47 protein-coding genes and 1 pseudogene (1 of these 48 cut by a window edge) are annotated in these 57,671 nt (G+C 60.1%); 28 read left to right on the forward strand and 20 right to left on the reverse strand.

Going from position 1 to position 57,671, the window contains the following annotated elements; genetic code table 11:
- The first annotated feature begins 138 nt into the window (after positions 1 to 138).
- Both KZH41_RS09160 and KZH41_RS09165 read left to right on the forward strand, forming a co-directional pair.
- The gene (locus KZH41_RS09160; RefSeq protein WP_094949885.1) at positions 139 to 588 is read left to right on the forward strand and encodes a YcgN family cysteine cluster protein; all 450 of its coding nucleotides are present in this window, start codon (positions 139 to 141) and stop codon (positions 586 to 588) included.
- Positions 589 to 603: 15 nt separating this feature from the next.
- Entirely contained in the window at positions 604 to 1,824 is a 1,221-nt protein-coding gene (locus tag KZH41_RS09165) for a hypothetical protein (RefSeq protein WP_242154958.1), read from the forward strand.
- Positions 1,825 to 3,116: 1,292 nt separating this feature from the next.
- Here the strand turns inward: KZH41_RS09165 and KZH41_RS09170 are convergent.
- The 3 genes from KZH41_RS09170 to KZH41_RS09180 form a co-directional block, all read right to left on the reverse strand.
- Entirely contained in the window at positions 3,117 to 3,458 is a 342-nt protein-coding gene (locus KZH41_RS09170) for a DUF2892 domain-containing protein (protein ID WP_094953866.1), read from the reverse strand.
- Between the two features lie 68 nt (positions 3,459 to 3,526).
- Positions 3,527 to 3,994, reverse strand: coding sequence for an RNA methyltransferase (locus KZH41_RS09175; protein ID WP_003189607.1), 468 nt, complete (start codon positions 3,992 to 3,994; stop codon positions 3,527 to 3,529).
- A gap of 169 nt (positions 3,995 to 4,163) precedes the next feature.
- Entirely contained in the window at positions 4,164 to 4,538 is a 375-nt protein-coding gene (locus KZH41_RS09180; RefSeq protein ID WP_003210675.1) for a YajD family HNH nuclease, read from the reverse strand.
- A gap of 151 nt (positions 4,539 to 4,689) precedes the next feature.
- On the opposite strand from KZH41_RS09180, the gene KZH41_RS09185 reads away from it, so the two are divergent.
- Together KZH41_RS09185 and rarD are read left to right on the forward strand one after the other, a co-directional pair.
- Complete coding sequence (locus KZH41_RS09185) at positions 4,690 to 5,604, forward strand: ParB/Srx family N-terminal domain-containing protein (RefSeq protein ID WP_263274716.1); 915 nt, start codon at positions 4,690 to 4,692, stop codon at positions 5,602 to 5,604.
- 553 nt (positions 5,605 to 6,157) lie between these two features.
- Positions 6,158 to 7,042, forward strand: a complete 885-nt coding sequence (rarD, locus tag KZH41_RS09190; RefSeq protein WP_094953864.1) for an EamA family transporter RarD — start codon at positions 6,158 to 6,160, stop codon at positions 7,040 to 7,042.
- Between the two features lie 1,165 nt (positions 7,043 to 8,207).
- On the opposite strand, the gene KZH41_RS09195 is transcribed toward rarD, so the two are convergent.
- Positions 8,208 to 8,894, reverse strand: a complete 687-nt coding sequence (locus KZH41_RS09195) for a spermidine synthase (RefSeq protein ID WP_058411058.1) — start codon at positions 8,892 to 8,894, stop codon at positions 8,208 to 8,210.
- Positions 8,895 to 8,972: 78 nt separating this feature from the next.
- Between KZH41_RS09195 and KZH41_RS09200 the strand changes: the two genes are divergently transcribed.
- On the forward strand, positions 8,973 to 9,257 hold the full coding sequence (locus KZH41_RS09200; RefSeq protein WP_083359588.1) for a hypothetical protein: 285 nt from the start codon (positions 8,973 to 8,975) through the stop codon (positions 9,255 to 9,257).
- On the opposite strand, the gene KZH41_RS09205 is transcribed toward KZH41_RS09200, so the two are convergent.
- Both KZH41_RS09205 and KZH41_RS09210 read right to left on the reverse strand, forming a co-directional pair.
- Positions 9,254 to 9,727: a cyclic nucleotide-binding domain-containing protein gene (locus KZH41_RS09205; RefSeq protein ID WP_094951186.1), complete on the reverse strand. Its 474-nt coding sequence runs from the start codon at positions 9,725 to 9,727 to the stop codon at positions 9,254 to 9,256. The genes KZH41_RS09200 and KZH41_RS09205 overlap by 4 nt on opposite strands.
- A gap of 70 nt (positions 9,728 to 9,797) precedes the next feature.
- On the reverse strand, positions 9,798 to 11,852 hold the full coding sequence (locus tag KZH41_RS09210; protein ID WP_242154964.1) for a S9 family peptidase: 2,055 nt from the start codon (positions 11,850 to 11,852) through the stop codon (positions 9,798 to 9,800).
- A gap of 21 nt (positions 11,853 to 11,873) precedes the next feature.
- Here KZH41_RS09210 and KZH41_RS09215 point away from each other — a divergent pair, with 21 nt between their 5' ends.
- From KZH41_RS09215 to KZH41_RS09225, 3 genes are read left to right on the forward strand one after another with little or no spacing between them, the layout of a single operon-like run.
- A complete protein-coding gene (locus KZH41_RS09215) occupies positions 11,874 to 12,410 on the forward strand; it encodes an MFS transporter (RefSeq protein ID WP_094951184.1) in 537 nt (178 codons plus the stop codon).
- A 30-nt stretch (positions 12,411 to 12,440) separates the two neighbouring features.
- Entirely contained in the window at positions 12,441 to 13,217 is a 777-nt protein-coding gene (locus KZH41_RS09220) for a class II glutamine amidotransferase (protein WP_094951183.1), read from the forward strand.
- An 11-nt stretch (positions 13,218 to 13,228) separates the two neighbouring features.
- Positions 13,229 to 13,771: a DUF2937 family protein gene (locus KZH41_RS09225; RefSeq protein WP_094951182.1), complete on the forward strand. Its 543-nt coding sequence runs from the start codon at positions 13,229 to 13,231 to the stop codon at positions 13,769 to 13,771.
- A gap of 47 nt (positions 13,772 to 13,818) precedes the next feature.
- Here KZH41_RS09225 and KZH41_RS09230 read toward each other — a convergent pair whose 3' ends face one another.
- On the reverse strand, positions 13,819 to 14,739 hold the full coding sequence (locus KZH41_RS09230) for a LysR family transcriptional regulator (protein WP_242154966.1): 921 nt from the start codon (positions 14,737 to 14,739) through the stop codon (positions 13,819 to 13,821).
- Positions 14,740 to 14,913: 174 nt separating this feature from the next.
- Between KZH41_RS09230 and KZH41_RS09235 the strand changes: the two genes are divergently transcribed.
- The 3 genes from KZH41_RS09235 to KZH41_RS09245 are packed head-to-tail and all read left to right on the forward strand — an operon-like array spanning position 14,914 to position 17,266.
- Positions 14,914 to 15,654, forward strand: a complete 741-nt coding sequence (locus KZH41_RS09235) for a 5-oxoprolinase subunit PxpA (RefSeq protein WP_094951180.1) — start codon at positions 14,914 to 14,916, stop codon at positions 15,652 to 15,654.
- Positions 15,651 to 16,355 (forward strand): 5-oxoprolinase subunit PxpB, encoded by a 705-nt coding sequence (gene pxpB, locus KZH41_RS09240; protein WP_094951179.1) that lies wholly within the window; start codon positions 15,651 to 15,653, stop codon positions 16,353 to 16,355. Before KZH41_RS09235 ends, pxpB begins: the two co-directional genes overlap by 4 nt.
- Positions 16,352 to 17,266 carry a biotin-dependent carboxyltransferase family protein gene (locus KZH41_RS09245; protein WP_094951178.1) on the forward strand — a complete coding sequence of 305 codons (915 nt, stop codon included), beginning with the start codon at positions 16,352 to 16,354 and terminating at the stop codon, positions 17,264 to 17,266. The genes pxpB and KZH41_RS09245 overlap by 4 nt, the downstream gene beginning before the upstream one ends.
- Positions 17,267 to 17,386: 120 nt before the next feature.
- Here KZH41_RS09245 and KZH41_RS09250 read toward each other — a convergent pair whose 3' ends face one another.
- From KZH41_RS09250 to KZH41_RS09260, 3 genes are all read right to left on the reverse strand, one after another.
- A complete protein-coding gene (locus KZH41_RS09250; RefSeq protein WP_094951177.1) occupies positions 17,387 to 18,565 on the reverse strand; it encodes a vWA domain-containing protein in 1,179 nt (392 codons plus the stop codon).
- Positions 18,565 to 19,410: an AAA family ATPase gene (locus KZH41_RS09255; protein ID WP_003189627.1), complete on the reverse strand. Its 846-nt coding sequence runs from the start codon at positions 19,408 to 19,410 to the stop codon at positions 18,565 to 18,567. Before KZH41_RS09255 ends, KZH41_RS09250 begins: the two co-directional genes overlap by 1 nt.
- A 230-nt stretch (positions 19,411 to 19,640) precedes the next feature.
- Positions 19,641 to 20,714: a DUF748 domain-containing protein gene (locus tag KZH41_RS09260; RefSeq protein WP_263274717.1), complete on the reverse strand. Its 1,074-nt coding sequence runs from the start codon at positions 20,712 to 20,714 to the stop codon at positions 19,641 to 19,643.
- A 122-nt stretch (positions 20,715 to 20,836) separates the two neighbouring features.
- Here KZH41_RS09260 and cysK point away from each other — a divergent pair.
- Both cysK and KZH41_RS09270 read left to right on the forward strand, forming a co-directional pair.
- Positions 20,837 to 21,813: pseudogene (cysK, locus tag KZH41_RS09265) on the forward strand (cysteine synthase A).
- A gap of 230 nt (positions 21,814 to 22,043) precedes the next feature.
- Positions 22,044 to 22,982 (forward strand): aspartyl/asparaginyl beta-hydroxylase domain-containing protein, encoded by a 939-nt coding sequence (locus tag KZH41_RS09270; protein WP_094951174.1) that lies wholly within the window; start codon positions 22,044 to 22,046, stop codon positions 22,980 to 22,982.
- A gap of 189 nt (positions 22,983 to 23,171) precedes the next feature.
- On the opposite strand, the gene acnA is transcribed toward KZH41_RS09270, so the two are convergent.
- Positions 23,172 to 25,913, reverse strand: coding sequence for an aconitate hydratase AcnA (gene acnA / locus KZH41_RS09275; protein WP_263274718.1), 2,742 nt, complete (start codon positions 25,911 to 25,913; stop codon positions 23,172 to 23,174).
- Between the two features lie 196 nt (positions 25,914 to 26,109).
- On the opposite strand from acnA, the gene rlmM reads away from it, so the two are divergent.
- Entirely contained in the window at positions 26,110 to 27,186 is a 1,077-nt protein-coding gene (gene rlmM, locus KZH41_RS09280; protein ID WP_094951172.1) for a 23S rRNA (cytidine(2498)-2'-O)-methyltransferase RlmM, read from the forward strand.
- A 125-nt stretch (positions 27,187 to 27,311) separates the two neighbouring features.
- Entirely contained in the window at positions 27,312 to 27,557 is a 246-nt protein-coding gene (gene tusA / locus KZH41_RS09285) for a sulfurtransferase TusA (protein ID WP_094951171.1), read from the forward strand.
- On the opposite strand, the gene KZH41_RS09290 is transcribed toward tusA, so the two are convergent.
- Positions 27,554 to 28,948: an MATE family efflux transporter gene (locus tag KZH41_RS09290; RefSeq protein ID WP_263274719.1), complete on the reverse strand. Its 1,395-nt coding sequence runs from the start codon at positions 28,946 to 28,948 to the stop codon at positions 27,554 to 27,556. The two genes, tusA and KZH41_RS09290, sit on opposite strands and share 4 nt — an antisense overlap.
- A gap of 302 nt (positions 28,949 to 29,250) precedes the next feature.
- On the opposite strand from KZH41_RS09290, the gene pdxB reads away from it, so the two are divergent.
- Entirely contained in the window at positions 29,251 to 30,393 is a 1,143-nt protein-coding gene (pdxB, locus tag KZH41_RS09295) for a 4-phosphoerythronate dehydrogenase PdxB (protein WP_242154975.1), read from the forward strand.
- 54 nt (positions 30,394 to 30,447) lie between these two features.
- Here the strand turns inward: pdxB and KZH41_RS09300 are convergent, their stop codons facing one another.
- Positions 30,448 to 30,621, reverse strand: coding sequence for a PA1571 family protein (locus KZH41_RS09300; RefSeq protein WP_176462939.1), 174 nt, complete (start codon positions 30,619 to 30,621; stop codon positions 30,448 to 30,450).
- Between the two features lie 242 nt (positions 30,622 to 30,863).
- On the opposite strand from KZH41_RS09300, the gene KZH41_RS09305 reads away from it, so the two are divergent.
- Positions 30,864 to 32,651, forward strand: coding sequence for an ABC transporter transmembrane domain-containing protein (locus tag KZH41_RS09305; protein ID WP_242156023.1), 1,788 nt, complete (start codon positions 30,864 to 30,866; stop codon positions 32,649 to 32,651).
- 98 nt (positions 32,652 to 32,749) lie between these two features.
- On the opposite strand, the gene KZH41_RS09310 is transcribed toward KZH41_RS09305, so the two are convergent.
- On the reverse strand, positions 32,750 to 34,678 hold the full coding sequence (locus tag KZH41_RS09310; RefSeq protein ID WP_094951167.1) for a transglycosylase SLT domain-containing protein: 1,929 nt from the start codon (positions 34,676 to 34,678) through the stop codon (positions 32,750 to 32,752).
- Between the two features lie 213 nt (positions 34,679 to 34,891).
- Here KZH41_RS09310 and KZH41_RS09315 point away from each other — a divergent pair, with 213 nt between their 5' ends.
- Positions 34,892 to 36,808, forward strand: a complete 1,917-nt coding sequence (locus tag KZH41_RS09315; RefSeq protein WP_094951166.1) for an ATP-binding cassette domain-containing protein — start codon at positions 34,892 to 34,894, stop codon at positions 36,806 to 36,808.
- A gap of 94 nt (positions 36,809 to 36,902) precedes the next feature.
- On the opposite strand, the gene KZH41_RS09320 is transcribed toward KZH41_RS09315, so the two are convergent.
- The gene (locus KZH41_RS09320; protein WP_094951165.1) at positions 36,903 to 37,343 is read right to left on the reverse strand and encodes a universal stress protein; all 441 of its coding nucleotides are present in this window, start codon (positions 37,341 to 37,343) and stop codon (positions 36,903 to 36,905) included.
- 105 nt (positions 37,344 to 37,448) lie between these two features.
- Here KZH41_RS09320 and KZH41_RS09325 point away from each other — a divergent pair, with 105 nt between their 5' ends.
- The 7 genes from KZH41_RS09325 to KZH41_RS09355 all read left to right on the forward strand — a co-directional run bounded on the left by KZH41_RS09325 (position 37,449) and on the right by KZH41_RS09355 (position 45,912).
- Positions 37,449 to 37,886 carry a hypothetical protein gene (locus KZH41_RS09325; protein WP_242154977.1) on the forward strand — a complete coding sequence of 146 codons (438 nt, stop codon included), beginning with the start codon at positions 37,449 to 37,451 and terminating at the stop codon, positions 37,884 to 37,886.
- A gap of 494 nt (positions 37,887 to 38,380) precedes the next feature.
- Entirely contained in the window at positions 38,381 to 40,528 is a 2,148-nt protein-coding gene (fadB, locus tag KZH41_RS09330; RefSeq protein WP_263274720.1) for a fatty acid oxidation complex subunit alpha FadB, read from the forward strand.
- A gap of 29 nt (positions 40,529 to 40,557) precedes the next feature.
- On the forward strand, positions 40,558 to 41,733 hold the full coding sequence (fadA, locus tag KZH41_RS09335; protein WP_026136849.1) for an acetyl-CoA C-acyltransferase FadA: 1,176 nt from the start codon (positions 40,558 to 40,560) through the stop codon (positions 41,731 to 41,733).
- Between the two features lie 96 nt (positions 41,734 to 41,829).
- Positions 41,830 to 42,066: a DUF1653 domain-containing protein gene (locus KZH41_RS09340; protein ID WP_021490990.1), complete on the forward strand. Its 237-nt coding sequence runs from the start codon at positions 41,830 to 41,832 to the stop codon at positions 42,064 to 42,066.
- A gap of 114 nt (positions 42,067 to 42,180) precedes the next feature.
- Entirely contained in the window at positions 42,181 to 44,802 is a 2,622-nt protein-coding gene (gene topA / locus KZH41_RS09345; protein ID WP_094951163.1) for a type I DNA topoisomerase, read from the forward strand.
- A 127-nt stretch (positions 44,803 to 44,929) separates the two neighbouring features.
- Positions 44,930 to 45,451 (forward strand): DUF6586 family protein, encoded by a 522-nt coding sequence (locus KZH41_RS09350; RefSeq protein WP_094951187.1) that lies wholly within the window; start codon positions 44,930 to 44,932, stop codon positions 45,449 to 45,451.
- A gap of 227 nt (positions 45,452 to 45,678) precedes the next feature.
- Positions 45,679 to 45,912: a hypothetical protein gene (locus KZH41_RS09355; RefSeq protein ID WP_053255041.1), complete on the forward strand. Its 234-nt coding sequence runs from the start codon at positions 45,679 to 45,681 to the stop codon at positions 45,910 to 45,912.
- A gap of 248 nt (positions 45,913 to 46,160) precedes the next feature.
- On the opposite strand, the gene sulA is transcribed toward KZH41_RS09355, so the two are convergent.
- Together sulA and lexA are read right to left on the reverse strand one after the other, a co-directional pair.
- Complete coding sequence (gene sulA, locus KZH41_RS09360; RefSeq protein WP_048725723.1) at positions 46,161 to 46,634, reverse strand: SOS-induced cell division inhibitor SulA; 474 nt, start codon at positions 46,632 to 46,634, stop codon at positions 46,161 to 46,163.
- 10 nt (positions 46,635 to 46,644) lie between these two features.
- A complete protein-coding gene (gene lexA / locus KZH41_RS09365) occupies positions 46,645 to 47,253 on the reverse strand; it encodes a transcriptional repressor LexA (protein WP_003172575.1) in 609 nt (202 codons plus the stop codon).
- 263 nt (positions 47,254 to 47,516) lie between these two features.
- Between lexA and KZH41_RS09370 the strand changes: the two genes are divergently transcribed.
- The 3 genes from KZH41_RS09370 to KZH41_RS09380 all read left to right on the forward strand — a co-directional run bounded on the left by KZH41_RS09370 (position 47,517) and on the right by KZH41_RS09380 (position 52,808).
- Positions 47,517 to 48,224, forward strand: coding sequence for a TetR/AcrR family transcriptional regulator (locus KZH41_RS09370; RefSeq protein WP_094951161.1), 708 nt, complete (start codon positions 47,517 to 47,519; stop codon positions 48,222 to 48,224).
- Between the two features lie 143 nt (positions 48,225 to 48,367).
- Positions 48,368 to 49,378 carry a beta-N-acetylhexosaminidase gene (nagZ, locus tag KZH41_RS09375; protein ID WP_094951160.1) on the forward strand — a complete coding sequence of 337 codons (1,011 nt, stop codon included), beginning with the start codon at positions 48,368 to 48,370 and terminating at the stop codon, positions 49,376 to 49,378.
- A 124-nt stretch (positions 49,379 to 49,502) separates the two neighbouring features.
- Positions 49,503 to 52,808, forward strand: coding sequence for a DEAD/DEAH box helicase (locus KZH41_RS09380; RefSeq protein WP_263274721.1), 3,306 nt, complete (start codon positions 49,503 to 49,505; stop codon positions 52,806 to 52,808).
- 111 nt (positions 52,809 to 52,919) lie between these two features.
- Here KZH41_RS09380 and KZH41_RS09385 read toward each other — a convergent pair whose 3' ends face one another.
- The 3 genes in view from KZH41_RS09385 to mfd are tightly spaced (at most 11 nt apart) and all read right to left on the reverse strand, a layout consistent with a single transcriptional unit that may run on beyond the window.
- Entirely contained in the window at positions 52,920 to 55,610 is a 2,691-nt protein-coding gene (locus KZH41_RS09385) for a DEAD/DEAH box helicase (protein WP_242154981.1), read from the reverse strand.
- Between the two features lie 9 nt (positions 55,611 to 55,619).
- Complete coding sequence (locus tag KZH41_RS09390) at positions 55,620 to 56,189, reverse strand: CsiV family protein (RefSeq protein WP_242154982.1); 570 nt, start codon at positions 56,187 to 56,189, stop codon at positions 55,620 to 55,622.
- 11 nt (positions 56,190 to 56,200) lie between these two features.
- A protein-coding gene (gene mfd / locus KZH41_RS09395; RefSeq protein ID WP_094951156.1) for a transcription-repair coupling factor crosses the window boundary here: on the reverse strand, positions 56,201 to 57,671 show its 3' portion. 1,979 nt of this gene lie beyond the right edge of the window; 1,471 of the gene's 3,450 nt are visible here — the last part of the coding sequence; its start codon lies beyond the right edge, outside the window; it ends in the stop codon at positions 56,201 to 56,203.

Here is a 57,671-nt window from a genome sequence, read left to right on the forward strand (position 1 = left end):
GTCAATTCGGCGCTCAAAGCTACTGCGCGGCCACTAGACTGACAAGTGTTGTTACACCGCCAGTCGTAAGCGCTTGGCCCCAGAGGCCGTGGGCACTAGACTGGCGGCCTTTTCACCTACCGATACTGATGTAGAGCCATGGCCGCCAAAGTCGAACCTTTCTGGATACGCAAAACCCTTGATCAGCTCGACCAGGAGGAATGGGAGTCGTTGTGCGACGGCTGTGGCCTGTGCTGCCTGCAAAAGCTTGAGGATGAAGACGACAACAGCGTCTATTACACGCGCATCGCCTGCAAACTGCTGGACCTGAAAACCTGCCAGTGCACCGACTACCCCAACCGCCGCGCCTCGGTGCCCGACTGTATTCAGCTCACCCCGGGCCAGGCCGACCAGTTCAAGTGGCTGCCGCCAACCTGCGGCTACCGCCTGGTCAGCGAGCGCAAGGACCTGCCACTGTGGCACCACTTGGTCTGTGGCGACCGCGATGCCGTGCACCACGAACGCATTTCCCAGTCCGGCCGTATGCTCGCCGAAGGCAGCGTGCCTGAAGATGACTGGGAGGATTACCTGATCTTTCGCGCGGGCTGAAAAAAAGGAGTGTGTATGACGGTGGTAACCAAGCTGGCGGCCTCTTTCGTGTTGCTGGCGCTGAGCCTGCCTGCGTGGTGCGCGAAGAAAGTCGACCTGGACTACCACGTCAAACTGCTGCCCCAGAGTGATCAGGCCGAGGTGCGTGTGAGCCTGTCCCAAGGCTCGGCGGTGCGCAGCCTGGACTTCGACCTGGGCCGCGATGGCGACTACAGCGACTTCAAGGCCGATGGCCAATGGAAAGTCACCGGTCACCGTGGGCTGTGGCAGCCCAGCGCCGACAAGGCCAGCCTGACCTACCGAGTGCGCCTCACCCACGCGCGCAAGCCAGGCCTGTATGAAGCGCGGATGACGCCGAGCTGGGCGCTGTTTCGGGGGGAAGACCTGGTGCCGGCTGCACGGCTCGACCAGCAGGACGGCATTGAGCTGGTGTCGCGCCTGATGTTCGAGCTGCCGTCAGGCTGGAAAAGCGTCGAAACCGCCTGGCCGCGTATCGGCAAGAACAAATTCCGTATCGACAATGTTTCCCGCTTGCTCGACCGGCCCACCGGCTGGATGCTCGCCGGCACCCTCGGCAGCCGCCGCGTGCGCCTGGGCGAAACCGAAGTCACCGTGGCTTCGCCCAAGGGCCAGGCCATGCGTCGCATGGATGTGCTGACATTGCTGACGTTCGTTTGGCCGCAGGTTGAGGCGGCGTTCCCGCGTCACCCGGCCAAGCTGCTGGTGGTGGGCGCCAGCGACCCAATGCGCCGTGGCGTGTTCTCGGCGCGCGACTCGATCTACCTCAACAGCCGCACGCCGTTGGTCAGCGAAAATGGCAGCAGTGCATTGATCCGTGAGGTGGTGCAAGCCATCGGCCGTTTCAACGACCACGACACCAGTGATTGGATCAGCGAAGGGCTTGGCGAGTACTACGCCATTGAACTGCTACGCCGCGCGGGCGGGATCACCGATGAGCGCTACGCGGCGATCCAGGCGCGGTTGGCCAAGGAAGGCGCGCAGGTTAGCACTCTGCGTGGCGAACACATCAGTGGTGCGACGGTGGCGCGGGCGGTTGTGGTGTTGCAGGAGCTGGACCGCGAGATCCGTGTGAAGACCCACAACAAGCGCTCGCTGGATGACCTCGCGCAGGCGGTGATGCGGGCGAACAGCATCACCACGGCGGAGTTTGTGCAATTGGCCGAAAGCGTGATCGGCGAGTCGTCGGTGGTGTTGGATACCAAGCTGCTGCGCTGATTTCCATCCATGCGCAAATTAAAAATGGGGGAGGGCTTGTGTGGGAGCTGGCTTGCCTGCGATAGCCATGGGTATCTATGCAACTTTTTGTGTAGCTTTTAGCCTGTGATGGTTTAGGTAGATTGAGTACATATCCGTTGCTGCGGTAACGGCTGCTTAGGGTTCCGCCCTTACGGCGGGTCACTTTGAAAAAGAGCCCCAAAAGTAACCAAAGGGCTCTTGCCCCACCACTCGGTGCCTCGCCTAGGCTCGGCATGCCCTCACTCCGGCTTGAATCCGTGGGCCGCCGCGATGGGCCATCCTTGGCCCAGCGCGGCTAACCCGGCGTCCTGCCGGGTTACCCACGGATTCAAGCCTGCGTTCGGCCATCGTGGTTAACGGGGCGCCTCAGATCAAGATCAAGATCAAAAGTAAGAGCACGGCGGCCTGGTAGCCGACCTGAGTGGTTGAAGCAAAAGCAGGGCAAAGGCACAGCAGCACACTCTCCGTCTGATGTACCGAGATCCCAATGTGGGGGCGGGCTTGCTCGCGAAGGCGGTGGGTCAGTCAGCTCATATATAACTGACCCACCGCCTTCGCGAGCAAGCCCGCTCCCACAGTTTTGACCGAGTTCGGCAGCCAGCACCGCAGTGCTCTGCTTTTCTGTGGGAGCTGGCTTGCCTGCGATGCAAGCACCTCGGTGTGTCAGGCATAACCAGCCGATGCCATCGCAGGCAAGCCAGCTCCCACATTAGATTGAGTTCAGTTTCAGAGATCAGGTCGGCTGTCAGGCCGCCTCGGTTTTGCTTTTGATTTAACCACTCAGGTCGGCTACTAGGCCGCCGTGCTCTTGCTTTTGATCTTGATCTGAGGCGCCCCGTTAAACCACGCTGGCCGAACGCAGGCTTTGAGCGTGGGTAAACCGGCAGGACGCCGGTTTAGCCGCGATGGGCCAAGGATGGCCCATGGCGGCGGCCCACGCCCAAAGCCGGAGTGAGGGCACACCGAGCCTAGGCGAGGTGCCGAGTGGTGGGGCAAGAGCCCTTTGGTTACTTTGGGGCTCTTTTCCAAAGTGACCCGCTGTAAGAGCGGAACCAATATCGGCCATCACCCAAATAACGGATATGTACCCAGCGCCGCCGCGACAACCAAAGAACTCAACCCATAAAAAGATGGGTAGATACCTATGCTGCGATAGCATCACCGCGGTGTAACTGATACACCTCGGTGCCTGCATCGCGGGCAAGCCCGGCTCCCACACAAGCCCTCCCACATTTGGATCTCCAATATTTTGGAGAGTGGGTTCAGCCTGATTATTTGGTGGCTTTCTCGGCCGCCACTTCGGCCTTGGTCTTCAGGTTTTTCAGCTCTTCCCCAGCGCGCTCGATCTTCGTGCGCACGCTGTTCATTTCCTGGCGGCCCTGTTCCAGCTTGTCTTTGAGCGAACTGTGCCCGGTGACCCCGCGCACCAGCGCCACACCGCCAATCGCCACCTGGATCAGCCCGAAGATCCCGCCACGGCGCAGGCCTTTGCCGACCATCATCACGCCGCCGGCCACCGAGCCGATGCGCTCCCAGCCGTGCACGTTTTGGCTGGGTTGGGTTTCAAATGGCGCGTGTTCGATGATAGGTCGCAGGTTTTTGCTGTCGCTCATGGTCTGTCTCCAACAAGGGCAAGTGATAAGTAGCTGACTGTTTGCGGGCGCCGGATGTTCCCGAAAAATCAGTACTTGGGGCCCGAGCGGGTGTTATTGCCCTTGGCCAGGCGGTCGTAGAGCACCACGTTGACGGTGGCAGCGAGGTTCATGCAGCCGGTGGTCGGGATGTACACCACGTCTTCGCACCAGTCGCGGATCTCTTTGTCCAGCGAGCCGTCTTCGGGGCCGAAGATATACAGCGCACGGTCGGGGTGGGTGTATTCGGGCAACGGGCGGGCGCCTTCGACCAACTCCACGGCGACGGGGATGCAGCCTAACGGCAGAATCTTTTTCAGGTCATCGATGCCGATCAGCGGAATGTCGTGGTGGACCTTCTTGGTGTCGGTGATGAAGTCCCGGGCGCGCTCGTAACGCACGCCGGTGTAGAACACCGAGGCCACGCCGTAGCAGCCGGCGGCACGCATCACCGAACCGACGTTTTCGGGGGATTTGGGGTTGTACAAACCGATGCAGCTGTAGCGTTTATTGCCCACGGGGAAGGGTGCCTTGGAGAAAAACGGCGATTATACGGCCTTGGCGTGATGGAGTGCTTGGGCCATCGCCGTCGCGGGCAAGCCCGCTCCCACATTTTGGCGGTGTGAATACAGTCAAATGTGGGCGCTGGCTTGCTTGCGATGGGGCCCTGACAGGCAAAGAAGAACCTCAGTCGTCCTTCTTCATCAACCCCGCCAACGCCGCAAACGGGTTGTGCGTGGCCTTGGCAATCGTCGGGCTGCTGGTGGAGCCTTCGCCGAAGTACTGCTGGTCGGTGTAGCGCGAGTGTTCGTTGTCATGGCAGTACAGGCACAGCAACTCCCAGTTGGAACCGTCCTGGGGGTTGTCATCATGATTGTGGTTGCGATGGTGTACGGTCAGCTCGCTCAGGCGCTTGCCGGCGAATTCACGGGCGCAGCGGCCGCACACGTGCGGGTACATCTTCAAGGCTTTGTCGCGGTAGCCCATTTCCCGGTCGCGCTGGGCATCGGCGAGGATGCGGTCCAGCTTGGCAGTGTGGGAGGGCGGGTTGGTCGAGCTCATCATGGCTCCTGGCTATTTGGTGGGTCACGGATAACGTTGATTCTAGCCGCTCGCGAGGTAAATGACTGCTGGCTTTTTCAGCAGCAGTACCGCCTGGCGATGGCAGTCGTTTGTAGTATCGGCTCACTTCACTCACAAGGATCTGAAACCTATGCGTTTATACACAGGGACCGTTGCGCTGCTGTTCAGCCTGCTGGCGGCTCACGCCCAGGCGTTCTCGACGCCAAAACCCGGCCAAGTGATCGAGGTGTCCCTCGAACAACTGCACCCCACCCAGGCCGTAGTGGGCTTCGACCAGATTTATTACAGCTTGGGCTTGTTTGCCGACAAGAAGGCCAAGGTGTTCGATGAATACTGCGAAACCAATGGCCAGGGCGCCGCCGACAACGTGCCGAAAAAGGCCGACCTGCAGCAACCCGCCAGCTTCACCTGCAAGGACCCGGTGGGCACTCACCCGCAGGACATGAAAACCGTGGTGGTCGGCCCCGGTGGCCTGTTGTACCTGACCGACGGCCACCACAGCTTCACCACCCTGTGGGAAGTGCCCGGTGGCGGCCCGCAGCTGAAAATGTGGGTAAAGGTCACCGACGACTTCAGCAACAGCCCCAACATCGCCACCTTCTGGCAGCGCATGGAGGCGGCGCGCAAGGTCTGGCTCAAAGACAATCAAGGCCAAACCCTGCCGGCGCAGCAACTGCCGGCGCACCTGGGCTTCAAGAACCTGCAGGACGACACGTTCCGCAGCCTGGTGTACTTCACTCGCAAAGCCGCCTACGGCAAGCCGGAGGATGGCGCGATTGCACCGGAGTTTCTGGAGTTTTACTGGGGCAACTGGCTGCGCACACAGATCGACCTGAGTGCCTTCAACCTGAACAAGAAGGATGGCTACAAGACCGCGGTCGAAGCCGTCGCCCAGCGCATGGTCATCCTGACGCCGGGCTCGCGGGTCGGCGACAGCGGCTTCACCGCGCATCAATTGGGCGGCTTCACCACACTTAATCGCAGCGAGTTGGAGAATACGCTCGAAAAGAAAGTGCCGTACGTTATCGACAGAAGAGGTCAGTAATTAGCCTGGGGCGTATGGCGGCTAAATATACAGTAAGCGTGCGGCAGATATCGAACTAAATGCCGTGGGGTGGTTAAATAAGAAAAAAGTTATTCGCGGGCTAGAAAGTGTTGGACTAACTTTGTCAGCTTCTTTAATGTGGCGTCTCTTGGCCTACTGCCGTTAGTGTGTTCGGTGGTGGTGCCAGGTTCTCCAACCCTCAGGTCTTACCTGACGACTGTGAAGGTCCCGCAGCGCGGGGCTTCCCAACCCGACATCAACCTATGCGGCGGATGTCGTGGCGTTTCAAATCAGCGGCACTCGTCCAGCGTGTGCTGCTTCCAGTGACTGAAGTCAGGCGGGTTAAAGTGTCTGATGATTGTCGTGAGAATAATAAAAAAATCGACGTGCTCTGTATGTTTATAACTGTATGGCTCAGGTTTTATACTGTGTATGAGTTATGAGTTTTCGGTGCCCGTTAATAAAGTTCTGATGGTTGTCTTGCGTGTACTCGCGCCGGTGAGTGCGCCTGCTTGTTTCAATTAAATAAATGCAATCTGTTATAGAGGCTGTTGTGTCTAAAGGTGTTGTTCTGGCGGTGTCCGCTTCCTTCCTGTTTGGCGTGCTGTATTTCTTTACCTCCCTTCTTGATCCCTTGGATGGCCAGCAGATATTCGGCTGGCGAATGCTCATCTCGTTGCCGTTCATGACGCTGCTGCTGTGCCTATCCGGGGATTGGAAATGGGTGCCGCTGATCTACCAGCGATTGCGTGCAAAGCCCGCCTTGCTGCCCTGTGTGCTGGTGACCAGTGCGTTGGTGGGCGTGCAGTTGTGGATCTTCATGTGGGCCCCGCTCAATGGGCACGGCCTGGATGTGTCGCTGGGGTACTTCCTGCTGCCGCTGACCATGGTCATCACTGGGCGTATCGTCTATGGCGAACGCCTTTCACATTTGCAAAAGATTGCCGCTGCGTTGGCTGCGGTGGGTGTGGCCAATGAGTTGTATCGCACGGGCGGGTTCTCCTGGACCACCTTGGTGGTGTGCGTGGGCTACCCGCTTTACTTCGTCCTGCGTCGGCGCTGCGGCACCGATAACCTGGGCGGGTTATGGTTGGACATGACGCTGATGGTCCCTGTGGCGCTGTGGTTCGTGCTCAAGGATGGGTCAATCAGCGAGACCCTGGGGCAGCGCCCGGCGCTGTATTGGCTGGTACCGTTGATGGGCTTGGTCAGCGCGGCGGCCGGTTATTCCTACATCATGGCCAGTCGCTTGTTGCCGTTCAGCCTGTTCGGCTTGCTCAGTTATGCCGAGCCGGTGCTGTTGGTGGCGGTCTCGCTGATGCTGGGAGACGCGCTCAAACCGGGCCAATGGATGACCTACCTGCCGATCTGGTTGGCAGTGGTGGTGCTGGTGTTGGAAGGCTTGAGGCATTTGAGCCGACTGCGCCGGTCGATCTGAGCGACGGCCCGCGCAGTGGTTTCATTCGGGAGGCATAGGTATCTACGCAACTTTTTGTGTTGCGCTAGGGTTTTTTAGGTAGATATGAGTACATATCCGTTGCTGCGGTAACGGCTGCTTAGGTTCCGCTCTTACAGCGGCTCACTTTTGGAAAGACCCAAAAGTAAGCAAAAGGTCTTTGCCCCACCACTCGGTGCCTCGCCTAGGCTCGGCATGCCCTCACTCCGGCTTGAATCCGTGGGCCGCCGCCATGGGCCATCCTTGGCCCATCGCGGCTAACCCGGCGTCCTGCCGGGTTACCCACGGATTCAAGCCTGCGTTCGGCCATCGTGGTTAACGGGGCGCCTCAGATCAAGATCAAGATCAAGATCAAAAGCAAGAGCACGGCGGCCTAGTAGCCGACCTGAGTGGTAGAAGCAAAAGCAGGGCAGAAGCACAGCAAAAGCAAGGCAGTGCACTCTCTGCCTGATGTACTGAGATCCCCAATGTGGGAGCGGGCTTTGCTCGCGAAGGCGGTGGGTCAGTCAGCTCATGTGTAACTGCCCCACCGCCTTCGCGAGCAAGCCCGCTCCCACACTTTGACCGAGTTCGACTGCCAGCACCGCAGTGCTCTGCTTTTCTGTGGGGCTGGCTTGCCTGCGATGCAGACACCTCGGTCCATCAAGTACACCGAGTTGATGCCATCGCAGGCAAGCCAGCTCCCACATTAGATTGAGTTCAGCCTCCAAGATCAGGTCGGCTAGCAGGCCGCCTCGGTTTTGCTTTTGATTTAACCACTCAGGTTGGCTACTAGGCCGCCGTGCTCTTGCTTTTGATCTTGATCTGCTTTTGATCTTAGGCGCCCCGTTAAACCACGATGGCCGAACGCAGGCTTTGGGCGTGGGTAAACCGGCAGGACGCCGGTTTAGCCGCGATGGGCCAAGGATGGCCCATGGCGGCGGCCCACGGTCCAAAGCCTGCGTGAGGGCACACCGAGCCTAGGCGAGGTGCCGAGTGGTGGGGCAAGAGCGTTTTGGTTACTTTTGCGCTCTTTCAAAAGTGACCCGCCGTAAGGGCGGAACCCATAGCAGCCGTTACCCAAATAACGGATATGCACCCCGCGCCCCCGCGACAACCAAAGAACTCAACCCATAAAAAGATGTGTAGATACCTAGGCCCGGGAGGCCTAGCCCTTGAGCTTCTCGGCAATCCAGATGGTGTGGCGGGTGCCCTTGTTGCCGTGGGCAAACACCTGCACTTCTTCGGCCTTGAAGCCGGCCTTGCGCAATTTGTCGCTGAACAGCTTGTCGGCGCTGGCCGACCACACCGCCAGCACGCCCTTGGGCCGCAGGGCTTTGGCACAAGCGGCCAAGCCACCGGCGGAGTACAGCCAGCTGTTGGCTTTTTGCGTGAGGCCTTCGGGGCCGTTGTCGACGTCGAGCATGATCGCGTCAAAGCCCTGGGGCTCGGCCTGCAGCACCTTGGCCACGTCTTCCATACGGATCACGGTGCGCGGGTCGAGCAGCGGGCGGCCGGACTTTTCCCCCAGCGGCCCACGGTTCCACTCCACCACGCCGGGCACCAGTTCGGCGACCACCACTTCGGCGGTCTTGCCCAAATGCTTGAGCGCCGAGGCCAGGGTAAAGCCCATGCCCAAACCGCCGATCAGCACTCGCGAACCCGGGCGCCCGGCGACTTTTCGGCAGGGAATCTCCGCCAGCGCGTCTTCGGAGCCGTGCATGCGCGTGTTCATCAACTGGCCGCCGTCACCGCCCTGGATCTTGATGACAAAATCCTCGCCGTACTCGAACAGGCACAAGGCACCGCCGTTATCGGGGATCGGGGTGGTGTCCAGCAGAACGAAACGTTTCATGGAAATCTCATTGGGAAGGGCATTCTTGCGCGGTTGGGAGTAGCCTTACGACATTCCGGTCAGGCCATGGAGCCATCGATGAAGTGCAGCATTCTAACGGTCATTGTGCTTGGCGCGCTCACATTGGGTGCGGCGCAGGCTCAGGAGTTGCAAACCGTGCCGGTCGCACCCGCGCCAACCCCAGGTGCGCCGGGTACGCCAACACCGACGTTGTACCCGCAAGTCACCCCGCCTGTGGCGCCCAAGGCCACCGCCAACGGCTCACCAGCACTGGTGCCGATCGTGTTGCCCACGCCGCCCAAAGACCAGAGCGTGCCCGGCCTGCTGCAAAATGACAGCAAGCCGAAGACGCCCGGCGGTTAAAACTGTTGCGAGAGTAGTTGCCCGTCGGCCATGCGCAGGCGCTTGGACAAGGCTATCGCAATCGCACGGATGATCTTGGCCGCAACCCTGGGCGCTTCGTTGAGCATTTTTTCCAGGGAATCCTTGCCCAGGTTCAACAGCACGCTGTCACTTGCCGCGATACAACTGGCCGAACGCCGCTCGCCATCGAGCACCGCCATTTCGCCAAAGGCCCTGCCACTGCGCAGGGTGGCGATGGTCAGGCGCTGGCCTTCGTGATTGGTTTTCTGCACGGCCACCTGGCCGCTGTGGAGGATGCACATGAACGTGCCGGCATCGCCCTCAAGGAAAATCACCTCATCGCGGGCAATGCTGCTGATATTGAAGTAGCCGGCGGCGACGTGAAAGTCTTCCGGCATCAAGGCGTCGAACAGGCCGCAGTCCATGAGCATGTCGCGGATTTCATTGTTCATTAATGTCGGTAATGGCATAGCTGCAATCTTGGTCCATCAATCAAGTAGGCGGTCTGTGTGTTCAGACAGGGCCGCCACACTAAGTTCCTTAAACCAGCCCTAGCGCCTTGAACACAAATGCATATTCGAGCGCTACGTCACGTAATCCCTGGTAACGACCGCTCATCCCGCCGTGGCCAGCGCCCAATTCGGTCTTGAGCAACAGCAGGTTGTCGTCCGTCTTGGTGTCACGCAGCTTGGCCACCCACTTGGCCGCTTCCCAGTACTGCACACGGCTGTCGTTGTAACCGGCGATCACCAACGTGGCGGGGTAGGCCTGGGCGCTGACATTCTCATACGGCGCGTAGGCCTTGATGCGTTCATACACTTCAGGCTCTTCAGGGTTGCCCCACTCGTCGTACTCGGTGATGGTCAGCGGCAGCTCGGGGTCGAGCATGGTGTTGAGTACATCGACGAACGGCACTTCGGCAATCGCCGCTTGGAACAAGTCCGGGCGTTGATTGAGCACCGCGCCGATCAACAGGCCGCCGGCACTGCCGCCGCTGATGGCCAGTTGTTTTGAGGTGGTCAGGCCCTCGGCGATCAAGTGCTCGGCGCAGGCGATGAAGTCGCTGAAGGTGTTCTGTTTGTGTTCCTGCTTGCCGTTGCGGTACCAGGCTTCACCCAGTTCGCCGCCGCCGCGTACATGCGCGATGGCAAACGCCACGCCGCGGTCCAGCAGGCTTAGGCGTGCATGCGAGAACCACGGGTCGAGGCTTTGGCCGTAAGCGCCGTAGCCATACAGGTACAGAGGCACAGGCTTGCCGAGCTGGTCGCGCTTGACCACCAAGCTGATCGGCACCTGGGTGCCATCGGCAGACGTGGCCCACAGCCGCTGGCTGACGTAATCGTCGGCATTGAACACACCGAGTACCGGGGTTTCCTTAAGCACCACTTGCGCGCCGCTCGCCAATTCAAGCTGGCGCACCTGCGCCGGACGGTTCAGGGCTTCATAGCGCAGGCGGATCTTGTTGCTCGCAAATTCCAGACTGTTTTGTACGTAAAGGCTGTAGGCGGCGTCGGGTAATTCCACGCGATAGGCCGGCAAGCCTTGGGGATGCACTTCGATCACCGGCAGGCCTCCGATGCGCAAGCTCAACGTCATGGCACTGGCGTTCAGGCTGACGCCGTCGAGCATCACCTCATCGCTGTGGGGGATCAGGTTCTGCCACTCATCCTCGGTCGGCACGTCGCCAATGTCGGTAGCCACAAACAGTGCGTAGTTGATGCCATCACGGTTGCTACGGATGAACCAAGTCCACGCGCCATTCAGTTGGCCGTGGTCGACATCGTATTCATGGTCCTCGACCCGCGGTGCCAGGCAGGTGAAGTCCAGGTGTGGCAGGTCGGCGTCCAGCGCCCAAATTTCGCTGGTGGTCTTGCTGCCCAGGGCCAGCAGCAACTGGCGTTCGGAGCTGGAGCGGTAGCAATGCAAGAAGAAACGCCCGTCGGGCTCATGGAACACTTCCTGCGCCGCCGTGCCGTCCAGGCGGTAGCGGTAGAGCTTGTGCGGGCGATGGGTGTCGTCCAGCTCGCCGAAAAACAGGGTCAGGCTGTCATTGGCCCAGGTCATGCTGCCGTCGCAGTCCTGGAACTCCAGTTCGCTGACCTTGCCGTTGGCCAATTCCTTCACGTACAGGGTGTAAATCTCTTCACCGCTGGTGTCGAGGCTGTAGGCCAGGCGCTGGTGGTCGGGGCTGATGCTGAACGTGCCCAGGGAGAAAAAGCCGCCATTGGCCAGCACGTTGGGGTCGAGCAGCAGTTCTTCGCTGCTGTCGTCCACCACGTTGCTGTCATCTGCCGGGCGGCGGCAGCGGTAATGACGGGCGTATTCATCACCGGCGGTGGTGCGGGTGTAATACAGGTACGGTCCCCACGGCGAGGGCAGCGACAGGTCGGTTTCGAGCATGCGGCCCTTGATCTCTTCGAACAGGCTTTCGCGCAGTGCCTGCTGGTCGGCGAGCTGGGCTTCCTGCCAGGCGTTTTCGGCGTTGAGGTAATCAAGCACTTCAGGCGTGTCACGCGCTTGCAGCCAGGCGTACGGGTCCTGGCCTTCGGCCTTGCGGGCAATCGGGGCGGCAGTGATGTGGGTCGGTGAAGGCATGGATCACTCTCTGTCTGGCGGATGGTGGCAGGCATTGCAGCCGCGACACGCAAAAGCCGTTATCATAGCCGCCTGTTTGCCTACCTTGCCATGGACACCATGACCGAGAACGACTATCTGACCGCTTGGGGCCTCTACGCCTTCGCCGCTTTGGGCTGCCTGTTGGTGTGGTGGCGCATGACCCGCTGGATCTGGCGCTGGCTGCGCGAGCCGCTGCAGTTGCTGATGGCGGTGCTGCTGCTCAGCCCGACCATTGTCGACCCGGTCAAGACCCAGTTTGCGCCGGCCGTGGCGATTACCGCCCTGGACCTGGTGCTGCATGTCGGCAATAACGCCTGGCGGGCCATTTCCGATCTGTTCATGTACACGATGATCGCGCTGGGCGTGTACATCGTGTTTGTGTTGATCCGCTGGCCCATCGAACGCGCCGCCAACGCCCGCCGCGAGCGCAAGGCGGCTACCGACGCAGCCTTGGCTGCCGAGCCCGTGGACGAAGACGACGAGCCGTTCCGGCGCCCGGCGCCTGCCAGCAGTATGCGGGTCGAACCGCGCCTTTAACGTTGTCTGCCCTGCAGCGAGAGCCCTGGCATGTGTGAATTATTGGGCATGAGTGCCAACGTCCCCACCGACATCGTGTTCAGCTTTACCGGGCTGATGCAGCGGGGCGGGCGTACCGGCCCCCACCGCGACGGCTGGGGCATCGCCTTCTACGAAGGCCGTGGCTTGCGCCTGTTCCAGGACCCGGCTGCCAGCTGCGAGTCGGAAGTCGCGCTGCTGGTGCAGCGTTACCCCATCAAAAGCGAAGTGGTGATTGGCCATATCCGCCAGGCCAATGTGGGCAAGGTGAGCCTGGCCAACACCCACCCGTTCGTGCGCGAACTGTGGGGCCGCAACTGGTGTTTTGCGCACAACGGCCAACTGGCGGACTTCAACCCGCGCGCCACGTTTTATCGGCCAGTGGGCGATACCGACAGCGAGGCGGCGTTCTGTGACCTGCTCAACCGGGTGCGCGAAGCTTTCCCGGAGCCGGTGGAGATCGAACAAGTGCTGCCTGACTTGATCGCCGCCTGCGCCGAATACCGCAGCAAAGGTGTATTCAACTGCCTGCTCAGCGACGGCGATTGGCTGTTTTGCTACTGCTCGACCAAACTGGCACAGATTACCCGGCGCGCACCGTTTGGCCCGGCACGCTTGAAGGATGTCGACGTGATCGTCGATTTTCAGGCCGAAACCACGCCAAATGATGTGGTCACGGTGATCGCCACCGAGCCGCTGACCGACAATGAAAACTGGACCCGCTACGAACCGGGCCAATGGAGCCTGTGGCGACGCGGTGAATGCGTCAGCCAGGGCATTACCGAGTAAGGATATCGACCATGCTGCTCAGTTATTTGCGGTTGGTGCTGTTTGCCATTGGCTTGTTGGTCGGTGTGCAGGTGCCGGGTTTCATCAACGATTACGCCAAGCGCGTCGAGGCCCACCTGATCGAGGCCCAGACCGGCCTCAGCGGGTTTGAAACCACGGCACGCCAGTTTTTCAATGGTGACTTGAAGGCGTTGGTGGCGCATTACCGTGCCAGTGATGACCCGGTGTTCCAGAGCGACGCCAACAGCCTGGGCGCCATGCTTGATCGCCAGGTGGCATTGGATAAGCAATTTCAGGCCATGCAAGGCCCGTGGTACATCCGCGTGCTGCAAGTGGCGGTGGCGGCGGACCCGGATATTCGCCAGGAAACCTGGAACGGCTATAGCTACCAGATCCTGCTGACGCCGGAGGCCATGGGCTGGGGCTTGGGCGGGGCGATGCTGTTGTCGTTCGGCATTGAATGCCTGTTCCGGTTGATCGACTGGGTGGTGTTGGGCGGCAAGCGCCTGCGCCAGAGCCGGCCGATTGAAGAACGAGACCTCAAAGGTCTCTAAAAACCAACTCGGTCAATGTGGGAGCAGGCAAGCCAGCTCCCACAGTTTTAATCCGGTTTGGCCAGTAGCATGTGCTCTTCGCCGACTTCCTCGGCATACCTGGCCACCACCTTCTGGCACAGCCCGACAATCTCCTCCACCAGCTCCACGCCCACCCGCCACGACACCACCACCTGTAAATTCGGCAGTTTCTGCGCCATCGGCAGCATCACCAATTCCCCGCGTGCCAATTCTTCGCTGACCAGCACCGGTGGCAGCGCGCCAATACCGAAGCCATCACGCAGCAGGCGGGTAATCGCCGACACTGAATTCACACAGTTCATGCGCGGCGCGGCCACGCCGTTGGCTTGCATCAGGCTCAGCACGTCCTGGTGCGGGTGGGAGTTTTTCGAGTAGGTGATGATGCGCTCCTGGGCCAGTTCGGCGAGGGAGGCGTAGTCGCGGTTGTAGAGGGAGTGGCTGGCGACGATCCAGGCCATCGGGTGGCTGGCCAGTTCCAGGCTGCGCACGGTTTCCAGGCGCAGCAGGTCGGTTTGCAGAATTAAATCGAGAAAGCCTTTTTGCAGCTGATCGCTGAGGTTCAGCGCGGTATCGGCGACTAATTCGATCTCCACCCGCGGGAAATGGTCCATCAATTCGGCCACCAATGGGCTGAGCCAGGTGTGAATCACGGTGTCCATCGCGCCGATGCGAATCCGCCCGACCTTGCTGCTGGTGGTTTCCAGGGACTGCTTCAAACCCTGCATGGTCACCATCATCTGCTCGGCGTAATCGAGCACCTTCAAGCCTTCCGGGGTCAGGCTCACGCCGCGCGAATCGCGCAGAAACAGCTTCACGCCCAACTCGCTTTCGAGCACGGCAATGCGGCTGGAGATCGAGGCCTGGGTGGTGAACAGCTTCTCGGCGGTCAGGCGAAAGCTCTTGAGTTTGGCCACCCAGACGAAGGTTTCGAGGAACTTCAAATTCATGGGATCAACTTTTCTTATGCATGGATCGGTTTTTATTAGTTGGACGCCGCACCGTGCCAGCGCCAAAAATCGAGCTATTCCACGATAAGCGTCGTTGGGTGTCAGGACAAGTTGCGAGTTCTGCGTAAAAAATCCCACACTACAAAAAATACAAAACCGACAGGAGCACTGACCGTGAGCCGCTTGCTATTGAATTGCGACATCGGCGAAAGCTTTGGCAACTGGACCATGGGGCTGGACGCCGAGGTCATGCCGTTTATTGATTGCGCCAACGTGGCCTGCGGCTTCCATGCCGGCGACCCGAGCATCATGCGCAAGACCGTCAGCCTGGCGCTCAAGCACGGCGTGCAAGTGGGTGCGCACCCGGCGTACCAGGACCTGCAAGGCTTCGGCCGCCGCTCCATGGCCTACACGCCGCAGGAAATCCAGGACCTGTTGCACTACCAGATCGGCGCCCTCGACGGTATTTGCCGCGCGCAAGGCGCGCGGGTCAGCTACGTCAAACCCCATGGCGCGATGTACAACGACATGATGGCCAACCCCACGCAATTGCGCGCAGTGATCCAGGCCGTAGCCGCTTATGGCGACCTGCCGCTGATGCTGCTGGCTACCCGCGACAACAGCGCGGCCCAGGCCCTGGGCGATGAATACGGCGTGACCCTGTGGTTCGAAGCCTTCGCCGACCGTGCCTACGACCACAAAGGGCACCTGGTCTCGCGCCAGTTGCCCGGCGCCGTCCACCATGACGCTGAAACCATCGTGCAGCAGGCCCTGACCCTTTCCCGTGGCGAAGCCTTGACCGCCAGCGACGGCAGCGCCTTGGTTTTGCAAGCCAACACCCTGTGTGTGCATGGCGATAACGCCAGTTCGGTTGCCGCTGTGAAGCGCATCCGCGAGGCGTTGAAGCCAGCATGAAGCCACGCATTGAAGTGGTAGCGATCGACTGCCTGATGGTGCGTCTGTTTGATGCAATTGCCGAAGCCAACATGCCGTGGATGCTCGCCGCCACTCAACGGCTGCGCGAGGGTTTCGGCGCGGCGTTGGTGGATCTGGTGCCGTCCTACACCACGCTGATGGTGCATTACGATCTCAGCGCCTTGAGCCCGGCCCAGGCACGGGAGTTGATCGACCTGGCGCTGACCGACCTACAACCCCAGGCCCAGGGCAGCGGCCAGTGTCACGTGTTGCCGGTGTGGTACGACCTGAGTGTCGGCCCGGAACTGACCTTGCTCAGCCAGCGCAGTGGCCTTACGGTAGACGAAGTGATCCGTCGCCACAGCGCCCACGAATACCAAGTGTTCGCCCTCGGCTTCGCGCCCGGTTTTGCCTTTATGGGGCTGGTGGATGAAAGCCTCGCCACGCCACGCCTGAATACCCCGCGCAAACGCGTGGCGGCTGGCAGCGTCGGCATCGCCGAACGGCAAACCGCAGCGTACCCGGTGGTTTCCCCGGGCGGCTGGAACTTGATCGGCCGCACCCCGGCGAAACTGTTCGACCGCGAGCGCGACGGCTACAGCCTGATGCAACCCGGCGACACTGTGCGTTTTGAGGCGGTTGGCCACGCCGAATTTATCCACCTGGGTGGCGATGACACGCCGTTGGAGGCGCAGGCATGAGCCGCTTGTTAATCGAGGCCAGCACGCCGCTGTGCCTGTTGCAGGACGCCGGTCGCTTTGGCGTGCGCCACCTGGGCGTGACCCAGGGCGGCGCGCTGGACTGGGTGTCGATGTCGTGGGCCAACTGGCTGCTGGGCAATGCGCTGGATGCGCCGGTGGTGGAAATTACCTTGGGCGGGTTCACCCTGCAGGCTGAGGATTATTGCCTGCTGGCATTGGCCGGGGCGGATTTGGGCGCGTACATCGACGAGCGCGCGATCAGCCCGGGGCGCAGTTTTATCCTGCAAAAGGGCCAGCGCCTGCGCTTCACCCAGCCGTTCAGTGGCGCGCGGGCTTACCTGGCGGCGCCGGGTGGGTTTGATGCGCCGGATGTGCTCGGCAGTTGCGCCACGGTGGTTCGTGAAGAATTGGGCGGGGTGGACGGTTTCGGCAAGGCGTTGGCCGAAGGCGGGCGCTTGGCCTATTCCGGCACGGGCGGTGCGATGAAGGTATTGAGTGTGCCTGGTTTGCCCGCCAAGGCGCCGCTGGAGGTGATTGTCGGCGCGCAGATCGGGCAGTTCAGCGGGCAGAGTTTGTTCGATGCGTTCAACACCGAATGGGCTCTGGACAGCCGTGCGGATCGCATGGGCATGCGTTTGTTGGGCACGCCGTTGCAGTATCAGGGGCCGTCGTTGATCTCTGAGGGCATTCCGCTGGGGGCGATCCAGGTGCCGCCGGATGGGCAGCCGATTGTGTTGCTCAATGATCGGCAGACGATTGGTGGCTATCCGCGGTTAGGCGCGTTGACGCTATTGGCGCTGGCGCGGCTGGCGCAGTGTTTGCCGGGGGAGAAGGTCAAGCTGGCGCCAGTGGTGCAGGAGACGGCGCATCGGCAGCACATCGACTTTTTGCAGCGCTTTTTGAATCGATAAAAGCATCGCAGGCAAGCCAGCTCCCACAGGGGAATGTATTCCAAGGTGAAATGCACTCACCTGTGGGAGCTGGCTTGTCGGGTCGCCGCATCGCTGCGATAGCGTCGGTAGCTTCACCGCCTATTTGGAGAGAAAGCGCATCCCTTCTTCCAAGCCCCGAAGGGTCAGCGGATACATCTGATCTTCCACCAACTCCCGCACAATTCCCGTCGACGCCGTATACCCCCAAGTGTCCTTCGGGTACGGGTTAATCCAGATCAGCTTCTTGTACTTGGCCATGAAGCGCTGCATCCACACATACCCAGGCTCTTCATTCCAGTGCTCGACGCTGCCGCCGGCCTGGGTGATTTCATACGGCGCCATCGACGCATCGCCGATAAAGATCACTTTGTAATCGGCGCCGTACTTGTGCAGCAAATCCTGGGTAGAGGTGCGCTCCGAGGTGCGGCGCCCGTTGTTCTTCCACACCGACTCGTACACGAAGTTGTGGAAGTAGAAGTACTCCAGGTGCTTGAACTCGGTCTTGCACGCGGAGAACAGCTCTTCGCAGATCTTCACATGCGCATCCATCGAGCCGCCGATGTCGAACAGCAACAGCAGCTTGATGGTGTTACGCCGCTCCGGACGCATCTGGATATTCAGCAGCCCGGCATCGCGGGCGGTGTGGTCGATGGTGCCGTCGATGTCGAGCTCTTCGGCCGCACCCTGGCGCGCGAATTTGCGCAGGCGGCGCAGGGCGATTTTGATGTTGCGCGTGCCCAGTTCCACCTGATCGTCGAGGTTCTTGTACTCGCGCTGGTCCCAGACTTTCACCGCCTTGCCCTGGCGCTTGCCAGCGTCACCCACGCGAATGCCTTCCGGGTTGTAGCCGCCGGAGCCGAATGGGCTGGTGCCGCCGGTGCCGATCCATTTGTTACCGCCGGCGTGACGTTCTTTCTGTTCTTCCAGGCGTTTTTTGAATTCTTCGATCAACTTGTCCAGGCCGCCGAGGGACTGGATTTGCGCGCGCTCTTCATCGCTCAGTGAGCGCTCGAACTCCTTGCGCAGCCAGTCTTCGGGGATCAGCGCCTGCAAGTGGTCGTCGAGCTTTTCCAGGCCGTTGAAATAGGCGCCGAACGCACGGTCGAACTTGTCGAAATGCCGCTCGTCCTTGACCAGGATCGCCCGGGCCAAGTAGTAAAACTCGTCCATGTCGGCGAAGACCACACGCTGTTTCAGCGCGTTGATCAGGTCGAGCAGCTCGCGCACCGACACCGGCACCTTGGCGGCACGCATTTCATTGAACAGGTTGAGCAACATTATCGATTACCGCGACGGCTCATGAATGCCAGACGTTCCAGCAATTGTACGTCTTGCTCGTTCTTCACCAGCGCACCGGCCAGCGGTGGGATGGCCTTGGTCGGGTCACGTTCGCGCAGCACGGCTTCGCCAATGTTGTCGGCCATCAGCAACTTGAGCCAGTCGACCAGTTCGGAAGTGGAGGGCTTTTTCTTCAGGCCCGGCACTTTGCGTACGTCGAAGAACACGTCCAGCGCTTCGCTGACCAGGTCTTTCTTGATGTCTGGGTAGTGCACATCGACGATCTTTTGCAGGGTAGTGCGGTCGGGGAAAGCGATGTAGTGGAAGAAGCAGCGGCGCAGGAACGCGTCCGGCAGCTCTTTTTCGTTGTTAGAGGTAATGATGATGATCGGGCGTTTCTTGGCTTTGATAGTCTCGTCGATTTCGTAGACGTAGAACTCCATCTTGTCGAGTTCTTGCAGCAGGTCGTTAGGGAACTCGATGTCGGCCTTGTCGATTTCATCGATCAGCAGAATTACCCGTTCCTCGGACTCGAAGGCTTCCCAGAGCTTGCCCTTTTTCAGGTAGTTGCGCACGTCGTGCACCTTGTCCACGCCCAACTGCGAGTCGCGCAGACGGCTGACCGCGTCGTACTCGTAGAGGCCCTGATGCGCCTTGGTGGTGGACTTGATGTGCCAGGTGATCAGCCTGGCGCCGAAGGATTCGGCCAGTTGCTCAGCAAGCATGGTCTTGCCGGTGCCGGGCTCGCCCTTGACCAGCAACGGCCGCTCCAGGGTGATGGCGGCGTTGACGGCCAGTTTCAGGTCATCGGTAGCCACATAGGCCTGGGTGCCTTCGAACTTCATCGGTCATTCCTCGAATTCATCAATGCCCCGACTATACCGCGCGGCCCCGGCGACTGTGAACGCAGACGGGTTATTCAGTCTCTGAATGGCCGGTCACATCACAGTCCACATGCGGGAGCGGGCTTGTGTGGGAGCGGGCTTGCCCGCGATGCAGGCAACTCGGGTTATCTGTTACACCGAGTTGATGCTATCGCAAGCAAGCCCGCTCCCACACAAGCCCGCTCCCACATTTAATTAGCGCTAGGTTTGGGCTGTTCATAGCGTGCATTGAACGCCTGGATGAATCCATTGCGCAAAATCGCCAAAAACGCAGAGAACGCGCTGACATTTTGCTGGTGCACGCTGCCGCTGAGTTCGACGCGGGTGGCAAACTGGTTTTTGTTCTGGTTCTTTAAGACGGTCTCGCTGGCGCCGACCACGGCCTCCCAGATCGAGCGGAAGATGTTTTTGTCTTTGTTTTCGACATCCTGTTTCCAGTCGAACACCTCTACGTCGCGCAGCAGGGGCTTGATATAGCCGCTCAGTTGGCCTTTTTCGGCCTGGGCTTCGATCACCACATCGCCGGTGCCGGCCTTGAAGTCGAATTTGCCGTACGCCGAGGCGAAGTCATTCATGCGCTTGAGTTGCAAGTCCTTGGCGCGAAAGCGAAATTCGAAGTCTTCAAAGTTGCTCAGCGGGTCAAAGGTGGCATTGGCTTCCAGCGGCGCCTGGCCTTGCAGCAGGGCTTTGCCTTCGAAGCTGGCGTCGCGCTTGCCTTTGATGTCGACCACATTGGTCAAGTTGTAAAAGCTGGCGTTGACCGAGGTGGCGTTGATATTCACCGGCGGCTTGGCGTTGAAGTTGTGGAAGGCGATCTTGGCGTCTTCGATGCGCACTTCGTTCAGGGTAATCGGCAACAGCTTGCCCAGCTGTTCGCGCCAGTCGGTGCCTTTACCGGTCTGGGACGCCTGTTGGTTGCCACCGTCGACGAAGTTCAGCTCCGGCTTGATGAACTGCACCTCGGCAACCACGGCATGGTCGTACCACAGCGAATGCCAGCTCACAGACAAGTCGATCACCGGCGCTTTCACGAACGGAACCGGCACTTTGCCGTCGACTTTAACGATCTGCAGGCCATTGATCTTGTACGCGCCGCGCCACAACGCCACGTCCACGTCAGTGACTTGGCCACGGTAATCGCCCATGTCGGCGAGTTTGTCGTTGAGGTAGTTGCGCACCAGGTAGGGTAGGGCGAGGTCCAGGGCGATCAGCACTACCACCAGTACGGCGACGATCCATAGCAGCCCACTGTAACGACGTTTCATATCAGGTTCTCCAACGTTATAGGCGATGGACCGCGCGCACGGGCGCAACGTTCCTCTGACTGGACGCCTCCCACCCTGAGGCATACCCTTGGGGCCTTCCTGAAATTGCTTTAAGGACCGTCATGAGCCGTATCTTTGCAGACAACGCGCACTCCATCGGTAACACGCCCCTGGTTCAGATCAACCGCATCGCTCCGCGTGGCGTGACCATCCTGGCCAAGATCGAGGGGCGTAACCCGGGTTATTCGGTGAAGTGCCGCATTGGCGCAAACATGATCTGGGACGCTGAAAGCACCGGTAAGCTCAAGCCGGGCATGACCATCGTAGAACCGACCTCCGGCAACACCGGTATCGGCCTGGCGTTTGTCGCGGCGGCCCGTGGCTATAAGCTGCTGCTGACCATGCCGGCGTCCATGAGCATCGAGCGGCGTAAAGTGCTCAAGGCCCTTGGCGCCGAGCTGGTGTTGACTGAGCCGGCCAAGGGCATGCCAGGCGCCATCGCAAAAGCCGCTGAGATCGTCGCCAGCGACCCGGCCACCTACTTTATGCCGAGCCAGTTCGAAAACCCGGCCAACCCGGCGATCCACGAGAAAACCACCGGCCCGGAGATCTGGAACGACACCGATGGCGCTGTGGACGTGCTGGTCGCCGGCGTAGGCACCGGTGGCACCATTACCGGCGTGTCGCGCTATATCAAGAACATTGCGGGGGCAAGCCGATTTTGTCAGTGGCGGTGGAGCCGTTCGTCTCGCCGGTGATCACTCAGGCGCTGGCCGGTGAGGAGATCAAGCCAAGCGCCCACAAGATCCAAGGCATCGGCGCCGGGTTTGTGCCGAAGAACCTCGATTTGTCGATGGTTGACCGCGTGGAACTGGTGACCGATGAGGAATCCAAGGCCATGGCCCTGCGTTTGATGCAGGAAGAAGGGATTCTGTGTGGTATCTCCTGCGGCGCCGCCATGGCCGTGGCGGTACGTTTGGCCGAGAAACCGGACATGCAGGGCAAGACCATCGTGGTGATCCTGCCGGACTCCGGTGAGCGCTACCTGTCGAGCATGCTGTTCAGTGATTTGTTTACCGAGCAGGAAAACCAGGCTTGATAGCTTCCGTGAAGTGAGCGGGCTTGTTGTGGCAAGCCCGCTCGCCACGACAGCCCGGCTAGCCACAACAAACCTGCAAGCCACAAGGGCCCTAGGGTGTTGATTTATATCAGCCGGTCGGCCTGGGCCTTCTGCATAATGGCTCAACTGTTTATCATGGCCGGCTGCTACGTCTGGTTTCCCGTTGACGGGAGGTTGCTGGCCAGGCGCTTATTTCCAGGAGTTGCTGCATGACCTTTTCTTTGGCCGCCAAACTGTCGGTGTTGCTGCTGTTTATCGGCAGCACGCTGTATGTGCACTTGCGTGGCAAGGCCCGTTTGCCGATGTTGCGTCAGTTCGTCAACCATTCGGCGCTGTTCGCCCCGTATAACGCCCTGATGTACCTGTTCTCGGCCGTGCCGTCCAAGCCGTATCTGGACCGCAGCAAGTTCCCGGAGCTGGATGTGCTCAAGGACAACTGGGAAGTGATCCGCGAAGAGGCCATGCACCTGTTCGACGAGGGTTACATCCGCGCCGCTGAAAAGAACAACGACGCCGGTTTCGGTTCGTTCTTCAAGAAGGGCTGGAAGCGTTTCTACCTCAAGTGGTACGACAAACCGCTGCCCTCGGCCGAGGCGCTGTGCCCGAAAACCGTGGCTTTGGTCAGCAGTATTCCCAACGTCAAGGGCGCGATGTTCGCGCTGTTGCCGGGCGGTAGCCACCTCAACCCGCACCGTGACCCGTTTGCCGGTTCCCTGCGTTATCACCTGGGCTTGTCCACGCCGAACTCCGATGACTGCCGCATCTTCGTCGACGGCCAGGTCTATGCCTGGCGCGACGGTGAAGACGTGATGTTCGACGAAACCTACGTGCACTGGGTGAAAAACGAAACCGACCAGACCCGCGTAATCCTGTTCTGCGACATCGAACGCCCGCTGAGCAACCGCGTGATGACCCGCATCAACCGCTGGGTCAGCAAGCAACTGGGCCGCGCAACCGCCCCGCAGAACCTCGACGACGAACGCGTGGGTGGGATCAACCAGGCCTACGCCTGGAGCAAGACCTTCAGCGACAAGTTCAGTGGTGTGGTCAAACAGTGGAAGCGCAAGCATCCCAAGGCCTACCGCATTGCGCGGCCGGTGCTGGCTGTAGTGGTATTGGTGCTGCTGTGGAAGTGGTTGTTCGGCTAAACCACGCGGCATAGAAAAGGCGCTGTATCGAAAGATGCAGCGCCTTTTTTTATGCCTGGAATGTGATCAAAACTGTGGGAGCTGGCTTGCCTGTGATAGCGGTCTGCCAGCTACACAGAGGTAGGCTGACCCACCGCCATCTAAGGCAAGCCAGCTCCCATATTGATCTACATCGATCTGAGGATCGCCTTAAGAGGCGATCAACTGGCGCAGTACATAGTGCAGAATCCCACCCGCCTTGAAGTATTCCACTTCATTCAAGGTATCAATCCGGCACAGCACCTCGACCTTCTCGCTGCTGCCATCCTCGCGCGTAATCACCAGTGTCAGGCTCATCCGCGGTTCGATGTCGGCATCGGTCAGCCCGAGTATGTCGATCTTCTCCTTGCCGGTGAGCTTGAGCGCTTTGCGGTTCTGGTCCAGCTTGAACTGCAATGGCAGCACGCCCATGCCCACTAGGTTGGAGCGGTGAATCCGCTCAAAACTCTCGGCGATCACCGCTTTGACGCCCAGCAGGTTGGTGCCCTTGGCCGCCCAGTCGCGGCTTGAACCGGTGCCGTACTCTTGGCCGGCGATCACCACCAATGGCGTGCCCGAGGCCTGGTATTGCATGGCCGCGTCGTAGATCGGCATTTTCTCGCCGGTGGGGATGTACAGCGTGTTGCCGCCTTCTTCGCCGCCGAGCATTTCATTGCGGATACGGATGTTGGCAAAAGTGCCGCGCATCATCACTTCATGGTTGCCCCGGCGTGAACCGTAGGAGTTGAAGTCACGTGGCTCCACGCCTTGCTCGCGCAGGTAGCGGCCGGCGGGGCTGTCGGTCTTGATATTACCGGCAGGGGAGATGTGGTCGGTGGTTACCGAATCGCCGAGCAATGCCAACACGTTGGCGCCTTTGACGTCTTTGATCACCGGCAGTGGCCCGGCAATGTCGTCAAAGAACGGTGGGTGCTGAATGTAGGTGGAATCCTTCTGCCACACGTAAGTCGCGGCCTGCGGCACTTCAATGGCTTGCCACTGCTCGTCACCGGCGAATACCGCAGCGTATTCCTTGTGGAACATGCCGGTGCTGACTTGGGCCACGGCGTCGGCGATTTCCTGGCTGCTCGGCCAGATGTCTTTCAGGTACACCGGCTTGCCGTCTTTGCCTTCGCCCAGCGGCTCGCTGCTGATGTCGATACGCACGGTGCCGGCCAACGCATAGGCGACCACCAGGGGCGGCGAGGCCAGCCAGTTGGTTTTCACCAGAGGGTGAACGCGGCCCTCGAAGTTACGGTTGCCGGACAGCACCGAGGCCACGGCGAGGTCGGCTTTCTGGATGGCTTTTTCGATGGGCTCCGGCAGTGGGCCGGAGTTGCCGATGCAGGTGGTGCAGCCATAGCCCACCAGATCGAAGCCAAGCTGATCGAGGTATTGGGTGAGGCCCGCCGCCTTGTAGTAGTCGGTGACCACTTTGGAACCGGGCGCCAGCGAGGTTTTCACCCAGGGTTTACTGGTCAGGCCTTTCTCCACGGCTTTTTTCGCCACCAGACCTGCGGCCATCATCACGCTCGGGTTGGAGGTGTTGGTACAGGACGTGATCGCGGCAATCACCACCGCGCCGTTTTTCAGGCGATAGGTGCGGCCGTCGTATTCATAATCGGTTTCGCCTACCAAGTCGGCATTGCCCACGGCAACACCGCCACCGCCTTCACTTTCCAGGCGGCCTTCTTCTTTGTTGGTGGGTTTGAATTGCAGGTCGAGGAAGTCGCTGAAGGCTTGGGCCACATTCGGCAGCGAAACCCGGTCCTGCGGGCGTTTCGGCCCGGCGAGGCTGGCTTCGACGCTGCCCATGTCCAGCGCCAGGGTGTCGGTGAACACGGGCTCCTGACCGGCGTTGCGCCACAGGCCCTGGGCCTTGGTGTAAGCCTCAACCAGCTTGACGGTTTCTGCCGGGCGGCCGGACAGGCGCAGGTAGTCCAGGGTTACGTCGTCCACCGGGAAAAAGCCGCAGGTGGCGCCGTATTCCGGGGCCATGTTGGCGATGGTGGCACGGTCGGCCAGGGGCAGGTCGGCCAAGCCGTCGCCGTAGAACTCGACGAACTTACCCACCACACCTTTTTTACGCAGCATCTGAGTAACCGTCAGCACCAGGTCGGTGGCGGTAATGCCTTCTTTCAATTTGCCGGTGAGCTTGAAGCCGATCACTTCTGGAATCAGCATCGACACCGGCTGGCCAAGCATTGCTGCTTCAGCTTCGATCCCGCCCACGCCCCAGCCGAGTACGCCCAGGCCGTTGATCATGGTGGTGTGCGAGTCGGTGCCCACCAGTGTGTCGGGGAAGGCATAGGTGCGGCCGTCTTCGTCCTTGGTCCACACGGTGCGGCCGAGGTATTCAAGGTTGACTTGGTGGCAGATGCCGGTGCCCGGCGGCACCACGCTGAAGTTATCGAAGGCACTTTGGCCCCAACGCAGGAAGGCGTAGCGTTCGCCGTTACGCTGCATTTCGATGTCGACGTTTTGCTCGAAGGCGCTGCTGGTGCCGAACTTGTCGACCATCACCGAGTGGTCGATGACCAAATCCACGGGAGACAACGGGTTGATGCGCTGCGGGTCGCCACCGGCCTTGGCCACGGCGGCGCGCATGGCGGCCAGGTCGACCACGGCAGGTACGCCGGTAAAGTCTTGCATCAGCACCCGGGCTGGGCGGTATTGAATCTCGCGGTCGGACCGGCGCTCTTTGAGCCAGGCGGCGATGGCCTTGAGGTCGGTGCCGGTGACGGTCTTGGCGTCTTCCCAGCGCAGCAGGTTTTCCAGCAGCACCTTTAGGGACATCGGCAGCTTATCCAGGTCACCCAGGCTCTTGGCCGCTTCGGGCAAGCTGAAGTAATGGTAGGTCTTGGCGTCAATTTGCAGGGTTTTAAGGGTTCTCAGGCTATCAAGGGATGGCATTACATGACTCCTTATGGTCCGCACGGCTACGGACCTGACGGGACGAACAGAGCGTTCAACTTAGCCCTGTTTTCATTAGCAGGCTAATAACTGGACTCTATCGTTAAGTCCAAGGTTCCGAACTCGGCTATCATGCGCGCGTTTTCATGACAGGTAGTGCGATAGCGCAATGCCGGTTGAGTCACCAGGAGAGTTGATGAACACCCTTTTTATGCACTGCCGCCCGGGTTTTGAAGGCGAAGTCTGTTCCGAGATCGCGGAACACGCCGCGCGCCTGAACGTTTCCGGCTATGCCAAGACCAAGACCGGCAGCGCCTGCGCCGAATTTGTCTGCACCGAAGAAGACGGCGCCCAGCGCCTGATGCACGGCCAGCGCTTTGCCGAGCTGATCTTCCCAAGGCAGTGGGCGCGCGGGGTGTTTATCGACCTGCCGGAAACCGACCGCATCAGCGTGATCCTCGCCCACCTGCAAGGCTTCCCGCTGTGCGGCAGCCTGTGGCTGGAGATGGTCGACACCAATGACGGCAAGGAACTGTCGAACTTCTGCAAGAAATTCGAAGTGCACCTGCGCAAAGCCTTGTTGAATGCCGGCAAGCTGATTGACGACCCGAGCAAGCCGCGCCTGCTGCTGACCTTCAAGAGCGGTCGCGAAGTGTTCATGGGCCTGGCCGAGTCGAACAACTCGGCGATGTGGCCGATGGGCATCCCGCGCCTCAAGTTCCCGCGTGACGCACCTAGCCGTTCGACCTTGAAGCTGGAAGAGGCCTGGCACCACTTCATCCCCCGCGACCAGTGGGACGAGCGCCTGCACGGCGACATGACCGGCGTTGACCTCGGCGCAGCCCCCGGCGGCTGGACCTGGCAATTGGTCAACCGTGGCATGCTGGTGACCGCCATCGATAACGGCCCGATGGCCGAAAGCCTCATGGACACGGGACTTGTGCAGCATTTGATGGCCGACGGCTTCACCTTCGTGCCCAAGCAGCCGGTGGATTGGATGGTCTGCGATATCGTCGAGAAGCCGGCGCGTAACGCGGCGCTGCTGGAAACCTGGATCGGCGAGGGCTATTGCCGTGAGGCAGTGGTGAACCTGAAGTTGCCGATGAAGCAGCGTTACGCCGAGGTGAAACGCCTGCTGGAGCGCATTGAAGAAGGCTTCAAGGCGCGTGGCATTCGTGTTGAGATCGGCTGCAAGCAGCTGTACCACGACCGTGAGGAAGTGACGTGCCATTTGCGTCGGCTGGTGGATGTGAAGAAACCTAAGGCCCGCTGAGTTCTAATGTGGGAGCTGGCTTGCCTGCGATAGCGGTATAACAGTAGACGTCTATGTTGAATGTGCCCCGGTCATCGCGGGCAAGCCCGCTCCCACAGTGATCGGGCCAGTTTCAGGAGTGAACTATGAGTGTTGATTTACCTGTCGACGGTACGCTCGACGCTACCGGCCTCAACTGCCCGGAACCGGTGATGATGCTGCACCAACACATCCGCGACCTGCCGCCCGGCGGTTTGCTCAAGGTCATCGCGACCGACCCGTCGACCCGTCGCGATATTCCCAAGTTTTGCGTGTTCCTGGACCACGAGCTGGTGGATCAGCAGGAGCAGGCCGGTACGTACCTGTACTGGATTCGCAAGAAGGTCGATTAAGCCAGCGCCGCAACGTGGCGAATCCGCCGGCGCGCGCTGCGTGCCAGGCGGATCACCAGCATCGCGGCGGCGCAGCTCAAGCCCACGATCAGCCCCTGCCACAAGCCACTCGGGCCCCTGGCGGCGCCCAGCCAGTCGGTCAGCCCCAGGGCGTAACCCACCGGCAGCCCCACACCCCAGTAAGCAAACAAGGTCAGCACCATGGTCACCCGTGTGTCCTGGTAGCCGCGCAACGCGCCGGCGGCCGTGACCTGGATCGCGTCGGAAAACTGGAACAGCGCGGCAAACACAATCAGCATCGACGCCACGTGAATCACCAGCGGGTCCGGCGTGTAGATCGTCGCAATCTGCTCGCGAAACAGTAGCATCAGGCTGCACGACAGGCAGGCGTAGGTCAGTGCCGTACCCATGCCGACCCCGGCGGCAAAGCGCGCTTCACGCGGCTCGCCACGGCCCAGGGCTTGGCCAACACGCACGGTCACGGCCATGCTCAGCGAGTAAGGGATCATGAATACCAGCGAGCTGAAGTTCAGCGCGATCTGGTGGCCGGCCACCACGTTGGCACCCAGGCTGCCGATCAGCAGGGCGATCACCGCAAAGATGCTGGATTCGGCAAATACCGCGATGCCAATCGGCAGGCCGATGCTCAGCACGCGCTTGATCACCGACCATTTTGGCCAGTCGAAGCGCTTGAACAACTCGCTGCTCTGGTAAGGCGGCGCCCAGCGGGTCCAGGCGGCCAGGCCGAGCATCATCACCCACATCACAATCGCCGTGGCCCAGCCACAGCCCACGCCGCCCATGGCCGGCACGCCGAAATGGCCATAGATGAACACGTAGTTCAGCGGAATATTCAGCGCCAGCCCGCACAGGCCCATGACCATGCTCGGCCGCGTTCGGCCCAGGCCATCACTGAAGCAGCGAAACACGTAATACAGAGCGATGGCGGGCATGCCGGAAGCGATGCCGTGCAAGTAGGCCATGCAGGGTTTGATCAGCTCGGGGTCGACGTTCATCGCATGCAGGATCGGCTCGGCGCTGACCAGCATCAGCAGCGCGGTGAGCCCGACCAGCACGGCCAGCCACAAGGATTGGCGCACCAACGGGCCAATCTCGGTGTGGCGGCCGGCGCCGAAGTGTTGGGCGACTTTCGGCGTGGTGGCCAGCAAGGTGCCGGTCATCAGCAGGTACACCGGAATCCAGATCGAGTTACCCAGGGCCACGGCCGCCAGGTCCCGAGGGCTTACACGCCCGGCCATCACCGCATCGACGAAGCCCATGGCGGTGGTCGCGAGCTGGCCGATCATGATCGGCAGGGCCAGGGTCAGCAGGCTGCGCACCTCACGGTTGACGCGGGCGGGGCGGGAGAGGGCGGCGGTGGCGGTGTTCACGTGCGGCTGTCCAGTAAAAGAGTTGCAAAGGACGGCGAAGTCTACGCGCTGACGCACGGGTCAGGAAAAAACCTGTGTTAGGGATTTGTAAGCGATCTTCAGGCAGGCGCTGAACCCCTGTGGGAACTGGGCTTGCCCGCGATAGCATCATCTCGGTATAGCTGATAGACCGTGGTGTCTGCATCGCAGGCAAGCCAGCTCCCACACAGGCCCGGCTCCCACATAAGCACTGCCCACCTGGCATCTGCGGTGTTACACAGATCGCATCCCTGTACACTGCTGGTCCGCGAAAGGAGCCTGCCATGTTGATTGTTGCCGACGAAAATATCCCGCTGCTCGATGCATTCTTCGAAGGGTTTGGCGAGATTCGCCGGGTGCCCGGCCGTTCCATCGACCGCGCCACGGTCGAGCAGGCCGATGTGCTGCTGGTGCGTTCGGTGACCAACGTCAACCGCGCGTTGTTGGAAGGCACAAAGGTACGCTTTGTCGGCACGTGCACCATCGGCACCGATCATTTGGACCTGGATTACTTCAAACAGGCCGGCATCAGTTGGTCCAGCGCGCCCGGCTGTAACGCGCGCGGCGTGGTGGACTATGTGCTGGGCAGCCTGCAGACCCTGGCTGAGATCGAGGGCGCCGACCTGAATCAGCGTACCTACGGCGTTGTCGGTGCCGGTGAAGTGGGCGGGCGGTTGGTCAAGGTGCTCAAGGGCCTGGGCTGGAACGTGCTGGTGTGCGACCCGCCGCGCCAGATTGCCCAAGACGGTGATTACGTCAGCCTGGAGCAGATCATCCAGCAGTGCGACGTGATCAGCCTGCACACGCCGCTGACCAAATCCGGCAACGGCTGCACTTGGCACTTATTCGATCGCGAGCGGCTCAACCGCCTCAAGCCCGGCACCTGGCTGATCAACGCCAGCCGTGGCCCGGTGGTGGACAACGCTGCGCTGCGGGAAGTGTTGCTGGAGCGTGAGGACCTGCAAGCGGTGTTGGACGTGTGGGAAGGCGAGCCCGAAGTGGATGTCGACCTGGCCGACCTGTGCGTGCTGGCCACTCCGCATATCGCCGGCTACAGTCTCGATGGCAAACAGCGCGGCACCGCGCAGATTTACCAGGCGTTCTGTGCCCATCTGGGCCAGGAGCCGAGCATTCATTTAAGTGATCTGCTGCCGCAACCGTGGCTGGCCGAGGTGCACTTGAACGCATCGACCGACCCGGCCTGGGCGCTGGCGACCTTGTGCCGCAGTGTGTACGACCCGCGCCGCGATGATGCGGATTTCCGTCGCAGCCTCGTAGGCACCGTGCAGGAGCAGCGCAAGGCGTTCGACCTGCTGCGCAAGCACTACCCGCAGCGCCGTGAGATTGATGGCCTGAAGGTGCGCATCAATGGCGAGTCGGCGGCGCTGTCGAACATCGTCTCGGCATTGGGCGCCATCACCCTTTAAAACAGGCATAAAAAACCCGGCCATCAAGGCCGGGTCACAAAGAGCTTAGGCGTATCAGCCTTGCTTGGCAGGCTTGACCAGTCGCTGTTCCAGCTCGCGGCACGCTTGCTGGATCATCTCTTCGGTAATCTGCACTTCGCGGCCTTGGGCGTCGATCACGGAGCAAGGCAGATACTGCGGTTGGCGGATCACTTCAATCTTGGCATCGCTGCTATTTTGCAAGGTCATGGCCTGTCTCCTCATCAGGTTGTGTACCTACTTTAATTCCCCCGCGTGACCGAGCTATTACAACTCCTTACAAGGTCATCGGTTAGAACATCCAGTCCACCAGAAACCGATACAAATTTCCAGCCAGGGGTTAGACCGATAGCCTCTAGCGGTCAGCATCGGCGGGCATAATTAACCTGACTCATTGTTATTCAGCCAAGTTCCCCCAATGTTGTGCTGTAGATACTTTTCCTGCACAGGTGCTGCCCTCCATGCTTTCAGTCCGTCAACGCCGCGCGATCCGCCTGGCCAGCCGCTTCATTGCGCCCTACCGCTGGCACGCGCTGGGTGCCCTGTTGGCGCTGATCGTCACGGCGGGCATCACCTTGTCCATGGGCCAGGGCATTCGCCTGTTGGTGGATCAGGGCTTTATGACGCAATCGCCGCACCTGCTCAACCAGTCCATCGGCTTGTTCATGATTCTGGTGTTGGGCCTGGCCGTGGGCACGTTTGCGCGGTTTTACCTGGTGTCGTGGATCGGCGAACGGGTGGTGGCGGACATTCGCCGGCAGGTGTTCAACCACCTGATCTACCTGCACCCAGGCTTTTACGAAAACAACCGCAGTTCGGAAATCCAGTCACGGCTGACCACCGACACCACCTTGCTGCAATCAGTGATCGGCTCGTCGCTGTCATTGTTTCTGCGCAACGCCTTGATGGTCATCGGCGGCATCGTGTTGCTGTTTGTCACCAACCCCAAGCTCACCAGTATCGTGGTGATCGCGCTGCCGCTGGTGCTGGCGCCGATCCTGATCTTCGGGCGCCGTGTGCGCAGCCTCTCGCGCCTGAGCCAGGACCGCATCGCCGACGTGGGCAGCTATGTGTCCGAGACCCTCGGCCAGATCAAGACCGTGCAGGCCTACAACCACCAAGTGCAGGACGAACAGCGCTTCGCCGTGACCGTGGAGGAGGCATTTGCCACGGCGCGCAAGCGCATCGCACAGCGCGCCTGGCTGATTACTTTGGTGATCATGCTGGTGCTGGGCGCTGTGGGCGTGATGCTCTGGGTCGGTGGTATGGACGTGATCAGCGGGCGTATTTCCGGTGGTGAGCTGGCGGCGTTCGTGTTCTACAGCCTGATCGTCGGCAGCGCTGTTGGCACCCTGAGCGAAGTGCTCGGCGAGCTGCAGCGCGCCGCCGGTGCCGCCGAGCGGATTGGCGAGTTGTTGCAGTCGAGTAACGAAATTCAGGCGCCTGCCGCCGGTACTGTGCAATTGCCGCAGCGCGTCAGCGGCCGCATGGAACTGCAAGACCTGCGCTTTTCCTACCCGTCGCGGCCCGACAGCTACGCCATCGATGGTGTGAGCCTGACCATCAATCCCGGCGAAACCCTGGCCTTGGTCGGCCCGTCCGGTGCCGGTAAATCGACGATTTTCGACCTGCTGCTGCGTTTCTACGACCCCCAGCAAGGCTGCATCCTGCTGGAAGGCCACGCACTGACCGAACTCGACCCGATGGACCTGCGCCGCCACTTCGCGTTGGTGTCCCAGAGCCCGGCGCTGTTTTTCGGCAGCGTCGAAGAAAACATTCGCTACGGCAACCCGTCCGCCACCACCGCCCAGGTCGAGGCTGCCGCGCGCATCGCCCACGCCCACGACTTCATCCTGCAAATGCCCGACGGCTACCAGACCCATCTCGGCGACGGCGGCATGGGCCTCTCCGGCGGTCAGCGCCAACGCCTGGCCATCGCCCGCGCGTTGCTGGTGGACGCACCGATCCTGCTGTTGGACGAAGCCACCAGCGCGCTGGATGCCCAGAGTGAACACTTGATCCAGCAGGCGTTGCCGCAACTGATGCAGGGCCGCACCACGTTGGTGATTGCGCATCGGTTGGCGACGGTGAAGAACGCCGATCGGATCGCGGTGATGGACCAGGGCAAGCTAGTGGCGGTAGGCACGCACCAGCAGTTGATAGCGAGCAATCCGCTGTATGCGCGGTTGGCGGCGTTGCAGTTCAGTGATGGGCTTGAGGTCGCCAATAGCGACGGCTGATGGCGAGCGGGTTTGCTGTGGCAAGCCCGCTCGCCACAAGACCCCCGCTCGCCACGGGGGTTGAGTCGCCAACAGTATGGCGACCTCCGGCCTAGGTGTTACTGATCATCAAAATACCGCTCATGCCAATCCACCAGCGGCTGCGGTGAGTTGAGCTTTTGCCCGTAGATCACCGAATAAGACAGCACGTTCTGCACATATTGGCGGGTTTCGTCGAATGGGATGCTTTCCACCCACACGTCGAAGCTCAGGTGGTCGGCACCACGCAGCCATTGGCGAACACGGCCGGGGCCGGCGTTGTAGGCGGCGGAGGCGAGTACGCGGTTGCCGTTGAACTGGCTGTGCACTTGGCTCAGGTAGGCCGCGCCGAGCTGGATGTTTTTGTCCGGGTCGAGCACCTGGGCCGGTGAGGCCAGCGGGATGCTGAACTTGCGCGCGGTTTCCTTGGCGGTGCCGGGCATCAGTTGCATCAGGCCGCTGGCGCCGACGCCGGAGCGGGCGTCGTCCATGAAGGCGCTTTCCTGGCGGGTGATAGCAAACACCCAGCTCGAATGCAGGCCACGCACCTTGGCTTCGCGCACCAAGGTGTCCCGGTGGGCCATCGGGAAGCGGATATCCAAATCGTCCCAGTACTGTGCCTGGCTGATGGTGCGGATCGCCGGGAAGTACCACTTCATGTCATAGGCCAGCTTGGCCTGGGCGACCATTTCATCGCGGTTGAAGTGACGGCTGACGTGATACCACTCGCGGCGGCCATCGACGATCTGGCCGCGCGCATAGAACTCCAGGGCACGGCGCACGCCGGGCGTGTTACGCACCTTGTTGATCAGCGCCTGGCTCATCACCAGTGGCTTGTTGTTCAACTGGTACGGCGCCTTGGAGCGGTCGGCGGCGAGGAAGCCATAGAAATCCCGCTCCCGCGACAGGTTTTTGTACAGCACCAGGGCTTGCGGGTTTTTTGGCTCGGCCAGTTCCAGGCTGCGAGCCTGCCAGTAGCGCCAGCGGTTGGTGGTGGCCAGGTCTTGTGGGAGTTTGCGGGTCAACTGGTAGGCGTCTTCCCAACGGGCCAGGCGCAACAGCAGGCGCAGGCGCCATTCGGAGACGGTGTTGTCACGCAACTCCGGGTCGTACTTGGTCATCACCTCAAGGGCGCGCGGGTCGAAGCGTTTAGCCAGGGTCAGGCCGATCTCGCGGGCGATTGCCACTTTTTCGTCACGGGAGAAGTGCATGCTGCTGGCATACCCGTCGAGCAGGGCCATGGCCTTCTCCGGGTCCTGGCGTGCCAAGCGGCGCAGGCCCAGGCCTACGGCGTCAGACATGGCCTCGCTGGCGGGCAGGAAGCGCGATGGATCGCTGAGCATGTCGGGCTTTTGCGCTACGTCGACCATCAGGCGGCCCTGGGCGCCGAGGGTTGGCAGGGTTTTCACCAGGCTGTTGGCCAGCGCGTAGTTGCGCGCTTCGGCGGCGAGCTTGGCGCGGTCCCAGATTTTTTGTTCGGTGAGTTGGCCAGCGGCGGCCCACTGGCCGAAGGTGGCGTCACAGGCGGCGGGTTGGGATTTGCCGGTCAGCCAGAGTTTTTCGGTGGTCTTGTAGCCTTCGGCTTTCAAGTTATGGGTGAGCTGGTACTGGCCATGCAGGCAGTCCAGTTCAACGAAATTGAGTTTGGCGTCGTAGTACTTTTCAAAGGTCTGCCAGTCGCCACGGTCGGCCAACCAGCGCAACCAGCGCAGTTTCATCCAGTTAGCCTGGGGCAGGTCGCCGTTTTTGGCGAGGAACTGTTCGATTTCCTCGTTGCTTGCGGTTTTCAGGCGCGCGGTCAGCTCGTCGTAGGCCAGGTACGGCGTGAGCGGGTAGTCGGCCAACGCTTGGCTGTATTGCATGTACGGGCCGCTGTCGCCTTTGGCGAGGGCGCGTTTGGCTTCATCGTAATATTGACGTTGGGTGGTGAGGTCCACGGCCTGGGCGGATTGAACGGCGGTGGCGGAAAGAAGCAGACAAGATAAAAAGTTGAAAAGGCGACTGCGCATGAGACGTCCGTGCAGAGAAATCACGACTAGCACCGGCACTGCCGACACTGATTACCCCTAGCTTAGCCTTTTGCCAGCGGCCGGCGAAAGCTTTGCCGGCCGGCTGGCTGAAGTTCAGCGTAAATGTCCTACAGAACGTGTCGATAGCGAAAATGCCGGCCGCATCCAACCCTCAAGTCAGGTAGAATGCGCGCCCAGTTTTTGGAGAAGCGTATGACCCTGCTCAAATTCAGCGATGTGTCCCTTGCTTTCGGCGCTATGCCGTTGTTGGACAAGGTGTCCTGGCAGATCGCCCGTGGTGAGCGGGTGTGCATCATCGGCCGCAACGGCACCGGCAAGTCCAGCATGATGAAGCTGGTTAAGGGCGACCAGAAGCCCGATGACGGCTCTGTTTGGCGCGCCCCGGGCCTGAAGATCGGCGAATTGCCGCAAGAATTGCCGGTGGCCGACGGACGGACAGTGTTCGACGTGGTTGCCGAAGGCCTCGACGGCGTCGGTGAGTTGCTCGCGCAATACCATCACCTGGCGCAGAACTGCGTCACCGAAGAAGACCTGGACAAGCTGATGCACGTCCAGCAAGACCTCGAAGCCCGTGATGGCTGGCGCTTGCAGCAACTGGTCGACAGCACCCTTAGCCGCCTGCAACTGCCGGCCGACAAGACCCTCGCCGAGTTGTCCGGTGGCTGGCGTCGTCGCGTGCTGCTGGCCCAGGCCCTGGTGTCCGAGCCGGACCTGCTGCTGCTCGACGAACCAACCAACCACCTGGACATCGGCGCAATCGCCTGGCTGGAAGAAGCCATCAAGGACTTCCAGGGCGCCGTGCTGTTTATCACGCACGACCGTGCCTTCCTGCAGAGCCTGGCAACGCGCATCCTTGAACTGGACCGTGGCGGCCTGATCGACTGGAACGGCGACTACGCCAGTTTCCTGGTGCACAAGGAAGCCGCACTGTCCGCTGAAGAAACCGCCAACGCGTTGTTCGACAAAAAGCTGGCTCAGGAAGAAGTCTGGATCCGCCAGGGCATCAAGGCCCGTCGCACCCGTAACGAAGGTCGCGTACGTGCCCTCAAGGCTCTGCGCAATGAGCGTAGCGAGCGTCGCGAACGCACTGGCAAGGCCAATATTCAGCTCGACACCGCCGACAAGTCGGGCAAGCAGGTTATGGTGCTGGAGAACGTCAGCTTCCATCACCCGGATGGCCCGTTCCTGATCAAGGACTTCTCCATGGTCCTGCAGCGCGGCGACCGTATCGGCCTGCTGGGCGCCAACGGTACCGGCAAGACCACCTTGCTCAAACTGATGCTCAATGGCCTGCAACCGACCAGCGGCACGGTAGAGGAGGGCACCAAGATCGACGTGGCCTACTTCGACCAGTTGCGCCACCAGTTGGACCTGGAAAAAACCGTGATCGACAACGTCGCCGAAGGCCGCGACTTTATCGACATCGACGGCCAGAGCCGCCACGTGCTGAGCTACCTGGGCGACTTCCTGTTCAGCCCACAGCGTGCACGTACGCCGGTGAAAGCCTTGTCCGGTGGTGAGCGTGCGCGCCTGCTGCTGGCCAAACTGTTCAGCAAACCGGCCAACCTGCTGGTACTCGACGAACCGACTAACGACCTTGACGTGGAAACCCTCGAGCTGCTGGAAGAGGTCTTGCTGACCTTCAACGGCACTGTGCTGATGGTCAGCCACGACCGGGCATTCCTCGACAACGTGGTCACCAGCACCCTGGTCTTCGAAGGTGAAGGCAAAGTGCGTGAATACGTCGGTGGTTATCAGGACTGGCTGCGTCAGGGCGGCTCGCCGCGCCTGCTGGGCGTGACCGAGAGCAAGTCCGGCAAAGCCGACTTGACCTCGGCAGTGGTGGCGGTTGCCGCTGCTGAACCGGCCCAGGAAGCTGCGCCGGCGGCCAAGAAGAAGCTCAGCTACAAGCTGCAACGCGAGCTGGAAGCCTTGCCGGGTGATATCGACGCCAAGGAACAGCAGATCGCCGCAGTAGAGGCGGACATGGCTGACGCGGGTTTTTACCTGCGCCCGGCGGCGGAAACCGCCAAGGTCATTGCTTCCCTGGAGACGTTGAACCAGGAGCTGGAAGTGTTGGTTGAGCGTTGGGCTGAGCTGGATGCCTGAGTGATTCAAGCGCATTAAAAAAACCGGCGCTCATTTATATGAGCGCCGGTTTTTTTGTATGAAATACAGTTCAAATGTGGGAGCTGTGTCGCTCTTAAGCGCTTTTTACCAGCTTCACCGCCAGCACATCACACGGCGCGCCGTGCAACACATCATTGGCGGTCGAGCCCAGCAGCAATGCCAAGCCATGGCGGCCATGGCTGCCGACCACGATCAGGTCGCAGCCCTGTTCCTTGGCCAGGTGGTGGATTTCCTGGCGCGGCTGGCCGTAGGTGAGGTGCGAGTTCTCCTTGGTCACTTCCGGGTATTTGAGGATCAACCGCTCCAGGCGTTCTTTGGCCTGGTCAAACTGTTGTTGCTGCAACTGGGACAGATCCATGGGCACGTCGCCTCCAAAGGCCATGGCCATCGGCTCGACGATGTGCACCAGCGACAGTTTGGCGTCGCTGGCGACCGCGAAGGCGCGGGCGCGCTTGATGACTGGATCGCACTCTTCGGTCAGGTCTACGGCGACCAGAATATGTTCGTATGACATGGGGCGTTCCTCCAGGGGACTGCAATAAGTTCAGTATGGCTGCTTTCAAGCGGATGGGGTTGCGTCAAATCAAATCCGCTCATTTAGAAATTCGGGAGTACAGATATGACGGTCTGGATAGTGGTGTCAATCCTTCTAGTGGTTCTGAGCCCTCTGGCATGGCTGCGCCCCTCACGCCATCAGAGTGGACGCATGGCCCTGCGGATGGAGGCGCGCCGCATCGGCCTGGCCATGCAGTTGGCACCCCAGGAGTGGCCGCACTGGCTCAAGCAGGAGCCGCCGAGCCCATGCGCGCAGTACTGCCGCCCACGGCGCGGGCGTACGCCGGCCATCTGGAGCTATTGGCAGTTGGAGCCGGGTGTGTGGGTCAATCAGTGGCGTGAGGTGTGCGTCGATGAAAAGTTGTTGGCGCATTTTGCGACGCTGCCGGACAACGTCTACAAGGTCGAGGCCGACAAGCAGATGATCGCCTTGTGCTGGGGCGAGAAGGGCGAGGCGAGTGTGTTGAAGGACATTGATACGTTGCTCAAGGCCCTGGCTTGATGTCTGTCAGATAAAAGCCAGGCAATAAAAAGCCCGACATCATCATCGGGCTGGAGTTGGCCAGGCAGGCCGGAAATCTGTGATTCACGCGTCGGATGTTCATCCAGGCGCATTAAGCTTGTCGCTAGCCTAGCGGCATATCCCGTTGTGTACAGCCTTTTCCCACAAATTTCAGACTATTGATTTCGTGAATATTTGAATATTGACGAGGCGCGGGCTTAGGGTGGGGGTTCTGAACTGACTGGAAAGTCGCGTTTTCCCTAGCCTTTCGAGCGATTGACAATTGCCCAGAATTGGATGAAGGTGGCGTACCCAAATCAAACGGGCGTATGAATTGAGCGTTTGTCTGTCAGACCGCTCATACAGAACCCCGACTAGCGCATTGGCGGGTGTGCCTGGCGAATGGGTGTGAGCATTGACGCAACTATCAATGTTCAACCATAGGCCAGCGTCCAGTGAGTACTGTTCAGCTTCCATATCGTGGAGATCAGTTGATGATTTACGAAGGTAAAGCCATCACGGTTAAGGCTCTTGAAAGTGGCATCGTCGAATTGAAATTCGACCTCAAGGGTGAGTCCGTCAACAAGTTCAACCGTCTAACCCTGAACGAACTGCGTCAGGCCGTAGACACCATCAAAGCAGATGCTTCGGTCAAGGGCGTGATCGTCTCCAGCGGCAAGGACGTGTTTATCGTCGGCGCTGACATCACCGAATTCGTCGACAACTTCAAGCTGCCCGATGCCGAGCTGGTGGCTGGCAACCTCGAAGCCAACAAGATCTTCAGCGATTTCGAAGACCTCAACGTGCCGACCGTTGCCGCAATCAATGGCATCGCGTTGGGCGGCGGCCTGGAAATGTGCCTGGCGGCAGACTTTCGCGTCATGTCGGCGACCGCCAAAATCGGCTTGCCTGAAGTCAAACTGGGCATCTACCCAGGTTTCGGCGGCACCGTACGCCTGCCGCGCATCATCGGTGCCGACAACGCCATCGAGTGGATTGCCGCGGGTAAGGAAAACCGTGCAGAAGACGCGCTGAAAGTCGGCGCCGTCGATGCTGTGGTTGCCCCGGACAAACTGGCCGAAGCGGCACTGAACCTGATCAAGGGCGCCATCAACGGCGAATTTGACTACAAGGCCAAGCGTCAGCCGAAGCTGGAAAAGCTCAAGCTCAACGCCATCGAACAAATGATGTCGTTCGAAACCGCCAAAGGTTTCGTGGCGGGCCAAGCCGGCCCGAACTACCCGGCGCCGGTTGAAGCGATCAAGACCATCCAGAAAGCCGCGAACTTCGGTCGCGACAAAGCCTTGGAAGTGGAAGCTGCAGGCTTCGTCAAACTGGCGAAAACCTCGGCTGCCCAGAGCCTGATCGGCCTGTTCCTGAACGATCAGGAACTGAAGAAAAAGGCCAAGGCCTACGACGAAATCGCCAAAGACGTGAAACAGGCTGCCGTACTCGGCGCCGGTATCATGGGTGGCGGTATCGCCTATCAGTCGGCGTCCAAAGGCACGCCGATCCTGATGAAAGACATCAACGAGCACGGCATCGAGCAAGGCCTGGCAGAAGCCGCCAAGCTGCTGGTGGGCCGCGTTGATAAAGGCCGCATGACCGCTGCGAAAATGGCTGAAGTGCTTAACGGCATTCGTCCTACGCTGTCCTACGGCGATTTCGGCCACGTCGACCTGGTGGTCGAAGCGGTTGTCGAGAACCCGAAGGTCAAGCAAGCCGTACTGGCTGAAGTGGAAGCCCAGGTTAAGGAAGACACTATCCTGGCCTCGAACACCTCGACCATTTCCATCAGCTTGCTGGCCAAAGCCCTCAAGCGTCCGGAAAACTTCGTCGGCATGCACTTCTTCAACCCGGTGCACATGATGCCGCTGGTGGAAGTGATCCGTGGCGAGAAGTCCAGCGAGCTGGCAGTTGCCACCACCGTTGCCTACGCCAAGAAAATGGGCAAGAACCCGATTGTGGTCAACGACTGCCCGGGCTTTTTGGTCAACCGCGTGCTGTTCCCCTACTTCGGCGGTTTCGCCAAGTTGGTCAGCGCCGGTGTGGACTTCGTGCGTATCGACAAAGTCATGGAAAAATTCGGCTGGCCAATGGGCCCGGCGTACCTGATGGACGTGGTCGGCATCGACACCGGCCACCACGGTCGTGACGTGATGGCTGAAGGCTTCCCGGACCGCATGAAAGACGACCGCCGTTCGGCGATCGACGCGCTCTACGAGGCCAAGCGCCTGGGCCAGAAGAACGGCAAGGGCTTCTACGCCTACGAGGCTGACAAGAAGGGCAAGCAGAAGAAAGTGGCCGACCCGTCGGTTCACGAAGTACTCGCGCCGGTCATCTACGAACAGCGTGAGGTGTCCGATGAGGACATCATCAACTGGATGATGATCGCCCTGTGCCTGGAAACCGTGCGTTGCCTGGAAGACGGCATCGTTGAAACCGCCGCCGAAGCCGATATGGGCCTGGTGTACGGTATTGGTTTCCCTCCATTCCGTGGTGGTGCGCTGCGTTACATCGACTCGATCGGTGTGGCCGAGTTCGTTGCCCTGGCTGACAAATACGCTGATTTGGGCCCGCTGTACCACCCGACCGCGAAGCTGCGTGAAATGGCCAAGAATGGCCAGAGCTTCTTCGGTTAAGCGCCCAGACGAATAGAGCGAGAATATTTATGAGCTTGAATCCAAGAGACGTGGTGATTGTCGACTTCGGTCGCACACCGATGGGCCGCTCCAAGGGCGGCATGCACCGCAACACCCGTGCCGAAGACATGTCGGCGCACCTGATCAGCAAATTGCTGGAACGCAACGTCAAGGTCGACCCGAACGAAGTCGAAGACGTGATCTGGGGCTGCGTCAACCAGACCCTGGAACAGGGCTGGAACATCGCGCGCATGGCGTCGTTGATGACCCAGATCCCGCACACAGCCGCTGGCCAGACTGTCAGCCGCCTGTGCGGCTCGTCGATGAGCGCGCTGCACACCGCAGCGCAAGCGATCATGACCGGTAACGGCGATGTGTTCGTGGTCGGCGGCGTGGAGCACATGGGCCACGTCAGCATGATGCACGGCGTTGACCCTAACCCGCACATGTCGCTGTACGCGGCAAAAGCCTCGGGCATGATGGGCCTCACCGCAGAAATGCTCGGCAAAATGCACGGCATTACCCGTGAAGCCCAGGACGCATTCGGTGTGCGTTCCCACCAGCTCGCCCACAAGGCGACTGTGGAAGGCAAGTTCAAAGATGAAATCATCCCGATGAACGGCTACGACGAGAACGGTTTCCTGAAACTGTTCGACTACGACGAAACCATTCGTCCGGACACCACCCTGGAAAGCCTGGCGGCCCTCAAACCTGCCTTCAATCCAAAGGGCGGTACCGTGACTGCCGGTACTTCGTCGCAAATCACTGACGGTGCTTCGTGCATGATCGTGATGTCGGCGCAGCGTGCCCAGGACCTGGGTATCCAGCCGCTGGCGGTGATCCGTTCGATGGCAGTGGCGGGTGTGGACCCGGCGATCATGGGCTATGGTCCAGTACCGGCCACACAAAAAGCCTTGAAGCGCGCGGGCCTGACCATCTCCGATATCGACTTCTTCGAGCTCAACGAAGCTTTCGCCGCACAGGCCTTGCCAGTGCTGAAAGATTTGAAAGTACTCGACAAGATGAACGAGAAGGTTAACCTGCACGGCGGTGCGATTGCCCTGGGCCACCCATTTGGTTGCTCCGGTGCGCGTATTTCCGGCACTTTGCTTAACGTGATGAAGCAAAATGGCGGCAACCTTGGGGTTGCAACCATGTGCATTGGTCTCGGCCAAGGCATTTCCACCGTCTTCGAACGCGTCTAAGCGTTAGGTTGACGGAAGCCGGGGCCCAGTGCCCCGGTTTTTGTTTTTTGGAATTTTTAATATTTTTTTTAATAAATTTTGTAAGAGGGCCAGAGCATGAAAGTCGAACCAGGGCTCTACCAACATTATAAGGGGCCGCAGTACCGCGTTTTTAACGTGGCACGGCACTCCGAGACCGAAGAAGAAGTGGTGTTTTACCAAGCACTGTATGGCGATTACGGCTTTTGGGTACGCCCGTTGAGCATGTTCCTGGAGACCGTCGAAGTTGACGGCGAGCAGGTCCCGCGCTTTGCTTTGGTCCAGGCCGAACCCAGTCTTTTTTCAGGGCAATAACGGCAGGCCGCGCAGAATGCTGCGCTTGACCTCACCTTGTTGCCACTATATATAGCGTTGCCGCGACAGGCGCCAACTGCCTTTCACTTCTCGAATTCAGGAATTTTCCGATCCATGGGCAAATCGCTGGTCATTGTGGAATCCCCGGCTAAGGCCAAGACCATCAACAAGTACTTGGGTAACGAGTACGTGGTGAAGTCGAGTATCGGCCATATCCGAGACCTGCCCACCAGCGGTTCGGCTAGCGCCAGCAAGGAGCCTGCCGCCAAGCGCGGCAAGGCCGCCGCGGGCGAAGGTCCGGTGCTCACCCCTAAAGAGAAAGCGCGTAAGCAGCTGGTCTCGCGCATGGGTGTGGACCCGGAACATGGCTGGAAGGCCAAGTACGAGATCCTTCCTGGCAAGGAAAAGGTCATTGAAGAGCTGCGCCGGCTCGCCAAGGATGCTGACACCATCTATCTCGCGACGGACTTGGACCGCGAAGGGGAAGCCATTGCCTGGCACCTGCGGGAAGCCATCGGCGGTGATGACAGCCGCTACAAGCGTGTGGTGTTCAACGAAATCACCAAGAAAGCCATCCAGGAAGCCTTCTCCAAGCCCGGCGAACTGGACATCGACCGCGTCAACGCCCAGCAGGCACGGCGTTTCCTCGACCGCGTCGTGGGCTACATGGTTTCGCCGCTGCTGTGGGCGAAAATCGCCCGTGGCCTGTCCGCCGGCCGTGTGCAATCGGTTGCGGTAAAGCTGGTGGTGGAGCGTGAGCGCGAGATTCGTGCGTTCAACCCCGAAGAGTATTGGGAAGTCCACGCTGACCTCGGCACTGCCAAGGGCGCCAACGTGCGCTTTGACGTGGCCCGTGAGAAAGGCGAGGCTTTCAAGCCGCTGAACGAAGCCCAGGCCATGGCTGCGCTGGAAAAGCTCAAGGCTTCCAGCTACAGCATCGTCAAGCGTGAAGACAAACCGACCAGCAGCAAGCCGTCGGCGCCGTTCATCACCTCCACCCTGCAACAGGCTGCGAGTAACCGCCTGGGCTTCGGTGTGAAGAAAACCATGATGATGGCCCAGCGTTTGTACGAAGCCGGCTACATCACTTATATGCGTACTGACTCCACCAACCTGTCGCAAGACGCGGTGGCGATGGCGCGTACCTATATTGAAACCGAGTTCGGCAAGAAGTACCTGCCGGAGAAGCCAAACGTCTACAGCAGCAAAGAAGGCGCACAGGAGGCTCACGAAGCGATTCGTCCTTCCGACGCCAACACTGAGCCAAGCAAGCTGACGGGCATGGAGCGCGACGCTGAGCGCCTCTACGAGCTGATCTGGCGCCAGTTCCTGGCCTGCCAGATGCTGCCGGCGCAATACCTGTCCACCACCGTCAGTGTGGGCGCAGGCGACTTCGAGCTGCGTGCCAAGGGCCGTATCCTCAAGTTCGACGGCTACACCCGTGTGATGCCGCAAATCGCCAAGCCAGGCGACGACGACGTGCTGCCGGACATGGCCCAGGGCGACACGTTGAAGCTGATCAAGCTCGACCCGTCCCAGCACTTCACCAAGCCGCCGGCGCGTTATTCGGAAGCCAGCTTGGTAAAAGAGATGGAAAAACGCGGTATCGGTCGTCCTTCGACGTACGCTGCGATCATCTCGACCATCCAGGACCGTGGCTACGTTGCGCTGCACAACCGTCGTTTCTACTCGGAAAAGATGGGCGACATCGTTACCGAGCGCCTGTCCGAGAGCTTCTCCAACCTGATGGACTACGGCTTCACCGCCGGCATGGAAGAGAACCTCGATGACGTGGCCCAGGGCGAACGCGACTGGAAAAACGTATTGGATGAGTTCTACGGCGACTTCAAGAAGAAGCTGGAAGTAGCCGAAAGCCCTGAGAGCGGCATGCGTGCTAACCAGCCGGTGATGACTGACATCCCGTGCCTGACCTGTGGCCGTCCGATGCAGATTCGTACTGCGTCCACCGGTGTGTTCCTCGGTTGCTCGGGCTACAGCCTGCCGCCGAAAGAGCGCTGCAAGGCCACCGTTAACCTGGTGCCGGGTGATGAAATCGCTGCTGACGACGAGGGTGAATCCGAGTCGCTGGTATTGCGTGGCAAGCACCGTTGCCCGATCTGCAGCACGGCGATGGACGCTTACCTGCTCGACGAGAAGCACAAGTTGCACATCTGCGGTAACAACCCGGATTGCGACGGCTACGAGATCGAAGAGGGCAGCTACCGCATCAAGGGCTACGAAGGCCCGAGCCTGGAATGCGACAAGTGCGGCAGCGAGATGCAGCTCAAGACCGGCCGTTTCGGCAAGTTCTTCGGTTGCACCAACCCGACGTGCAAGAACACCCGCAAACTGCTGAAAAGCGGTGACGCGGCGCCGCCGAAGATGGACCCGGTGAAGATGCCCGAACTCAAGTGCGAGAAGGTCAACGACACCTACATCCTGCGTGACGGCGCTTCGGGCTTGTTCCTGGCTGCCAGCCAGTTCCCGAAAAACCGCGAGACCCGTGCGCCATTGGTCATGGAAATCGTGCCGCACAAAGACGAGATCGATCCGAAGTACCACTTCTTGTGTGAAGCGCCGAAGAAGGATCCCGACGGTCGCCCGTCCGTGATCCGCTACAGCCGCAAAACCAAGGAGCAGTACGTGCAGACCGAAGTGGACGGCAAGCCTACCGGCTGGAAAGCGTTCTACGACGGTGGCAAGTGGAAGGTCGAGGACAAGCGCCAGGGCGCTTGATCGACGAGCCTGCAAAACATAAAGGTCGCCCGCAAAGGCGGCCTTTTTTTGCGCTTGCAGGAAACTTGGCTGATCCGTGACACTGTTCAGCCAGCATCATGCTTATTTCGTTGTGGAGACTGCCGTTATGGCCAACGAACTCTATACCCGTACCAATCAGAAAATTTACTTCGCGGGTTTGTCCCTGGAGGCCCTTGGCCGTGCCGAGGAAGGGAAGGAGATGAATGCCATCGCGCTGGTCCAGGCCGGGCGTGAGGCGGCGTTGTTCCACCTGTACGGTGCCCTGCTGGGCCTGTGCCATGAAATTGCCGGGTTCTACCGCTTGCCCCAGGCCGGTGCGCCCCGTGCAGAGATGATCGTGAACCGCGACGTGCTGGAAAGCATGGCGATTCCTGAGCTGGCCGAGCTGGTGGAAATGGCCCAGAGCCCTGACAGTTGGATTGCCCGCCTGCTCAAGGCGCATGCCGACATGTTCCAGCCGCCACGCGTTCCTCATGTGCCCAAGGGGGATGTGACACAGCCGCTGATCGTGGCCGTTGCCCTGGAAGAAGATGAGCCCAAGCCATTGAGCCGCGAAGAGCTGGAGGGCTGGCGTCAGGAGCTGAAGAAGATGGCGCTGCGGTTTCGCGAAGGTTTGAACGAGTGCTGAGAGGTTTGCACTAAGCAAATGTGGGAGCTGGCTTGCCTGCGATAGCGGTGGGTCAGTTTGCGGGTCATTGGCTGATACACCGCTATCGCAGGCAAGCCAGCTCCCACATTGATAGGCGTGTTCCCGAGAGCACCATTCATCAAGCCGTAAAGAAACCTGTTCAGATCCTCACCGAGGCTGAGTGGATGACTGATATAATCCCGGCCTTTCGTGGAGAACAGACTTTTATGCCAACGTCCTTTCTGGAAATTGTTGAACTGCCTGACGGCCGAATTGAGCTGCGCCGGGCTGAGGACGAGGGTTCTCTAGTAATTTTGGATTTTTCCGAAGACGCAAAAGCGTTCCTGCAAGGCCAGCACGTGGAAGTAGCAAAAGCCATGTTGAGCGTCGGTGTGCAGATGGCCGGTCGCCTGGCAGAAGGCGAGCCGGAGAAGGACGACGGGCCGCGGGTTCTTCACTGAGTTTGTGATAAGTGCGCTTGTTCTAGTGAGCGGGCTTGTTGCTGCAGCAGGCGGGCTTCTGTGGCGAGCGGGCTTGCCCCGGGTTGGGCTGCGAAGCGGCCCCAAATAGGTTTGACGCGGTACATCAGGTATTCCACGGTGCTTGGTTTTGGGGCCGCTTCGCAGCCCAGCGCGGGGCAAGCCCGCTCGCCACAACAAGCATGCAGGCCACAAAAGCCCCTCCACAGGGCTAGCCTGCGCACATCCTATTACCCCAACCGAATATTCAAGCTCTGCGCATCGCCCGTACGTGCGGCGCTGATCAGTTGTTGCTTGGCTGTAGCATTCAACGGGTTCAACCAACTCACCACCGTATGGCTACGGCCCAGGCGCAAGGCTTCGCAGGTCAACTGCTGGGCACTTTGCATGCCGCGCGGCTGCAGCAACAGAATGCGCTCGCGATTGAGGCCGGCGTCCCGCAGCCAGGCCTGGGTCAGGCTGGCGGGCGGGGCGATCAGCGTCAGCCAGCGCGCGTCCTGCTCCTCGCTCAGTTCGCGAAGGATCGGCGCCAGTAGGCTCAGGCAGCTCCCGGCTGCACCGCGCAACGACAGTTCACTGAACGCCTCAGGTTCGGAGCCCCACGGGGCCTCGACCGTTTCCTTGAGGATGGGCGCAAGGGGTTGGGCCATAAAGGCCTCGAACAGCGACAGTTGTGTGTGTTGTGGGGTGTGCACGAGCTGCATGGTGCCTCCTTTAGCGGCGAATGACGCCGACGCTCAAGCCTTCGATCACCAGGTCCTGATCTTTCAGGTTCACTTCAATCGGGGCGAACTCAGGGTTCTCGGCCAATAGCCAGACCTTGCTGCCTTCGCGCTTGAAGCGTTTTACGGTGACTTCATCGCCGATACGCGCGACGACGATCTGGCCATTACGGGCTTCACGAGTGGTATGGACGGCCAGCAGGTCGCCGTCGAAAATGCCCACGTCCTTCATGCTCATGCCGTGTACGCGCAACAGGTAGTCGGCACGCGGATGGAAGAAGGTCGGGTTGATGTTGCAGGACTCCTCGACGTGCTGCTGCGCCAGGATCGGCGCACCGGCGGCGACGCGACCGATGATCGGCAGGGTCGATTCGTCGGCCTTGGCTTCGAAGCCAGGGATGCGAATACCGCGTGACGCACCTGGGGTCATCTCGATCGCGCCTTTGCGGGCGAGGGCCTTGAGGTGTTCTTCAGCGGCGTTGGGGGATTTGAACCCCAGCTCCAGCGCAATTTCCGCTCGGGTCGGCGGGTAGCCGTTGTCATCGAGGCAGCGCTTGATAAAAGCCAGAATCTCAGCTTGGCGTGGCGTCAGTTTTAGCATGTTGATCGCTCTGTCTTTTTATACAGTGACTGGGATTATATACAGTGAACTGCGCTTGGCAATCATCCTTTTTTAGCACTCCGCTGGACGGTCATTCGCCACCCGTCCTACAAGGCAGAGACAGCGCTGCCTACAGAGCGAGAAGGATGTGATTAAATAGCGATGAAATAGATGACTGCCCGGCCGGAAAACGGACTCGCAGGCTTGACAAGACACACCCTGAAACGTATGTTTCAAACAAGTGTTTGTCAGGCGGAGTAGCCATGGCCCAGTCGGAAACCGTTGAACGCATTCTCGATGCTGCCGAGCAATTGTTCGCGGAAAAAGGATTTGCTGAAACTTCATTGCGGCTGATCACCAGCAAGGCTGGGGTCAACCTCGCCGCAGTGAATTACCATTTCGGCTCGAAAAAAGCCCTGATCCAGGCGGTGTTCTCGCGCTTTCTGGGGCCGTTCTGCGCCAGCCTCGACCGTGAGTTGGAGCGCCGCCAGACCAAGCCTGATAACAAGCCGAGCCTGGAAGAATTGCTGGAAATCTTGGTTGAGCAAGCGCTGGTGGTTCAACCGCGTAGCGGCAATGACCTGTCGATCTTCATGCGTTTGCTGGGCCTGGCCTTCAGTCAGAGCCAGGGTCACTTGCGGCGTTACCTGGAAGACATGTACGGCAAAGTTTTCCGTCGCTACATGTTGCTGGTAAACGAAGCTGCGCCGCGTATTCCACCGATCGAACTGTTCTGGCGCGTGCACTTCATGCTCGGTGCTGCCGCGTTCAGCATGTCCGGCATCAAAGCCTTGCGTGCGATTGCCGAGACTGATTTCGGCGTCAACACCTCGATAGAGCAGGTGATGCGCCTGATGGTGCCGTTCCTTGCCGCCGGCATGCGCGCCGAAACCGGCGTCACCGACCAAGCCATGGCTGCTGCGCAATTGCGCCCCCGCAGCAAATCCACGCCGGCCACTGCCAAGGCATGATCGCCCGGGTGTGCGCGGCCGCTTGCATCCGCTAAGCTAGCTGCCATGCCGATTTCAGCTATTTACTCGCAACCCGTTGTGCTCACTGCGCTTATCGCGCCACGTGAGGGCAACGGGTTGTGTGCGTTATTTAAGGAAGGTTTATGACTGCTGCCCTGCAAGGTTCTTTAATGGTCGACGTTGCCGGTACCTGGCTGACGGCCGAGGATCGCCACCTGTTGCGTCAGCCTGAAGTGGGCGGCCTGATCATTTTTGCGCGCAATATCGAGCACCCACGCCAGGTGCGCGAGTTGAGCGCGGCGATTCGTGCGGTGCGTCCCGACTTGCTGCTGGCCGTCGACCAGGAAGGCGGTCGCGTGCAACGTCTGCGCCAAGGTTTTGTGCGCCTGCCGGCCATGCGCGCGTTGGCAGATAACCCGAATGCCGAATACCTGGCCGAGCAGTGCGGCTGGATCATGGCCACAGAAGTGCTGGCGGTCGGCCTTGACCTGAGCTTCGCTCCGGTACTGGACCTGGACTACCAGCGCAGTGCCGTGGTCGGCACCCGTTCCTTTGAAGGCGACCCCGAGCGCGCCGCTGTGCTCGCCGGTGCATTCATGCGCGGCATGAACAGCGCCGGCATGGCTGCCACCGGCAAACACTTCCCAGGCCACGGGTGGGCCGAGGCGGATTCCCACGTCGCGATTCCCAATGATGAACGCAGCCTGGAACAGATTCGCGCCAATGACCTGGTGCCTTTCACACGCCTGAGCAAGCAATTGGCCGCCGTAATGCCTGCGCACGTCATCTACCCGCAGGTTGATGCCCAGCCGGCTGGTTTCTCGCGCCGCTGGTTGCAGGACATTCTGCGTGGCGAGTTGCAGTTTGATGGGGTGATTTTCAGCGATGACCTGTCCATGGCCGGGGCGCATGTGGTTGGGGATGCGGCCAGCCGGATTGAAGCGGCGCTGACGGCCGGTTGCGACATGGGGTTGGTGTGTAACGATCGTGCGGCTGCTGAGCTGGCACTGAGCGCGGCACAGCGCATGAAGGTCATCCCTTCGGCGCGGATTGCGCGGATGCGTGGGCAGGCGATTGCTTCGACGGACTACAAGCAGGATCCGCGTTGGCTGACAGCGCTTACTGCGTTGCGGGATGCTCAGTTGATCGAGTGACAAGACGTGTTTGTTAAGAGCAAAAAACGTCGGAAATATCGGAATTCAGTTGCCGCTTATTCGTACTCGTAGGCAGGAAGTAACCGTCTTTATTTTGGCCACGCTTGGCGTAAATTGAGTCCCCATGAATAGCCTATTGACGCGTCTTGCTGGTCTGGACTGGCAAGAGAATTTCACCCCTCGCACACTTGATCGTGGTTTTGACTATGTGGCCGAAGACCGCGTCCAAGTCTTGGAGGTCGGGACACAGCGACTGCTCGCAAGGTGCAGAGGTTCTGGCGGTAGTATCTATTCGTTGGTGATCTCTCTGGTCGCCAAGGACGACCCGCATTGGGCTGATATCGATTGCGTGTGTTCTTGCCCGGTCGGGGTGGACTGCAAACACGCCGCCGCCGTTTTATTCCGAGTCCTTGCACTGGCGGACGAGCTGGATGAGCCCAAGGCACCTAGTGAACGCCTCAGCCCGCAGATCGAGCAATGGCTTAACAACATGCCCGCCGCGACGCCAGAGGTTGAGTCGTTACCCAAAAGCAGCAACACCTGTTTGCTGTACCAGCTCAGTCCCGACGCCTACTCAAACCGTTGGTCGCTGGCGGTCTTCCGGGCACGCACCCTGAAAAAGGGCGGCTATAGCGAAATCAAGGCGCTGTACTCGCTCGATGAAACCCTGGCGCGTGCGCCCGGTTATATGCTCGATGTGGACAAGCGCATCTGTCGGCTTCTTATGCTTGGGCGAGCGTACGGTCGCTACGGCAGCAGTTTTGCGCTGGAGGGCGAGGACGGCGCCGAAATTCTAAAACTGGCGCTCAAAACCGAGCGGTTATTCGTGGACTTTGATGCCCAATTGGCGCTCAACCCAGGTCCCACGCGTGTCGCCCGCTTCAATTGGGCCGTGCAGCCAGACGGTAGCTATCGACCGCAATGGCTAAGCGACGATCTACTGTTGCACGAGGTCTTACCACTCAAGCCGCTTCATTATTTGAACCTGGATAACATGGAGCTGGGGCCGCTTGAGTATGAGATGGATGATCGCCTGGCTATTCACCTGTCCAGCTTGCCCGAGATTCCGGAAAACCAGGTCGCGTTATTCAGTCATCGCATCAGTGCCGTGGGCGCCGCGATCCCGCCGCCGCGTGCGTTGACCGAGCGAGTGGTCGATACGCTCGAGCCCCAGGCGTGCCTGTCATTGGGCAGCGACGAAACCTATGCTTATAGCGCAGAATTTCGCAGGCCAATGCCGACGTTTGAACACCGTGCCGCGTTGGCTTATCGCTATGGCGATAGCCTAGCCAGCGACAAGGGCGGCGCTGAGATACGGTTGTTGAGCGGTACCGAAACCCAGCGTATCAAGCGTAAACCTGCGGCTGAAAAAGCCTTGCGCAAAGTCTTGACCAAACTCGGTTTTGCCAAGGTCACTCGCAAAACACACGCGTTGGCGCAAAACGCCGGCGAGATGTTTGATCTGGCTACCGATAACGACTGGTTGAACTTCATTGAGGATCATCTGCCAGCCCTTCAAAAGGCTGGGTGGGATATCAGCATCCAGCCTGGTTTTTACTACCATGTGGAAGATGTGGATCATTGGTACGCTGATATCGAAGAATCTCCCGGTCACGAATGGTTTGATCTTGAGCTGGGGATCGAGGTCAATGGCCAGCGCTACAGCCTGCTACCCATTGTGCTGGAATTAATGGCTCGTCAGCCCAAACTGCTCGACGCCGATTACATGATTGAACGCGCTGACGAGGAGCGCGTGCTCGTAAGCCTGGGGACTCGCGAGCGTACTAAGGTCGCTCTGCCTTATGGCCGGATCAAACCTCTGATGGCGACGTTAGGTGCCCTGTATCTACGCGACCCCGGCAGCGACAAGCTGCGATTGAGCGCCCCTGATGCAGCCCGTCTCAGTGATTTGGACGGTATTCCTCTGATCTGGCAGGGTGGTGAGCGCGTGCGGCATTTCGCCAAGCGCCTCAAGGAATCGACCCATGTGCAAGTCTCGGCTCCCCAGGGCTTGAATGCCGAACTGCGTGGCTACCAGCTCGAAGGCCTGAATTGGATGCAAACCCTGCGAGAGCTGGGCGTCGGCGGGATTCTTGGCGATGACATGGGGCTGGGCAAAACCTTGCAAGCCTTGGCGCATCTACTCTGTGAAAAGCAGGCCGGCCGATTGCAAACCCCTGCGCTGGTGGTGATGCCCACCAGCCTGATCCCTAACTGGTTGGATGAAGCCGCGCGTTTTACCCCACAGCTCAAGGTGCTGGCCCTGCATGGCGCGCAACGCCAGAACGATTTCACGCGTTTGGGCGATTACGATCTGGTGCTCACCACGTATGCGTTGTTGCCACGCGATCTTGACGTCTTGCAGCCCAAACGCTGGAGCATGCTGATCCTCGACGAAGCGCAAAACATCAAGAACCCCAACAGCAAGGCCGCCCAGGCTGCCCGGCAATTAGAGGCCGATCAACGTCTGTGTCTTTCAGGCACGCCGCTGGAAAACCACTTGGGCGAACTGTGGTCGCTGTTTCATTTTCTGCTGCCGGGATGGCTGGGCGACAGTAAAACCTTCAACCGGGATTACCGCACGCCCATCGAAAAACACGCGAATGCACATCGTATGCAGCACCTCACAGCGCGTATCAAACCTTTTCTGTTACGTCGCAAGAAGGAGCAGGTCGCCACTGAGTTGCCGCCCAAGACTGAAATTATTCATTGGGTGGAGTTGAATGATGCGCAACGGGATGTGTATGAAACCGTACGTGTGGCCATGGATAAAAAGGTGCGCGATGAAATCAGCCGCCACGGTGTGGCCCGCAGCCAGATCATCATCCTTGAAGCGTTGCTCAAACTGCGCCAGGTGTGTTGCGATTTACGCCTGGTAAAGTCTGCCCCGGTTTCTAAAGCGGCCAAGGCCGTCACCGGCAAGCTGGGTAGCTTGATGGAGATGGTGGAGGAGTTGCTCAGTGAAGGGCGACGGATTTTGCTGTTCTCGCAATTCACTTCGATGCTGGCGCTGATTGAAGAAGAGTTGAAGCAGCGTGAGATTGGGTATTCGATACTGACCGGTGACACCCTTGACCGACGCACTCCGGTGAAGGACTTCCAGGACGGCAAGACGCCGTTGTTCCTGATCAGTCTGAAAGCCGGTGGCACGGGCTTGAACCTGACGGCGGCCGACACGGTGATTCATTACGACCCATGGTGGAACCCAGCGGTGGAGAACCAGGCGACCGACCGGGCTTATCGCATTGGGCAGGACAAGCCGGTGTTTGTGTACAAGATGATTGCGCGCGGCACCGTGGAGGAGAAAATCCAGGCGTTGCAGTTGGAAAAAGCAGCGTTGGCCGATGGGGTTCTTGAAGGCGGCGCCAGTGCCGGGTGGAAGCTGGAGCAGCGGGATATCGAGGCGCTGTTTGCGCCGTTGCCAGGCTGAAAACCGTGGCGCGCCCTTCGCGAGCAAGCCCGCTCCCACATTCGATCGCATTCCAAGCGATGTACGCGATTAAATGTGGGAGCGGGCTTGCCCGCGATAGCGATCTGAAGGTCAACGCTTCTCTTGTTTGTTAGGCAACGGCGCAAACAACGCCTCAATATCGTCATTGCCCAACTGCCAATCCCCTGTCGTACGCCCATCCAGCACACCGGCTGCCAAGTCTGACTTTTCCTTCTGCAGGTGTTGGATTTTCTCCTCCACCGTACCCCGTGCAATCATCTTGTAGACGAACACTGGCTTCTCTTGACCAATACGATAAGCCCGGTCGGTCGCCTGGTTCTCCGTGGCCGGGTTCCACCACGGGTCATAGTGGATCACCGTGTCGGCCTCAGTCAGGTTCAACCCCACACCGCCCGCCTTCAAACTGATCAGAAAAATCTGCAGCTTGCCGCTCTGGAAGTCTTTCACCGGGGTACGTCGGTCGCGGGTCTGGCCGGTCAGCAGCGCGTAGTCCACGCCACGTTTTTTCAGTTCGACTTCGATCAGGCTCAGCATCGAGGTGAACTGGGAAAACAGCAAAATCCGGCGCCCTTCGGCAAACAGTTCTTCGAGCATTTCCATCAGGCTGTCGAGCTTGCCCGAGCTGCTGCCACGGGCGGGCAGGGTGGCATCGTTGACCAGGCGCAGGTCGCAGCACACTTGGCGCAGCTTGAGCAGCGCTTCAAGAATGATGATCTGGCTGCGCGCCACGCCCTTGCGGGTGATCTCGTCGCGCACCTTCTTGTCCATGGCCAGGCGCATGGTTTCGTACACATCGCGCTGGGCTTCGTTGAGGTCGACCCAATGGATGATCTCAGTCTTGGGCGGCAATTCCGTCGCCACTTGTTCCTTGGTGCGGCGCAGCAGAAAGGGTTTGATCCGACCGTTAAGGTGCTGCAATCGCACATCGCTGGCGCGTTTTTCGATGGGCACGCGGTAATCGCGGTTAAAGCTTTTCACGTCGCCCAGCCAGCCTGGCAGCAGGAAGTGGAACAGCGACCACAACTCGCCCAGGTGGTTTTCCAGCGGTGTGCCGCTCAGGCACAGGCGCTGGCGCGCGTTCAGCTCGCGCGCGGCCTGGGCGGCCTTGCTGTTGGGGTTCTTGATGTACTGCGCTTCATCGAGGATCAGCACGTGCAAGGGCAGGGCGGCGAGCTGCTCGATGTCTTTGGGCAGCAGCGCGTAGGTGGTCAGCAGCAGGTCATAGTCCTGCAAGTTCTGGAAATGTTTCTTACGCGTCGCGCCGTACAGTGCCAGCACCTTGAGCTGCGGGGTGAAGTGCGCCGCTTCGTCGAGCCAGTTAGGGATCAGGCTGGTGGGCATCACCACCATGCACGGCCGATCGAGGCGCCCGGCGATTTTTTCACTGAGAATATGCGCCAGAGTCTGCAGGGTTTTGCCCAGGCCCATGTCATCCGCGAGAATCCCGCCGACATCAAGCTGGCGCAGCGACTGCATCCAGCTCAAACCTTCGAGCTGATACGGGCGCAGGGTTGCGTTCAAGCCTTCGGGCGCCACGCAGGTGAAACCCTTGATGTCGCGCAGGCGCTGGGCGAAGTTGCGGATCTTCTCGCCGCCTTCCCATTGCAGCGGCAGGTCTTCCAGCGGGTTGAGACGAATCGCATCGGCCTTGGCCAGGCGCAACGTGGTGTTGCCGGGTTCCTGCAGGTAAAACTCGCCAAGGGTGGCCAGTACCGGTTTCAAGCGACCGTAGGGCAGCGCCACTTGCAGCGGGCCGTGGCCGTTGGGCAGGCCGGGGATGTTCACCAGAATCAGCTCGTCATCGCGACGCCGGGCGAGTTTTTCCGGGTTGAGGATCTCGGTGTGCGAACGCATCAGGTTCAACAGGATCGGCAACAGGCTCAGCCGCTCACCGTTGACGATGATCCCCAATTCCAGGTCAAACCAGTCGCGCTCCGGGCCTTCATCGACGGTGGCGTACCAGTCATCGACGGTGCTCAAGTCGAAACCGAAATCCTCATCGATCTGCAGCTCCCAGCCCTCGACGCGCAGGGTCGGCGATGCGTTGAGGGTGAAGTTCAGCCAGGCGCTGTCATTGACCATCTCGAACAGTTCACCGGCGCTTTCCGGCAACGCTTTGCTCTGGCGCGTGGCGATCTTGAAGCCGAGCAGGCGCAGTTGCTCGCGATACGGCTGTTCCAACTCCGGATGGCGCTTGATGCGCAGGCTCTGGGTCTCCTGGCGCACGACGATGTCGGCGTTTTTTTGCCCGCTGACATAGTTGCCCAGGTAATTGAACGACAACGCTGCGCGGTGCTGGATGTAGCGCTGCATTTTGCCATTGCGCGGTTCAAACGCGCTGAACTCGACACTCGCCAGCCACAGGCGCGGCACCGGTCGCACATCCTCCATCACCACCTGCGGCAGCACCACGCGGTTATCCAGCACGGCCTGGAGTTTTTCCAGCAGCTCGGCATCCTGGGCGGCCGCCGGGTAGGCCAGGGTTTCCTGGACCTTGAGCAGCACCGCCGCGATGTGTTTGCAGTTGGTGTGCACCGGGCACGTGCAGCGGCTGTCCACCAGAATCAGCATGCCTTTGGCGGATTCGCGCAGCGAGATGGTTTGCCGGTAAACGTTACCGCCCGAGCCTTCGCAACTGGCAATGATGGTGCTGTCGCCAGACTCGACGATGCGCACGCGGTTTTCCAGGGCGTAGCGGCGCCCGCGCTCAAGGCTTTGCTCTTTAAAGCGATTGGCCCACGAAGGGGCCAGGGGTTTGGTCAACGACGACGTCAGGGGCATGGCGCTGGATCAGTCCTGAATGTCGGGCGGTGGTGCGCTGGGTGGTTTGGCGGTCAGCGAGGTGATCTTGATCAGCAGCGCCAAGTGGCCGCCGTCGAGGTAGTTGAGCTGGTTGTTTTTGGTGCGCACGTCTTGCTGGCTCAGGTGTTCGCTGGCAATGACGCTGCCGTTGGCGTCGAACTGGTTGATCCAGAAGTTTGCGTCGATATCGGTAAAGCGCCCCAGTTGCAGGTTCAGCGTGCCTTCGATGGGGAACTGGCCGAATTGCTCCTGGCCGTCGGTAATGGCCAGCTTCACCGGTTGTTCGCCCAGGTTTTGGTCCCAGGCGCGGTGCAGCAGCACGGTATAGCTGTTGTCGGCACTGAGTTTGTCGACGATGTTGCCCAGCCGTGGCGGGCTCATTTTGTCCGCCGGCAGCCGTGGTGCCCCGGCGTCCCAGTTTTCCGGCGCGGCGCGGCTAGTGATCACCGGCTCGGCGTTCTGGCGCACCAGGACCATTTCCACCAGGTACGGGCTGTCGGCAAACGCCGAAGGAGCAACGACCACCAACAACAAGCTCAAAATGCGGAACAGGCGCATTGGGGCGTCCTTCAAGCAGATTTCGGAATGAGGCGCTCAAACAGCGCCTCTAATGTATTAAAGCGTTCTTCGGCACGTTCCATCGGCACCATGAATTTGAACAGCGTAGCCCCTTCGAACTTGTAGCGGTTGGGCTGGCCCTGAATCAGCTTGATCAGCACCAGTGGGTCCACCGGCGTTTGCGCTTCGAACTCGATACGCCCGCCTTGCGGCCCGGCATCGACTTTCTTTATTCCAAGCTGCTCGGCCTGCAATTTGAGCAGGGTCAGACGCACCAGGTTCTTGGTCGGCTCCGGCAACAGGCCGAAACGGTCGATCATCTCCACTTGCAGGTCCTTGAGGCCCTCTTCGTCGGTGGCCGAGGCAATGCGCTTGTACAGGATCAGCCGCGCATGTACATCCGGCAGGTAGTCTTCGGGAATCAACGCCGGCAAGCGCAGGTTGATTTCCGGGCCGCCACCCAAGGGTTGATCGAGGTTCGGTTGTTCGCCTTTGCGGATGGCTTTTACCGCGCGCTCGAGCATTTCCATATAAAGGGTGAAGCCCACGGCCTGGATCTGCCCGCTCTGGCCGTCGCCGAGCAGTTCGCCGGCGCCACGGATTTCCAGGTCGTTGGTGGCCAGTACAAAACCGGCACCGAGGTCCTGGGTGTTGGCGATGGCTTCCAGGCGCTTTTCAGCGTCGCCGGTAATTTGCTGGCGCGGTGGCGTCAGCAAGTAGGCATAGGCTTGGTGGTGACTACGCCCAACCCGGCCGCGCAATTGGTGCAACTGCGCCAGGCCGAACTTATCCGCACGCTCGATGATGATGGTGTTGGCGCTCGGCACGTCGATGCCGGTCTCGATGATGGTCGAGGCGATCAGCACGTTGAAGCGCTTGTGGTAGAAATCGCTCATCACCTGTTCGAGTTCGCGTTCACGCATCTGCCCATGGCCGATGGCAATGCGCGCTTCCGGCACCAATTCGGCGAGGTCGGCGGCGCATTTCTCGATGGTTTTCACGTCGTTGTGCAGGTAGTACACCTGACCGCCGCGCAGCAGTTCACGCAACAGCGCTTCCTTGACCGTACTTTTGTTCTGCTCCATCACGAACGTGCGCACCGACAAGCGCCGTGCCGGTGGCGTGGCGATGATCGACAGGTCGCGCATGCCCGACACGGCCATGTTCAGCGTGCGCGGAATCGGCGTGGCGGTGAGGGTAAGAATGTCGACTTCGCTGCGCAGGTTTTTCAGCTGTTCTTTCTGGCGCACACCGAAACGGTGTTCTTCGTCGATGATCACCAGCCCCAGGTTTTTGATCTTCACATCGTCCGACAGCAGCTTGTGGGTACCGATCACAATGTCGATTTTACCTTCCGCCAAGTCGGCGACGGCGGCATTCACTTCCTTGGCGGACTTGAAGCGGCTCATCACTTCCACGCTCACCGGCCAGTCGGCGAAGCGGTCGCGGAAGCTGTTGTAATGCTGCTGGGCGAGCAGGGTG

Source organism: Pseudomonas sp. YeP6b, from assembly GCF_025642995.1.
In the GTDB taxonomy this organism is placed as follows: domain Bacteria; phylum Pseudomonadota; class Gammaproteobacteria; order Pseudomonadales; family Pseudomonadaceae; genus Aquipseudomonas.

Coding starts and splice junctions, on each gene's coding strand:
- KZH41_RS09390 (WP_242154982.1), bottom strand. CDS start 56,189: ATGCGCCTGTTCCGCATTTTGAGCTTGTTGTTGGTGGTCGTTGCTCCT.
- KZH41_RS09195 (WP_058411058.1), bottom strand. CDS start 8,894: ATGAAACGTTTCGTTCTGCTGGACACCACCCCGATCCCCGATAACGGC.
- KZH41_RS09270 (WP_094951174.1), top strand. CDS start 22,044: ATGACCTTTTCTTTGGCCGCCAAACTGTCGGTGTTGCTGCTGTTTATC.
- KZH41_RS09170 (WP_094953866.1), bottom strand. CDS start 3,458: ATGAGCGACAGCAAAAACCTGCGACCTATCATCGAACACGCGCCATTT.
- KZH41_RS09320 (WP_094951165.1), bottom strand. CDS start 37,343: ATGTCATACGAACATATTCTGGTCGCCGTAGACCTGACCGAAGAGTGC.
- KZH41_RS09260 (WP_263274717.1), bottom strand. CDS start 20,714: ATGAAACGTCGTTACAGTGGGCTGCTATGGATCGTCGCCGTACTGGTG.
- topA (WP_094951163.1), top strand. CDS start 42,181: ATGGGCAAATCGCTGGTCATTGTGGAATCCCCGGCTAAGGCCAAGACC.
- tusA (WP_094951171.1), top strand. CDS start 27,312: ATGAGTGTTGATTTACCTGTCGACGGTACGCTCGACGCTACCGGCCTC.
- pxpB (WP_094951179.1), top strand. CDS start 15,651: ATGAAGCCACGCATTGAAGTGGTAGCGATCGACTGCCTGATGGTGCGT.
- pdxB (WP_242154975.1), top strand. CDS start 29,251: ATGTTGATTGTTGCCGACGAAAATATCCCGCTGCTCGATGCATTCTTC.
- KZH41_RS09380 (WP_263274721.1), top strand. CDS start 49,503: ATGAATAGCCTATTGACGCGTCTTGCTGGTCTGGACTGGCAAGAGAAT.
- acnA (WP_263274718.1), bottom strand. CDS start 25,913: ATGCCATCCCTTGATAGCCTGAGAACCCTTAAAACCCTGCAAATTGAC.
- fadA (WP_026136849.1), top strand. CDS start 40,558: ATGAGCTTGAATCCAAGAGACGTGGTGATTGTCGACTTCGGTCGCACA.
- KZH41_RS09385 (WP_242154981.1), bottom strand. CDS start 55,610: ATGCCCCTGACGTCGTCGTTGACCAAACCCCTGGCCCCTTCGTGGGCC.
- KZH41_RS09340 (WP_021490990.1), top strand. CDS start 41,830: ATGAAAGTCGAACCAGGGCTCTACCAACATTATAAGGGGCCGCAGTAC.
- KZH41_RS09300 (WP_176462939.1), bottom strand. CDS start 30,621: ATGACCTTGCAAAATAGCAGCGATGCCAAGATTGAAGTGATCCGCCAA.
- KZH41_RS09210 (WP_242154964.1), bottom strand. CDS start 11,852: ATGCCTTCACCGACCCACATCACTGCCGCCCCGATTGCCCGCAAGGCC.
- KZH41_RS09350 (WP_094951187.1), top strand. CDS start 44,930: ATGGCCAACGAACTCTATACCCGTACCAATCAGAAAATTTACTTCGCG.
- KZH41_RS09205 (WP_094951186.1), bottom strand. CDS start 9,727: ATGCCATTACCGACATTAATGAACAATGAAATCCGCGACATGCTCATG.
- nagZ (WP_094951160.1), top strand. CDS start 48,368: ATGACTGCTGCCCTGCAAGGTTCTTTAATGGTCGACGTTGCCGGTACC.
- KZH41_RS09215 (WP_094951184.1), top strand. CDS start 11,874: ATGGTGGCAGGCATTGCAGCCGCGACACGCAAAAGCCGTTATCATAGC.
- KZH41_RS09225 (WP_094951182.1), top strand. CDS start 13,229: ATGCTGCTCAGTTATTTGCGGTTGGTGCTGTTTGCCATTGGCTTGTTG.
- KZH41_RS09220 (WP_094951183.1), top strand. CDS start 12,441: ATGTGTGAATTATTGGGCATGAGTGCCAACGTCCCCACCGACATCGTG.
- rlmM (WP_094951172.1), top strand. CDS start 26,110: ATGAACACCCTTTTTATGCACTGCCGCCCGGGTTTTGAAGGCGAAGTC.
- KZH41_RS09230 (WP_242154966.1), bottom strand. CDS start 14,739: ATGAATTTGAAGTTCCTCGAAACCTTCGTCTGGGTGGCCAAACTCAAG.
- KZH41_RS09370 (WP_094951161.1), top strand. CDS start 47,517: ATGGCCCAGTCGGAAACCGTTGAACGCATTCTCGATGCTGCCGAGCAA.
- KZH41_RS09245 (WP_094951178.1), top strand. CDS start 16,352: ATGAGCCGCTTGTTAATCGAGGCCAGCACGCCGCTGTGCCTGTTGCAG.
- KZH41_RS09200 (WP_083359588.1), top strand. CDS start 8,973: ATGAAGTGCAGCATTCTAACGGTCATTGTGCTTGGCGCGCTCACATTG.
- KZH41_RS09185 (WP_263274716.1), top strand. CDS start 4,690: ATGCGTTTATACACAGGGACCGTTGCGCTGCTGTTCAGCCTGCTGGCG.
- KZH41_RS09310 (WP_094951167.1), bottom strand. CDS start 34,678: ATGCGCAGTCGCCTTTTCAACTTTTTATCTTGTCTGCTTCTTTCCGCC.
- KZH41_RS09325 (WP_242154977.1), top strand. CDS start 37,449: ATGACGGTCTGGATAGTGGTGTCAATCCTTCTAGTGGTTCTGAGCCCT.
- KZH41_RS09250 (WP_094951177.1), bottom strand. CDS start 18,565: ATGTTGCTCAACCTGTTCAATGAAATGCGTGCCGCCAAGGTGCCGGTG.
- KZH41_RS09180 (WP_003210675.1), bottom strand. CDS start 4,538: ATGAGCTCGACCAACCCGCCCTCCCACACTGCCAAGCTGGACCGCATC.
- lexA (WP_003172575.1), bottom strand. CDS start 47,253: ATGCTAAAACTGACGCCACGCCAAGCTGAGATTCTGGCTTTTATCAAG.
- fadB (WP_263274720.1), top strand. CDS start 38,381: ATGATTTACGAAGGTAAAGCCATCACGGTTAAGGCTCTTGAAAGTGGC.
- KZH41_RS09315 (WP_094951166.1), top strand. CDS start 34,892: ATGACCCTGCTCAAATTCAGCGATGTGTCCCTTGCTTTCGGCGCTATG.
- KZH41_RS09355 (WP_053255041.1), top strand. CDS start 45,679: ATGCCAACGTCCTTTCTGGAAATTGTTGAACTGCCTGACGGCCGAATT.
- KZH41_RS09165 (WP_242154958.1), top strand. CDS start 604: ATGACGGTGGTAACCAAGCTGGCGGCCTCTTTCGTGTTGCTGGCGCTG.
- KZH41_RS09160 (WP_094949885.1), top strand. CDS start 139: ATGGCCGCCAAAGTCGAACCTTTCTGGATACGCAAAACCCTTGATCAG.
- sulA (WP_048725723.1), bottom strand. CDS start 46,634: ATGCAGCTCGTGCACACCCCACAACACACACAACTGTCGCTGTTCGAG.
- KZH41_RS09255 (WP_003189627.1), bottom strand. CDS start 19,410: ATGAAGTTCGAAGGCACCCAGGCCTATGTGGCTACCGATGACCTGAAA.